The sequence below is a fragment of the Dankookia sp. GCM10030260 genome, from assembly GCF_042666655.1.
In the GTDB taxonomy this organism is placed as follows: domain Bacteria; phylum Pseudomonadota; class Alphaproteobacteria; order Acetobacterales; family Acetobacteraceae; genus Paracraurococcus.
This window is the reverse complement of the sequence record NZ_JBHTDE010000008.1, coordinates 1-54,858: the sequence shown is the minus strand read 5'-3', so window position 1 is coordinate 54,858 and position 54,858 is coordinate 1. Positions and strand designations below refer to the sequence as shown.

Sequence of the window (54,858 nt, the reverse complement as noted above, 5' to 3'; positions counted from 1 at the left end):
ACCCGGGCACCAGGCGGCCATAGGGCGGCCTTGGGCGCGGGTCGCGGCGTGCGCCGCGCCGAGGGGGCGAAGGGGAGGTCCGCAAGGGCTTCCGGGACCAGTCAGGGGTACAGGTTACATGGCAGACAAGGCAGCCGCCATCTCCAAGGTCATGGAAATGATCAAGGAGCACAGCGTCGAATACGTCGATTTCCGCTTCACCGATCCGCGCGGCAAGTGGCAGCACACCGCCCAGCACATCTCCACGGTCGATGAGGACACCTTCGTCGACGGCATCATGTTCGACGGGTCGTCCATCGCCGGCTGGAAGGCGATCAACGAGTCCGACATGATCCTGATGCCGGATCCGGTGAATGCCTGCATGGACCCGTTCAGCGCCAAGCCGCAGCTGATCCTGTTCTGCGACATCATCGAGCCCTCGACCGGCCAGTTCTACGCCCGCGACCCGCGCGCGACCGCCAAGCTGGCCGAGGCCTATGTCGCCTCCTCCGGCGTCGGCGACACGATCCTGGTCGGCGCCGAGGCCGAGTTCTTCGTGTTCGACAGCGTCCGCTTCGGCACCGGCGGCAACTTCGCCAGCCATTTCCTCGAAAGCGTCGAGGGTCCCGGCTCCAACATGAAGGAGTATCCGGAAGGCAACATGGGCCACCGCCCGGGCGTCAAGGGTGGCTACTTCCCCGTGGCCCCGGTGGACGGCGACGTCGACCTGCGCGCCGAGATGCTCTCGACCATGGGCGAGATGGGCCTGCCGATCGAGAAGCACCACCACGAGGTGGCGCAGTCGCAGCACGAGCTGGGCACCAAGTTCGGCACGCTGACGACGATGGCCGACCAGATGCAGATCTACAAGTACTGCGTCCACAACGTCGCCCACAGCTACGGCAAGACCGCGACCTTCATGCCGAAGCCGATCTACGGCGACAACGGCTCGGGCATGCACACCCACCTGTCCATCTGGAAGGAAGGCAAGCCGCTGTTCGCCGGCAACGGCTATGCCGACCTGTCGGAGATGTGCCTCTACGCCATCGGCGGCATCATCAAGCACGCCAAGGCGGTGAACGCCTTCACCAACCCCTCGACCAACAGCTACAAGCGGCTGATCCCGGGCTTCGAGGCCCCGGTGCTGCTGGCCTATTCGGCCCGCAACCGGTCGGCGTCCTGCCGCATCCCCTACACCACCAGCCCGAAGGCCAAGCGGGTCGAGGTGCGGTTCCCGGATGCCTCGGCGAACCCCTATCTCGCCTATGCGGCGCTGGCGATGGCGGCGATGGACGGCATCAAGAACCGAATCCATCCGGGCGACCCGATGGACAAGGACCTCTACGACCTGCCGCCCGAGGAGCTGAAGGGCATCCCGACGGTGTGCGGCTCGCTGCGCGAGGCGCTGGGTGCGCTCGAGGCCGACCACGACTTCCTGCTGGAAGGCGGCGTGTTCAGCGTCGACCAGATCCAGTCCTACATCGAGCTGAAGTGGTCGGAGGTCTACCGCTTCGAGCACACCCCGCACCCGGTCGAGTTCGAGATGTACTACTCGGTCTGATCCACCGGATCGGCCCGGGGCCGCGATCGCCGCGGGGGCTTTGCCCGCGGCGTGAACCGCCAGCCCCGGCAAGGGAGGGCCCCGCCGGCGACGGCGGGGCCTTTCTCGTTTCAGGCCGGCTCCAGCCCGCCGGCGCGCAGCAGGTCCGGCGTCAGCGCCGCGGCCAGCCATTCCAGCAACGCCGCCGCCCGTGGATCGGCGCCGGCGAACAACGCCCCCGCGAAGACCGCGCGGGTGTTGATCGCCTCCGGCACCGGGCCGACGATCTCGACGCCCTCGACCGCCATCAGCTCGCTGACCTGCTGGATCGCCAGCACCACCTCGCCGCGCGCCGACAATTCCGCGGTGAAGCCCTGCGGGATGACGGTCGCCTTGGCATTCACCTCTGCCGCGATGCCCAGGCGTTCGATCAGCCCGGCGAAGAAGATGCCGCTGGCCCCGGCGCGGGAATAGGCCAGCGTCGGCGCCGCCAGCAGCGCGGCGCGGAAGGCCTCCGGCGTCGAGATGTCCGGATGCCGCGAACCGGCCCGCACCGCGACACCGACCGAGGAGCGGCAGAGATCGACCCGGCTCGCGCCGTCCAGCACGCCGGCGGCCGCCTGCGCCGCGATCCCCTCGGCGGTCAGGATGGCGATGTCGGCCCGCTCCCCCGCCTCGATCGCCGCCACCAGCCGGGCGGTGGGGTCGAAGCGGATCTCCGGTCGGTAGCCCGCCGCCTCCGCCGCCGGCAGCAGGTCCCGCACCACGCCGAGCACGCCAAGGGTCGAGAGGACACGGATCGGTGGGGTGTTCATGCAGAGGCGTCCTCGTCCCGGCGTGGATAGGTTTCGGGCCGCACCGCGGCCAGCCAGTGATGCTCGATCCCCGCCGGCGAGACCAGGGCGGTCTCCGCCGCATCCACGCCGAGCCGGTGCAGCAGCGCGCCGGGCAGCCGCTCCCCCGGCAGGCCCGGCTGCGTCTCCGGCTCACACAGGAAGGAGACCGGCGGCGCCCAGGCATAGCGCACCGCGCCGCGGGCGAATTGGTGGTGCAGGTGCAGGTGGCCGGAACCGACCAGGCGCAGCCCGGGATGATGGAGCAACGGGCGCAGCGCGGCCCGCGCTTCCGGCGCCACCGACCAGTAGTCGAAAGCCGGATCGTCCGGCGCGGAGGTGAAGGCCGGGGTGTGCAGGAAGACGACGAGGCGGCGATCGCCGATGCCGGCGGCGACGTCCGCGATGAAGCCGGCCTGCGCCGCCTCTTCCGCCAGGTCGGTACCCATGATCTCGGTGTTCAGCCCGACGAGCCGCCAGCCCGGCAGGTCCTGCGCCCACATGTCCGCCCCGGCCAGCCGGCGGAAGCGGGCCAGCCGCGCCGCGTCGACCGGCTGGGTCGGCATGGTGCGCGGGTCGCTGCCGACATCGTGGTTGCCCGGCAGCACCAGCAGCGGCGCCGGCAGGGCGCGCAGCAGGCCGGCGGCGAATTCCAGGTCCGCGTCCCGGTCGGCGCCATCCAGCGACAGGTCGCCGGTCACCACGATCAGGTCGGGCCGCGCCGTCGCCGCCCAGGTGCCGAGCAGTGCCAGGTTCCGCCGGAACAGCGGCGTCCGCGGCGAGAGATGCGTGTCCGAGATCTGCAGGATGGTGGTCACAGGGCGCCCTCCCCGGCTTTGCCGGGAACGCTAGCACGGGAAGAATCGTGAAGCGCGGATCGCGGGACTTCGCCCGACCCACGCCCTATGCTGGAGTCGCCGGCAAGGACACCGCATTGAGCGCGACCACCACCGACGCGGCGCCCGAACGGGTGCTGCGCGGCATCCTCCTCATCGTCGCCTCCGTGGTGTTGTTCTCGGTCTCCGATGCCATGGCGAAGCTGCTCCGGCTGCAGGGCCTGCCGGCGGTGGAGATCGCCTGGCTGCGCTACATCGTCTTCGTCGTGCTGGCGGTGGGGCTGGCGGCGCATGGCCGGGTGCTGCGGCAACGGCCGAAGCGGCTGCGCCTGCAACTGCTGCGCGGCGTCACGCTGGTGGGTTCCGCCGTGCTCTTCGTGGCCGGGCTGGGGCATCTGCAGATCGCGGAAGCCACGGCGATCACCTATATCTCGCCCGGCTTCGTCACCGCGCTGTCGATCGTCTTCCTCGGCGAGAAGGTCGGCCTGCGGCGCTGGGCGGCCGTCGCGGCCGGCTTCCTCGGCGTGCTGATCGTCATCCGCCCGGGCAGCGGCGCGATCCAGTCGGCGGCGCTGTTCCCCCTGGCCTCGGCGTTGTGCTGGGCGGCGACCATCGTCATCACCCGCCGCATGGGCGCGGGCGACCGCACCGAGACGACGGTGCTGTGGTCGGCCGGCACCGGGCTGGTCATCCTCTCGACCCTGGTCCCCTTCGGCTTCGTGGTGCCGGACCTGGCGCAGCTCGGGCTCGGCCTGGCGCACGGCATCTGCTCCTCGCTCGGGCAATACGTCGTCATCCTGGCCTACCGGCAGGCGGCGGCCTCGGTGCTGGCGCCGTTCTCCTACGTGCAGCTGCTGTTCTCGACCACGCTCGGCTGGCTGATCTTCGCCGCGGTGCCGGATGGCGGGACGCTGCTGGGTGCGGCGGTGATCATCGGCAGCGGGCTCTACACCGTGCACCGCGAACGGGTGCGGGCGCGCGAGCGGCTGGCGACGCGCGCCTGAGGCTTGCCGCTCCCGCCGGATGGCCGCACCATCACGGCGGTGCAGCGCGGGAGCGAGGCGATGGCGCAGGGCGGAGTGGCCGGACGGTTCGCGGGACGCGTCGGCTTCGTCACCGGCGCCGCCTCGGGCCTTGGCCGCGCCACGGCGGCGGGGCTGGCACGCGACGGCGCGGCGCTGCTGCTGTTCGACCGCGACGCGGCGGGACTGGCCGGGACCGCCGCGCTCTGCCCCGGTGCCGCGACCTTCGCCGGCGACGTCACCTCGGCCACCGATCTCGAAGCCGCCGCGCAGGCCGCGGCGGCGCTCGGCCACGTTTCCCTGCTCGTCGCCGCCGCCGGCATGCTCGGCCCGGCCAAGCCGGTCGAGGCGGTGACGGAAGCCGAGTGGGACCGGCTCTTCGCCGTCAACGTCAAGGGATCCTGGCTGACGGTGCGGGCGCTGCTGCCGTCCATGCGCGCGGCGGGCGGCGGGGCGATGGTGCTCTTCGCCTCGACCGCCGGGATCGCCGGCTCGGCCACCCTGCCCGCCTATTCCGCCAGCAAGGGCGCGGTGGTGATGCTGACGAAAAGCCTGGCGCTGACCCATGCGGCCGAGGGCATCCGGGTCAATTGCGTCTGCCCCGGCTCGATCGAGACGCCGATGCTGGAGGCGACCTTCGCCTCGGCCGGCGACGCCAGCGCCCGCGCGGCGCGCGAGGCCGCCTTCCGCGCCCGCCATCCGATGGGCCGCTTCGGCACCGCGGAGGAAGTGGCGGAGACGGTGCTGTTCCTGCTGTCCGACGGCGCCGGCTTCATCACCGGCACTGCCATTCCGGTCGATGGAGGGCGCCTTGCCTGACCCCACCCGCTTCGCCGGCCGCGTCGCCATCGTCACCGGCGCGGCGCGCGGCATCGGCGCTGCGACCGCCGCGCGACTCGCCGCCGATGGCGCGCGCGTGCTGCTGGCGGACCGGCTGCCGGAGGTCGCGGCGACGGCGGCGGCGCTCGGCGGCGTGCCGCTGGAGATCGACCTGGTGGCGCGCGGCGCCGGCGAGCGTCTCGTCCAGGCCGCGGTGGATGCCTTCGGCCGCATCGACATCCTGGTGAACAATGCCGGCATCGGCGGCTCGAAGCCGCTGGCGGAGTCCGACGACGACCTGATCGACCGCTTCATCGACACCAACCTGAAATCCGTGCTGCGCGTCACCCGCGCCATGCTGCCGCACCTGCCGCGGCCGGGCGGGCGCATCGTCTCGGTGTCCTCCACCTTCGGCATCGCCGGCGTGCCCGGCACCACCGCCTATGCCGTCGCCAAGGCCGGCGTGGCGCAGCTGACGCGCCAGCTCGCGGCCGAGCTCGGCCCGGCCGGCATCATGGTCAATGCCGTCGCGCCCGGGGTGATCGAGACGGCGATGACAGAGGGCCATCTGGCGCGCGACTACTACCGCCGCGCGGTGCTGGCGCCGACGCCGCTGCGCCGCGCCGCCAGGCCCGAGGAGGTGGCGGCGGTGATCGCCTTCCTCGCCTCGGCAGATGCCTCCTACGTCACCGGCCAGGTGATCGCGGTGGATGGCGGCTGGCTGGCGGGGCGGCATGTGCCGCCGGATGATGAAGGAATGACGTCTTTTCCGAGGGGGTAAGGCAAGGCCAGGGAGGCGGTATCCTCCCTGGACCCCTCCTCTATTTCCGTGGGCTTGGCATCGGCCGCGCGGTCGGTGCCGACTCACAAACAACAAAGGTGGGATTGGGGAGGACATGCTTTCCTCCCCAACCTTGCCGTCCCTGAACGGAGCGAGCCATGCCTGCCTTCGACATGCGCGTGAACTGGCCGAACGGCGCCCGGGTCGCCGTGATGCTGACCTTCGACTTCGACGCCGAGACGCTGTGGATGGCGCGCGACCCGGAGAACCACCGCCGCCCCGGCATCCTCAGCCAGGGGAAGTACGGCGCCAAGGTCGGCGTGCCGAAGATCCTCGAGACGCTGGAGGATGCCGGCGTCCCCGCCACCTTCTTCATCCCCGGCTGGACGGTCGAGAACCACACCGGCCGCTGCGAGATGATCCTCGAGGCCGGGCACGAGATCGGCCACCACAGCTACAGCCATGAATGGATCGCGCTCGACGACACCGCCAAGGAGGTCGAGGAGATGGAGCGCGGGCTGCATGCGCTGAAGTCGAAGCTCGGCGTGGTGCCGAAGGGCTACCGCTCGCCCGCCGGCGAGACTAGCGAGAACCTCATCCGCCTGCTCGACAAGCACGGCTTCGTCTACAACTCCTCGCTGCTCGACGACATCAACCCCTATCGCCACAGCATGCCGGACGGCCGCCCCGGGCCGATCGAGCTGCCCTGGCACTGGAGCCTGGACGACGCGCCCTATGCGCTGTTCTCGATCAAGGGGCCGCGGCCGATCTTCCCGAACAGCCATTTGAAGGAGATCTTCCAGGCCGAATTCCAGGAGATCCACCGCTGGGGCGGCACCTACAACCTGGTCATGCACCCGCAGGTCAGCGGCCGGCCCAGCCGCATCGCGCTGCTGCGCGAGATGATCGCCTGGATGCGCGAATTCCCCGGCGTCTGGTTCGCCAACTGCTCGCAGGTCGCCGAGGCCTGGGCCACCCATCACGAAGGCCGCTGAGATGATGAGGCACCGCATCTGGCGCGGCCTGCTGGCTGCCACCGCGCTCACACTGGCGGCCGGCGCCGCATCGGCCCAGCCGCGCGAGCGGCCGCTGCGCCTGGTGGTGAATGTCGGGCTGCAGAACCTCGACCCGATCGCCAGCCCGTCCTTCGTCACGCGCAACTTCGCCTACATGGTCTACGACACCCTGGTCGCCATGGACGGCAAGGGCGAATACCGGCCGCAGATGCTGGAATCCTGGACGCCCAGCGCGGACCGGATGGCCTGGACCTTCAAGCTGCGCCCCGGCCTCGAATTCCATGACGGCACGCCGGTCACGGCCGGGGACGCCGTCGCGTCCATCAAGCGCTGGGGCCAGCGCGACTCGATCGGGCGTCGGCTGATGGCGGCGACGAAGGAGATCCGCATCCTCGATGCCTCCAGCTTCGTCCTCGAGCTCGCCCAGCCCTTCGGCCATGTGATCGAGGCGCTGGGCAAGCCGAGCGTCCACGTCCCCTTCGTCATGCCGGCCCGCATCGCCGATGCGACGCCGCCGACCCAGGCGGTGAAGGAGGTTGTCGGCAGCGGCCCCTTCCTGTTCCTGAAGGACGAATGGGTCCCCGGCGAGAAGACCTTCTTCCGCCGCAACCCGGCCTATCGCCCGCGCGAGGAAGCGGCGGACGGCCTCGCCGGCGGCAAGCGCCCACTGGTCGAGCGCGTGGAATTCGTCACCCTGCCCGATGTCTCGCTGCGCGCCGCGGCGCTGACCCAGGGCGAGGTGGACTACCTGGAATACGCGCCCTTCGACTACCTGCCGCGCTTCAAGCGCGACCGCAACCTGGTGATCTCCCAGGCCGGCGGCATCAGCCAGATCATGGGCGGCGTCTCGATCAACCACCACCTGGCGCCCTTCAACAACGTCACCATGCGGCGCGCGCTGCAGGCGGCGCTCGACCGCACCGAGATCGTCGCGGCGCATGGCTTGCCGGCCGAGATGACCTCGCCCGACTGCCTCTCGGTCTACATGTGCGGCACGATCTATTCGAACGAGGCCGGCGGCGACATCATCCGCGCGCCGAGCCTCGACCGCGCGAAGGCGCTGCTGAAGGAGGCCGGCTACGCCAACGAACGCATCGTCCTGCTGCAGCCGGCCGACAGCGCGCTGATCAACCCGATGGCCATGGTGGTGATCGACAGGCTCAAGCGCGCCGGTTTCAACCTGGATGTGCAGGCCGGCGACTGGTCCTCCATCGCCGGCCGCTGGGTGGCGCGGGAGCCGATCGAGCGCGGCGGCTGGAACCTGGTGCCGGTGATCTATACCGGATTCGACCTGTCCGACCCGCTGTCGAACGTCGCCATCGGCTACAACTGCACCAACAACCAGCCCTGGGGCTATTGCGTCGAGGCGATGAAGCCGGTGCTGGACCGCTATGTGGCGTCCAGCGACCCGGCGCAGCGCAAGGCACTGGCGGCCGAGCTGCAGACGCTGGCGATCGAGAACGTCACCTTCCCGATGGACGGGCAGTTCCGCAGCCCGGCGGTCTGGCGCGCAGAGCTGAAGGGCGTGATCGACTTCGGCTTCCCGGTGATGTGGAACATCGAGCGGACGAAGTAGGCGTCAGGCCGGCAGCGGCGGCCCGAGATAGGTCACGCCGTAGCGCGCCGCGATCGCCTCGGCCGCCGCCGCGTCGGCGGCGCCGGCAGCCGCCGCCTCCTCGAAGAACCCCTCGAAGCCGCCGGGGGTGAGGCCGACCAGCAGCCGTCCCGTCGTGGCGCCGATGTTGCGGAAGCCGTGCGGGATGCCGCGCGGCAGGAAGGCCGCCGTTCCGGCCCCGCCCTGAAGCACCGCATCGCCGCAGCGAAAGCGGAACGTCCCGGCCAGCACCTGGAAGAATTCGTCCTCCCGCTGGTGCACGTGCAGCGGCGGTCCCCAGCCCGGCGGCACCGGCTCCTCGATCAGCGCGAAGCGGCCGGCGGTCTCGCTGGAGCGGATGCGGATCAGCCGCTCGCCGAAGGCGTGGTTGGGCGTGCCTTCCCCGGGCAGGCGAATGATGGGGGCAAGGTCAGGCATGGCTGGCTCCTTCCTGGACGGCAGCAGCCTAGCCCGGACGCCGCCCGCGCTTCACCCCGCCAGATGCGGCCGCCGCAGCAGCCGGCCAAGCAGCCCGTCCACCGGGCCGCACGCCGTGGAGACCAGCCAGCACAGTCCCGCCGCCAGCACCACGGCAGGCCCGCTCGGCACGTCGGCATGGAAGGACAGCAGCAGCCCGGCATAGGCGCTGCAGGCCGCGATTCCCACCGCCGCATAGGCCATGCCGCCGACGCTGCGCGCCCAGTGCCGCGCGGCGATCGCCGGCAGCATCATCAGCCCCACCGCCATCAGCGTGCCCAGCGCCTGGAAGGCGGCGATCAGGTTCAGCACCACCAGGGCCAGGAAGCCCATGTGCCACCAGGCGCCCCGCGCGCCGACCGCCTGGGCGAAGCCGGGATCGAAGCATTCCAGCACCAGCGGCCGCCAGGCCAGCGCCAGCGCGCCCAGCGTGACGGTGGCGCTGCCCGCCATCAGCAGCAGCGCCGCGTCGTCCACCCCCAGCACGCTGCCGAACAGCAGGTTGGTGAGCTCGACCGCCCCGCCGCGCCAGGACACCATCGCCACGCCCGCCGCCAACGCCACCAGGTAGAGCGCCGCCAGCGAGGCATCCTCCCGCCCGCCGGTCGCCCGCGACAGGGCCCCTGCCCCAACCGCGACCGCGAGGCCCGCGACCAGCCCGCCGGCCGCCATGGCCGGCAGCGACAGCCCGGCCAGCAGGAAGCCGGCCGCGACGCCGGGCAGGATGCCATGCCCCAGCACGTCGGCGGTCAGGCTCATCCGGCGCAGCATCAGGAACAGGCCGAGCACCGGCGCCGCCACCGACAGCGCCAGGCACCCGACCAGCGCCCGCCGCAGGAAGCCGTAGTCGAGGAAGGGCGTGAACAGCAGGTCGAGGATCAGGCGGCGTCCCGCCGCTCGCAGGCCTCGGGCTCGGCCGACCAGGCCTCGGCCATCATCCGCGCACGCAACCGGTTGGCCGCGGTCAGAACCTCGCCGGTCGCCCCCCAGCCGAGGCAATCGCGCGCCAGCAGCAGGGTGTCGGGGAATTCGCGGCGGACCAGGTCGAGGTCGTGCAGCACCGCGACCACGGTGCGCCCCTCGCCATGCCAGCGATGCACCATGGCCAGCAGGTCGGCCGCGGTGCGGGCATCGAGCGCGTTGAAGGGCTCGTCCAGCAGGATCACCGGCGCATCCTGCAGCAGCAGCCGGGCGAACAGCACCCGCTGGAACTGCCCGGCCGAAAGGCTGCCGACCGGCCGCGCGGCGAAGCCATCGAGCCCCACCGCGGCCAGCGCCGCCGCGGCGCGGTCGCGACCGGCCCGGCCGATGGCGCGGAAGGCGCCCGTCTCGCCCCACAGGCCGAACAGCACGACGTCGAGGCAGCCGATGGGGAATCCGCGGTCGAGCGCCGCGGCCTGCGGCAGCAGCGCGACCTGCCCGGCGGCACCCTCGATCCGGCCCGCCTCCGGCCGGTGCAGCCCGGCCAGCGCGCGCAGCAGGGTGGACTTGCCGGCGCCGTTCGGCCCGACCACCGCGGTCAGGCTACCCGGCATGAAGCGGCCCGAGACATGATGCACCGCCGGCCGCCTGGCATGGGAGACGGTGAGGTCGGTCAGGCGGATCTCGGCCGGGTTCATGCCGCCATGGCCCAGGCGACCGCCAGCCAGAGCACCGCCGCCACGCCAGCCCCCAGCCCCAGCCGCGCGGCGGCACTGGACGACAGGGCGAGCGGATCGACGAGGAACCAGGGTCGGGAGGACGACATGATGTTATTACATAACACCCGCCCCGCCACAGGCAAGCCGTCGCATGCACCGGGGGATTGTATACGCGAGGTGACAGCCCGCCTTGCATGCGGTAGCGGTGTCTCTCGGCGCCGTGAGAAGATTTTATCCTGGAAACGGTTACGATATCAGTGATTTTCAACCAGGACTTCATGTCCCATCATGCGCCATGCCTTGAGCACCAATGATGCGCGTGGCACAGCGCCGCCCGCTCCACGGCCGGGCCTGTCCGTCAACTGGTGGCTGCGCCCCGGCGGCATGCGGCTCTCGACCCGCCTCATCCTCATCATCGCCACCTCCCTGCTCCCGATCCTGGCCATGCAGGTGGCCATCGCCTGGAGCCAGTGGTCGGAACGCAAGGCGCAGCTCGCCGACCTGACCATCCAGCAGGCCCAGCTGCTCGCCGGCAACCTGGACGGCATCGCCCAGGGCGCCCGCATCCTGCTCGGCGCCGCGACCGAGAGCCAGGAGCTGCAGCGACTCGAGCCGGGCTGCGACGGCCAGCTTGCCCGGCTGCGGCGGCATGCCCCGGGCTATGCCTTCATCGCCCTGGTGGATCCCGCCGGGCGGATCGCCTGCGCCTCCGACCCCGACCTCGCCACGCTGGATGCCGCATCCGGCTGGGTCGCCGCCGCCCGCGCCGCCACCGGGTTCGGCGCCGGCCGCTATGCCAGGACCAGCGCCAGCGCGGATGGCGTGCTGCCCTTCTTCCTGCCGGTCATCACCGATACCCCGGCCGGCGGCGGCACGCTGGTCGCGGCGCTCGAGCTTGGCTGGCTGGAACAGGCGCTGCAGCGGATGAAGCGGGAAGGCTCGCCCTTCGTCGCCTCCTCCGTGCTGACCCTGGCGGATGCCGACGGGATCATCCTGGCGCGCGACCAGCGGCATACCGAGTTCGTCGGCCGTGCCTTTCCCCCTGCGGCGATGCCGTTGCTGCAAAGCCTGGTGCCGGGCAACCTGCGGCTGCGCAGCATCGACGGCGCCGACCGACTGATCGGCTATTCGCCGCCGACCCCGGAGAACCACGGCGTCGCCGCAGTGATCGGCTTCGAGGAGCAGGAGCTGCTGCGCGACATCAAGCGCGCGCTGGTGCGTGGGGTGGTGATCGCCGGCGTCGGCACCCTGCTGGCGCTGAGCCTCACCTTGCTGGTCGCCCGGCGCTTCATCGCAGCGCCCACCGACGCGCTGCTGCAGGCCGCCCGCCGCTGGCGCGCCGGCGACCTGGCGGCGCGCGCCTCGGGTGCTGCGCGGCATTCCGAATTCGGCCAGCTCGCCGGCGCCTTCAACCGCATGGCGGTGGCGCTGCAGCAGCGCGAGGAGGAGCTGCGCCACCACGCCCAGCTGCTGGAGGACCGCGTCGCCGACCGCACCCAGGCGCTGCGCCAGGCCAATGCGCGGCTGGAGGCCGAGGTCCAGGAACGCCGCAACACCGAAGCGGCGCTGCTGCAGGCGCAGAAGCTGCAGGCGGTCGGCCAGCTCGCCGGCGGCATCGCGCATGACTTCAACAACGTGCTCCAGGCGGTGCTGGGCGGCGTCGCGCTGATCGCCAAGCGGGCCGGCGACCCGGCCGCGGTGGCGCGGCTGACCGGGATGGTGGAAGAAGCCGCGCAGCGCGGCCAGTCGATCACCCGCCGGCTGCTCGCCTTCTCGCGGCGGGAGGAGTTGCGCGCCGACCGGCTCGATGTCGGCGCCCTGCTGGTCGGTCTGCGGGAGGTCCTGGCGGCGACCCTCGGCGCCGGCATCCGGGTGGAGGTGGAGGCGTCGGCGGGCCTCGCCTCGGTGCTGGCCGATCGCGGCCAGTTCGAAACCGTGCTGCTCAACCTGGCGACCAATGCGCGCGACGCCATGGAAGGCGGCGGAAGGTTGACCCTGGTGGCCGAGCCGGTGACGCTGGCGCCGGGCGATGCGAGCGGTCTGGCATCCGGCGACTACATCCGGGTGACGGTGGCCGACACCGGCGCGGGGATGACCGCCGCGACCCTGGCCCGGGCAGGCGAGCCTTTCTTCACCACCAAGCCGGTCGGCCGCGGTACCGGCCTTGGCCTGGCGATGGCGCGGAGCTTCGCCGAGGGCTCGGGCGGGCGGATGACGATCGAGAGCAAGCCGGGCTGCGGCACGCGCATCGCGCTTTGGCTGCCGGCCATGTCGCTGGCCGAGGCAGTGCCCAGCCTGCCGCTGGCGACCGAGGACATCACCATCCCAACCCGCTGCGCCCGGGTGCTGCTGGTGGACGACGAGCCGGTGGTGCGGGAGGTGCTGGCGACCCAGCTTGCCGATGCCGGCTACAAGGTGACCGAAGCGGTGGATGGTGCCGCGGCACTGGCCCTGCTGGCGGGCGGGATGGGCTGTGACGTGCTCGTCTCCGACCTGGCGATGGAGGGGATCGACGGCGTCACCCTGATCCGCGAGGCACGCCGCGTCCGGCCCGGCCTGCCGGCCATCCTGGTCACCGGCTATGCCGGCGACGCGGCAGCGCTGGCGGTGGGGCAGCGGATCGATGGCGGCTTCACCCTGCTGCGCAAGCCGGTGACGGGGGCGCGGCTGGCCGACCAGGTGGCGGCGTTGCTCGGGCGGCGGCAGCGGGGGTGAAGAAAGTTTGGAGAGGGACAGGTATGTCCCCTCCCCAAGCCCCACCCCTCCTTTCCGTGGGTTGGCGCCCCCCCCCCGCGCGGCGGGTGCCAGACTCGGAAAGACAGATGAGGGGTCCGGGGAGACTACCTCCTCCCCGGCCTTTTCTGATCTAGCGCCGCAGCCCGAGCGTGACCTCCCGGTGCCAGATATACAGCCCGCTGGCGACCAGCACGGCGATCCCGGCCACGTCCCATCCATCCGGCAGCTCCGCCCAGACCAGCACGCCCAGAGTCGTGGTCCAGAGGATCGCGGAATACTCGAAGGGTGCCAGCAGCGTCGCCTCGCCGCGCCGGTAGCCCTCGGTCATCATCACCTGCGCCGCGGCCGAGATCACCCCGATGGCGACAAGCAGCGCCCATTGGCCGGGGCTCGGCCAGGTCCAGCCGGGCAGGCTGGCGAGGCCCGACAGGATCGCCGCCCCCAGCGCGAACCAGACCACGATGGCGACGTTGCCCTCCCCCGCATCGCCCATGCGGCGGATGGTGATCATCGCCAGGGCCCAGGCCAGGGCGCCGGCCAGCACCGCGCCGAGGCCGCCGAGATGTGCGCCCGCGGCGCCCCCCGGCAGGGTCATCAGCAGCACCCCGCCGAAGCCGGCCAGCACCGCGGCGCCGCGGCGCGGGCCGACCCGTTCGCCCAGCAAGGGAATCGACAGCAGGGTCAGGAACAGCGGCATGGTGAAGCCGAGCGCCGTGACGGTGGCCAGCGGCAGCACCGTCAGCCCGTAGAAGGTGCCGACCATGCCGCCCAGCCCGGCCACCAGCCGCATCGCGTGCAGCCCGGGATGCCGGGTGCGCAGCGCCGCCGGGCCGCCGGCCCGCCAGAGCAGCGGCAGCAGCACCAGGACGGCGAAGGCGTTGCGGCAGAGCACCACCTGGGCCAGCGGCACCTGCCCGCCCAACGCCTTCACGCAGGCCCCGGCGAGGGAGAACAGGCAGGCCGCGCCGAGGATCATCAGCACCGCCCGGCGACGGGACGCGGCGGTCTTCGCCGCCCCGGTGAGGGTGGCGGCGGGGGCTTCGGGCATTCTCGGTCCATGGACGGCGTTGGGGGCGGAGGTTAGGGTCCCCGCCGCATGAAAGCCAGACCAGCGAAGGCGCCGCCGATCCCGGCGCATCCCGGCGTGACGGTGCTGGAGGACGAGGTCGTCTGGGACGGCCGCTTCCCGCTGCAGCGCGTCCGCTTCACCTATACCCGCTTCGACGGCAGCCGATCCGGCGAGCTGGTCTGGGAGCTGTGGCGCCGGCATGCCGGCGTCGCCGTGCTGCCCTACGACCCGGTCGCCGACTCCGTCGCGCTGATCGAGCAATTCCGCCTGCCGGCGCTCGCCGCCGGGCTCGACCCGATCATGGTCGAATGCCCGGCCGGGCTGCGCGAGATCGGCGAGGCGCCGGAGGCGGTGGCGGTGCGCGAGACGCTGGAGGAGACCGGGCTCAGCCCCGACCGCTTCGAGCTGATCTGCCGGACCATGCTGATGCAGGGCGGCTGCGACGAGACGATGCACTACTACGCCGCCCGGGTCCGCCTGCCCGAGGCCGGAACGGGCGGCGAGCACGGGCTGCTGGACGAGCACGAGAACACCAGGGTGTTGATCGTGCCGGCCGAGGAGGCCTTCGCCATGCTCGACGCGAACCGGATCATGAACACGACCGCGATGGTGTGCCTCTGGTGGCTGCGGCATCACCGGGCGCGGCTGCGACAGGAATGGGCGTGATGCCGACGGAACTGCTCTACCGGGACGATGCCTACACGCGCGAGGCGACGGCGACCGTGCTGGCCGCCGGCCCCGACGGCGTGCTGCTGGACCGCACGCCCTTCTACGCCCAGGCCGGCGGCCAGCCGGGCGATACCGGCTGGCTGCGCTGGGAAGGCGGCGAGATGGCTGTCGCCCGCGCGGTGAAGGGCGAGGCGGACACGGTCCTGCACCTGGCCGCCGAGGGCGCCGCCCTGCCGCCGGTCGGCGCGACGGTGACCGCCGCGCTGGACTGGACGCCGCGCCACCGGCACATGCGGATGCACACCGCGCTGCACCTGCTCTGCAGCCTGATCCCCGGCGCGGGCGTCACCGGCGGGCAGATCGGCGCCGAGCGGTCGCGGCTGGATTTCGACCTCGCCGCGCCGCCGACCAAGGAGTCGCTGACCGAAGGGCTGAACGCCCTCATCGCCGCGGACCATGCGGTGGGCGAGCGCTGGATCAGCGAGGCCGAGCTGGAGGCGAATCCTTCGCTGGTCCGCACCCTCTCGGTGCAGCCGCCGCGCGGCGCCGGGTGGATTCGCCTGGTGCGCATCGGCGCGGCGGAGGCGCCGGTCGACCTGCAGCCCTGCGGCGGCACGCATGTGCGCCGCACGGCGGAGATCGGCCGGGTCGAGGTGACCAAGCTCGAGAACAAGGGCAAGCAGAACCGGCGCGTGTACCTTGTGATCGCGGACGGTCCGCCAGGGCCGGGAGCGTGAATCGCATGGTCAACAACACGGCTGGCGGGGGAGTGAGCGGCATGCAGGATCTGGTCAGCACGGAATGGCTCGCGGGTGAGTTGGGCAAGCCCGACCTGATGGTCTTCGACGCGACGAAGTTCCTCCCCAACGAGAACCAGGACGGCAAGGCCAACTTCGCCGCGGCGCATGTCCCGGGCGCCGGCTATTTCGACATCGACGTGGTGGCCGACCCCGACAGTGCCCTGCCGCACATGATCCCGACCGCGGCGCGGTTCGAGACGCTGATGGGCGCGATGGGCGTATCGAACGCGACGCGCGTGGTCTTCTACGACCAGAAGGGCCTGGCCTCCGCGGCGCGCGGCTGGTGGCTGATGCGGCTGTTCGGGCACCATCATGCGGCCGTGCTCGACGGCGGCTTCCCGAAATGGGTCAAGGAGGGCCGCGCGACGGAAGCCGGGCCGCCCGCGACGCCGGCGCCCGCCCGCTTCGTCGCCGACTTCGAGGCGGAGCGGGTCCGCGGCATCGGCGACGTGAAGCGGATCGTCCGGCAGGGCGGCGGCGGCGCGCTGATCCTCGACGCAAGGGCCCGCGGCCGCTTCGACGGCACCGCGCCGGAACCCCGCCCCGGCCTGCCCTCCGGCCACATGCCGGGCGCGGCCAGCGTGCCGTTCAACGTGTTGCTGAACGCCGACCAGACCATGAAGGACAAGGCGGCGCTGCATGCCATCTTCGCCGCGGCCGGGGTGGATGCGGAACGCCCCGTCGTCACCTCCTGCGGCACCGGGGTCACCGCCTGCATCCTGGCGCTCGGCCTGCTGCAGGCGGGCTTCCCGGAGCCGGCCGTGTATGATGGGTCCTGGACCGAATGGGCCTCGCGGCCCGAGACCCCGAAGGTGAACAGCTGATGCCGGAAGATCACTCCCGCGCGCCGTCGCGCGACGCTGCCCCGAAGACCCGCAGCTACGGCTTCTCCACCCGGATGAGCCATGCCGGCCGCGCCGGCACGCATGTGCATGGCTTCGTCAATCCCGGCGTGCACCGCGGCTCCACCGTGCTCTTCCCGAATTCCGCGGCGCGGCGCGACGGCGCGAAGCACCGGTTCGAGCAGTTCATGACCTACGGCACGCAGGGTGGCCCGACCCACTACGCGCTGGAGGACGTGATCGCCGAGATCGAGGGCGGCAGCCGCGCGATGATCCTCGGCACCGGCCTCGCCGCCGTCGCCGTGCCGCTGCTGGCCTGGCTGAAATCCGGCGACCATTGCCTGATGCCCGACAGCGTCTACGGCCCGGCGCGCAACCTGTGCGAGGGCCTGCTGAAGGGCTGGGGCGTCGAGACCACCTACTACGACCCGACCGTGGACGAGGCCGGCATGGCCGCGCTGATCCGCCCCAACACCCGCGTCGTCTACACCGAGAGCCCCGGCAGCCACACCTTCGAGGTGCAGGACATCCCCGCCATCGCCCGCGCCGCGCATGCCCGCGGGGCGAAGGTCATGATGGACAATACCTGGGGCATCCATCACTTCATGCCCTTCACGCATGGCGTCGACGTCTCGATCCAGGCGCTGACCAAGTATGTCGGCGGGCATTCCGACGTGCTGCTCGGCAGCGTCACGGTGAATTCCGAGGAGGACTGGAAGGTGCTGCGCGGCGCCGGCTCGCAGCTCGGCCAGTATGCCTCGCCGGATGATTGCTGGCTGGCGCTGCGTGGGGTGCGGACCATGAATGTCCGGCTCAAGCGGCAGGAGGCCAGCGGGATCGAGGTGGCGCGCTGGCTCAGCGGCCGGCCCGAGGTATTGCGGGTGATGCACCCGGCGCTGGAGGAGCATCCGCAGCACGCCCTGTGGAAGCGCGACTTCACCGGCGCCTGCAGCCTGTTCGGCCTGGTCTTCCAGCCGCGATACGCGATGGAGGACGTATATCGCTTCATCGACGGCCTGGCGCTGTTCGGCATCGGCGCCAGCTGGGGCGGCTTCGAGAGCCTGGCGATCGCCACCACCGGCAACATCACCCGCAGCGCCGGCACCGGCGATTTCGGCGGCCCCATGGCGCGCATCCATGTCGGGCTGGAGGACCCCGCCGACCTGATCGCCGACCTCGAACAGGGCCTCGCCCGCCTCACAGGCTGAGCCCGAGCCGGCGTTCCGTCACCGGCCTGCCCCATTGCCGGCCGGTGATCTCCTCCTCCAGCACGAAGCCGGCCGCGGCGTACAGCCGGTCCGCCGCCGGCAGGCCCGCCAGGGTCCAGAGATAGACCCGGATGAAGCCGGCGCCGCGGGCATGGTCGAGTGTCTCCGCCAGCAGTCTTCGGCCGAGGCCGCCGCCACGCAGCGCCGCATCCAGGATGAACCAGCGCAGATGCGCGGTGCCGGCTGGCAGCCCCGGCGCCCCGCCATCCAGCGCGATCGAGCCCAGCACCGCACCGTCCGCCGCGAGCACGGCGCGGAACAGGTCGCGGCCGGAGTCGATCCGGGCGAGGAATTCGCCCAATTCGCGCGCCACCCTGGCCTCGAAGACCGCGCCGAAGCCATGGCTGGCGGCATAGTGCCGGGCATGCAGCGCGGCGATGTCGCCGATCGCGCCCGGCACCCATCCCGATGCCAGGCGCCAGGCGCTCATCGCTTCGAGGATCGCCCCTGCTGGTAGCCCTGCTCGTAGGCGCGCTGCTGCGACTGCTTGCTCTGGTCGAAGAGGTAGCCGCCGCCGGCCCCCGCCGCGCCGCCGATCAGCGCGCCGAGCCCGGCATTGCCGGCGATCGCGCCGATGATGGCGCCGCCCGCGGCGCCCGCCGCGCCACCGGTCAGGGTGCGCTGCTGGGTGGAATTCAGGTCGCCGCAGCCGGCCAGGCCGAGCAGCAGCACGACCGGCAGGAGAATGGTCTTGCGCATCATGGGAGCTGCCTCCTTCACCGCTTTGCCGGACGGCCGATCCGCGCCGGCGGGCAGGGCCAGGTCTCCGCCGCGAAGCGCGACAGCCCGTCCACCGCACGCTCCGCGGCATGATGCGGATGCGACTTCGCCCAGGCGACGAAGGCGAGCCGGGCCTGCTCCAGGGTCGGCTCCGGGTTCGGCAGGCAGAACAGCGCCTTCGGTCCGGCCCCGGCATCCGTCATCGAATGGTGGTACTGCCCGGCGCCGACGATGAAGCCGTGGCACCAGTTCAGCGCCGCGGTGTGCATCGGATCGGCGGCCGTGGCGCCGCAGAGCGCGGCCAGGTCGCCGGTACTGCCGCCGCGGAAGGCTTGGTCCGTCACCTGCGCCGAAGCCGGCGCGGCCAGCAGCCCGGCGCCGAGCGCCGTGGCGAGGAGCCTGCGAAACCTCATGCCGTGTCCTCCCTCGGCGCCGCGCGGCGCCGTGCCGGCATGAGACACCGGATGCCGGGCGGGCCGCAACCGATCGCCGATGACGCGATACCGGAACGACCAGGACTATCGAAGCATGACGGCGACGTGGTGCGGCAGGACGATGTCGGCAGCAACGCCCGGTCCGGGAAGATCTGGCCCTGGGACCGCGCATCGGATGGGCTGACCGAGCCGGCGGCGCATGACCCGGCGCGGCGACGCGTCCCGGCCGGCGACGCCGCCCTTCACCCGGGATGCGGAACGCTCCGGCGTGATCGACGTGACCGCGCTGCTGCCGCATGAGGCGGGCGAGCGGGTCTTCCTGTTGGACACCCAGGCGCATCATCGCTGCGGACGCGTCCAACGGCCGGGGCTCGTCGAGGGCGGCCAGATGCCGCCGATGCATGCCGCGGCGAATGGTGACGGGCATTCCTGGGCAGCGGGGGAATTTTACGTTTCCTGAAGCCATGGAGTCGCGTTTTCGGACAAAGGCCGGGGGGACGCCGTCCCCCTGGACCCCCTGCCAAAGGCCGAAAGGCCTCTGGACACCTTGGGTCATGGCGGCGCCCAGCGGCGGTGCCAGGGCTTGCCCTCGAGGAAGCGGATCACGCGCAGCCAGCTGCGCATCTCCTTCTCGGGGAAATCCTCCGGCGGGCGGCGGCGGAAGGGCGCCAGCCAGGCGCTCACCATGGCGGTGACCTGGGCCAGGGCGGCCGGGCGGCGCAGGTAGATCGGCCAGACCGGCAGGGCGGTGAGCATGCCGATGCCGTTCACCGCCATCGCGCCCTCCTGGCCGAGGATGCGCATGGCGCGGCGGGCGGCGCGGCAGATGAAGTACTCGATCCGCCGCAGGGCGGGCGAGGCCTCCCGGTCGGCGCAGGCGCCGACCAGGCGGAGCCAGAGGCCCATATGCGCGAGCCGCCGGAAGTGGCGGCTGACGGTGTCGGGCTTGCCGTATTCCTCCGGCAGGGTGCGCCAGGGCAGGCCGGAGACGGCGACCCGGAACATGCCGTCGATCCGGTGGCGGGCGTCGCGCAGCGGCCGGCCCTCGCCCATGACGACGGTGCGGAGATGGGGCAGGATCCCGGCCCATTCGGCATCGGTCATCGGCGCCCAGGCGCGGCGGGAGGTATAGCGGCGGCCGGGGACGGGAGGCGTGAGGGACATCGGCAAGGCTCCGTGGCCAGCGAAACGACGGAGCAGGATATAGGATAATAATCCCTACAGCAAGAAAATCCCTCGGGCCTCCGTCGGCCGGATCATGCTGTCCTCCCGGTTGAGCGCATGCGTTCAACCGCCCATTGGCGGGGGTCCAGGGGGGCAGCGCCCCCTCGCCTTCCCTACCCGGCCGACGCACACCGCGCGCAGACCCCTTCCACCTCCACCGTCGCCTTGCGCGGCGCGAACCCCGCCGCCCGCGCCGCCCGGGTCAGGGCCAGGGCCACGCCCGGGTCGCTGATCTCGGCGGTGGCGCCGCAGCGGTCGCAGATCAGGAACTGGTGCGGGTGGTCATGCGAGGCGCCGCAATCACAATCCTCCGGGTGGTCCAGCGCGTCGGCGCAGCCGATGAAGGCGTTGAGCCGCTCCACCTTGTGGATCAGCCCCTGTTCCACCAGGAAGTCCAGCGCCCGGTATACGGTCGGCGGCGCCGCCCCGGCCCGGCTGGCCTTCAGCCGGTCGAGCAGCGCATAGGCGCCAACCGGTGCTTCCGCGTCCAGCACCAGCCGCAGCACCTCCCGCCGCAGGGCGGTGAGCTGGGCGCCGCGCCGGGCGCAAAGCGCCGCAGCGCGGTCGAGGCTGGAGGCCGGCGTCGCGGCGGCGGGGGGCATGCATTTCTCCTTCCGGGCCTTCCCCCCATATAAGGGCGCATGAGCGCTGCCACCACGAACCCCGTGATGTCCGACCCCGCCCTCCGCGCCCGGCTGCTGGATGCCATCCGCTTCGACGCGCGCGGCCTGGTGCCCTGCATCGCCCAGCAGCACGACACCGGAGAGGTGCTGATGCTGGCCTGGATGAACCGCGAGGCGGCGGAGGAGACGCTGGCGACCGGCCGGGTCTGCTACTTCTCCCGCAGCCGCGGCGGGCTGTGGCGGAAGGGCGAGACCTCCGGCCAGCAGCAGCGGCTGGTGGACCTCCGGCTGGACTGCGACGGCGACACGCTGCTGGCGCTGGTCGACCAGACCGGCGTCGCCTGCCACACCGGCCGGCGCAACTGCTTCTTTCTGGCGCTGCGCGACGGCGCGCTGGTCGAGATCGCGGAGCCCGAGGTTTCGCCCGAGGAGTTGTACGGCCGATGAGCCACACCGCCCCGCGCGCCGTCGGCGCGACACGCCCCGAGCCGGTCCCGGTCACCGTCCTCACCGGCTTCCTCGGCTCCGGCAAGACCACGCTGCTGAACCGGCTGCTGCGGCACCCGGCGCTGGCCGACACCGCGGTGCTGATCAACGAGTTCGGCGAGATCGGCCTCGACCACCTGCTGGTGGAACGGCTCGACGGCGACACCGTGCTGCTGAACGCGGGATGCCTCTGCTGCACCGTGCGCGGCGACCTCGTGCGCGCGCTGCGTGACCTCGCGGTGCGGATCGAGCAGGGCCACGCGATCCGGCGCGTGGTGGTGGAGACCACCGGGCTGGCCGACCCGGCGCCGATCCTGCAAACGCTGATGAGCGACCCGCTGGTGCTCTACCGCTACCGGCTGGACGGCGTCGTCACGCTGGTCGATGCGGCGACCGGCATGGCCACCCTGGACAGCCAGGTCGAGGCGGTGAAGCAGGCCGCCGTCGCCGACCGGCTGGTGCTGACCAAGACCGACCTGGCGACGCCGGAGCAGGTCTCCGCCTTGTGGTCCCGGCTGCGCGCGCTGAACCCCGGCGCGCCGCTGCTGAATGCGCTGCATGGCGACATCGAGCCCGAGGCCCTGCTGGATTGCGGGCTGTATGACGCGACCCGCAAGCATCCCGATGTGCGCCGCTGGCTGGACGCGGAAGCCTGGGCGCAGGGCCATGACCACCATCACCATCACCATCACCATGACGCCAGCCGGCACGATGCCCGCATCCACAGCTTCTGCCTGACCTTCGACGACCCGCTGCCCTGGGACGGCCTGGCCACCTGGCTCGAGGTCCTGACCATGACCCGCGGCGAGTCGGTGCTGCGGATCAAGGGCATCCTGAACCTGGAGGGCGAGGACCGGCCCGTCGCCATCCATGGCGTGCAGCACCTGTTCCACCCGCCGGTGAAGCTGGCAGCCTGGCCGGAGGGCGACGACCGGCGCTCCCGCCTGGTCTTCATCCTGCGCGACCTCGACCGGGCGACGGTGGAGAAGGGCCTGCGCGCCTTCGCCGAGAGCGCCCGGCAGCAGGCGGCGATCGGCGCCGGCGGATAGGGCGCGGCGCCCTTTGCACCCGGCGCCGCGCCCGCCTATGTGCAGCGCGATGACGACCCCTCCCCTCCGGCTGGACACGCTCTCGGGCGATGCGCTGCGGGCCGCGCTGCCCGGCCTGTCCCGGCTGCGGCTGACGGTCTTCGCCGAATGGCCCTACCTGTACGACGGCGACGCGGCGCATGAGGCGCGCTACCTCGCCGCCTATGCCGCGGACCCGGGGGCGGCGGCGGTGGTGGCCTTCGACGGCGCGACGCCGGTCGGCATGGCGACCTGCCAGCCGATGGCCGGCGCCGGCGGGCCGGTCGCCGCGGCCTTCCGTGCCCGCGGGCTCGATCCCGCGCGGTTCTGCTATTTCGGCGAGAGCGTGCTGCTGCCGGAATACCGCGGCCGCGGCGCGGGGGTCGGGTTCTTCGCGGCGCGGGAGGCGCAGGCCCGCCGGCTCGGCCTCGCCGCCGCCGCCTTCTGCGCCGTGGTGCGAAACCCGAACGACCCGCGCCGGCCGGCCGGCCATGTCCCGCTCGACGGGTTCTGGCGCAATCGCGGCTTCGCCCCCCGGCCCGACCTCTCCTGCGTGTTTTCCTGGAAGGAGATCGGCGACGACCGGGAGACGCCGCATGTGCTGTCCTTCTGGCTGAAGGATCTGGCGTGACCGCGCTTCGCCTCGGCGCCCTCGCCTGGCCGGTGGAGCCGACCGCGAGCCTGGATGGCTTCGCCGCCAGGCTCGACCATTGGCTCGGCCAGGCCGCGGGCCGGGCCGACCTCGTGCTGCTGCCCGAATATGCCTGCGTCGAACTGGGCCCCGCTTTGTCCGGCGGCCACGCCCCGGACGAGGCGGCCGAGCTGCGCGCCATGGTGGAGGCGGCGCCGGCGGTGCTTTCGGCGATGCGCGCGGCGGCCCGGCGGCACGGGCTCTGGCTGCAGCCGGGCAGCCTGCCGATGCGGCTGGGCGAGCAGGTGGTGAACCGGGCGCCGCTGATCGCCCCGGATGGCCGGCTCGCCTTCCAGGACAAGGGGATGATGACCCGCTTCGAGGCGGAGCGCTGGGGCGTCTCGGCCGGGGCCGGGCCGCAGGTCTTCGGCACGCCCTGGGGGCTGCTCGGCATCTCGGTCTGCTACGATTCGGAATTCCCCAAGCATGTCCGCGCCCAGGTCGAGGCCGGCGCCTGGCTGGTGCTGGTGCCGACCTGCACCGACACGCTGCACGGCTTCAACCGGGTGCGCTTCGCCTGCCAGGCGAGGGCGCTGGAGAACCAGTGCTTCGTCGCGGTGGCGCCGACCGTCGGCACCGCCCCCTGGTCGGCCGCGCTGGACACCAATCGCGGCCAGGCCGTGGTCTTCGGCCCGGTGGACCGCGGCTTCCCGGAGGACGGCGTGCTGGCCGCCGGGGCGATGGATGCGCCGGGCTGGACCTTCTGCACGCTCGACCCGGCGCGGATCGAGGCGGTGCGGCGCGACGGCGCGGTGCTCAACCACCGCGACTGGCCGCGGGCGCCGCTGCCGCGGCCCGGTCCGGCGGTTTTCACGTGAGGCGGCGTGGCCCGCAAGGGGGACGCCGTTCCCCACGCGCGCCGGGCCTCGTGCCCTGGGCGATGGGCCGGGGACGCCTGGAACCCGAGGGGTGGGCGTGAAGCTCTATCTCCTCGCCGGCGAGGCCTCGGGCGACGTGCTCGGCGCCCGGCTGATCGCCGCGCTGCGGCGCCGCGCGCCGGGGCTGGAATTCGCCGGGGTGGGCGGCGAGCGCATGGCGAAGCAAGGCGTCGACAGCCTGTTCCCGATGCGGGAACTCTCCCTGATGGGGCTGCTGGAGGTGCTGCCGAACCTGCGCCGCCTCGCCCGGCGGCTGGACCAGGCGGAGGCCGACATCCTGGCCCGCCGCCCCGACCTGCTGGTCACCATCGATGCGCCGAGCTTCACCCTGCGGCTGGCCGAACGGGTCCGCCCCAAGGGCATCCGCGTGGTGCACTACGTCGCCCCGCAGGTCTGGGCCTGGCGGCCCGGCCGGGTACGCGAGATCGCCCGCCGGGTCGACCGCATCCTGGCGCTGCTGCCCTTCGAGGCGCCGTTCTTCGAGGCGGCCGGCATCCCGGTCACCTTCGTCGGCCATCCGGTGCTGGAAAGCGGCGCCGATGCGGGCGACGCGGCGCGCTTCCGCGCGGCGCACGGCTTGGGCCCGGCCGACCGCCCGGTGATCGTCATGCCCGGCAGCCGGCGCGGCGAGATCCGCCGGCTGCTCGGCCCCTTCGGGGAGGCGCTGCGGCTGGCCGCGGGGGCGGTGCCCGGCCTGCGCCCGGTGCTGCCGATCGCCGGGCAGGTCGAGGCCGCGGTGCGCGCGGGCACGGCGGATTGGCCGGTGCGGCCGATCCTGGTCACCGACCTGGCCGACAAGCACGACGCCTATGCCGCGGTGGCGCGATCGGGCGGCGCCGGGCTGATCAAGTCCGGCACCTCCAGCCTGGAGATGGCCGTCGCCGGCATCCCGCATGTCGTCGGCTACAGGGCCAACCCGATCACCGCCGAGATCGTCCGCCGGCTGATCAAGGTGCGCTACGTCTCGCTGGTGAACCTGCTGGCGGAGCGCGAATTGGCGCCTGAGCGACTGCAGCAGGACTGCACCCCGGCGGCGCTGTCGGCGGTGCTGGCGCGGCTGCTGACCGATCCGGCGGCCGGCGCGGCGCAGCGCGAGGGCTTCGCCGCGGTGCGCGCCCTGTTGCGGGCGCCGGAGGGATTGCCGAGCGAGGCGGCGGCGACGGCGGTGCTGGCGGAACTCCGGCCCGCGCCCGGCCTCGCGGCGCCGGCCCTGACCTGAGCGCGGCCCCATGGCACCCCGCGGGTGCGGGCGGCGCCCTCGGCCGGCTCAGGCACCCATCAGGTCACGGCCGCGGGGCCCGGGTGACGGTGGGCGGCGCGAGGTGCGGCGGTGCCAGGCCACCCTGTACCGTCGGCCGGCCCCGGTCACCGGCACCGAAGCCGCCCGGCGTGGCGACGCCCTGGTCGGTGCCCGAACGTCCGGTATCCGGGGCGCGGACGCCTTCGGCCTGCGGGGTGGCGCGCGGCATGTCCGGCGGTGGCGACGCCGCACACCCGGCAAGGCAGAGGGCCGGACCGGCCAGCGTGAGAAGCAGCATCCGACGCATGGGCATCTCCTTCGCGGCAGCGGCGGCCGTCCTCCGACCATAGGCGGCCCACGCATGGCGACGTGCATCCATCGGTATCCAGAATCCGTGATGCCGGCGGATATCGGCCCGGGTGACGGGGCCCGGTGGCGGCCGCGACCGGATGCCGCGGCGGCCGGGAGGTGCCGGCCCCGGTCCCCGCCGGCCGGTCAGCCGGCCGCGATCGCCTTCTCCACCCGCAGCGCCGCGTCCAGCGCCGCCAGCCCGACCGCGCCGCTGGCCTCCACGGTGGCGCCGCCCTCGATGCTGGCGATGAAGGCCGCCTGCTCGGCCTCCAGGCTGTCGTGGTCCTCCCAGGTGGCGCGGTCGATGCCCCAGCCGGGCATGGTCTGCACCGGCTCGGCGCCACCCGGCCGCACGCTTTCGATGCTGCGGGCGAGGAAATCCACCCGCGTCTCGCCGCGCGGGCCGAGCACCCGCAGCCGCCGCTCCAGCGCCACGCTGATCCGGCTCGCGGTCACCGTCGCCGCCACGCCGTTGCCGAAGCGCAGCTGCGCCACGGCGAAATCGGGGTGGTCGGACATCACGCGGCGTCCCACTGCGCGCACCTCGGCCAGCGGCGCGCCGGCCAGCGTCAGCACGAGGTCGAGGTCGTGGATCATCAGGTCCAGCACCACCGAGACATCCAGGCTGCGCGGCCGGAAGGGGGCGACCCTGGTCGCCTCGAAGGCCATCGCCCCCGCCTCGGCCCCGCTGGCCCGCAACGTCCTGATGGCGGCCGAGTAGCGCTCGATGTGGCCGACCTGCAGCACCAGGCCGCGGTCGCCGGCACCGCGGATGATCGCCTCCGCCTGGGCGGTGGTGGCGGCGATCGGCTTCTCGACGAACAGGTGCCGCCCGGCGGCGATCGCCTGCATCGCGTAGGCATGGTGGAAGGCGGTGGGGACGGTGATGATCACCGCGTCGCTGGCCTGGATCAGCCCGCTGGCGCCATGGGCGCGGCTGCGGCATTCAGCGGCCACCGCCGCGGCGCGGGCCGGGTCGCTGTCGTGCACCCCGGACAGCACCCCCTGCGCCGCCAGCTTCAGCGCATGGAAGCGGCCGAAATGCCCGGTGCCGAGAACGCCGATCCTGAGAGCCATGCCGCCGGTCCAATCATCGCGCTGAGGTCGCGCGGTCTAGCGGATCGCCACCGCCGGCTCAAATCCTCCGGCCCGCAGGGATGTCGGCCCGGGCCTCGGTCATGGATCGGGAAGAGTTCGCGATTATGAGAGCAAAGCTTCCAGCCCACACCGAGCCAGGATCCCGACCTTGCACACGCCGATCGCCGAGGACTTCGCCGCCATCCGCGCTCGCCTGCTGGCGATCCGCAATGCCGAGCGCGCCTGGCTGACGCCGCAGCCGTTGCCTGAACCCGCGCCGGCCGCGCCGGGCGATTTCTATGCCTGGTTGATGGGTGGCGGGCTCTGGGCCACCGGCTGAGGCAAGGCCAGGGAGGGAATACCCTCCCATGAGACGCATGTGCCCGGCCCTCCTCCGCTTCTGTCGGTCGGCAGCGGCCGCGCGGCCCGTGCCGGTCCGGGAAGAAGGAAGGAAAAGGTATTGGGGAGGTAGATGCCTTTCCCTCCCCACCCTTATCCGGCCAAGACCCGCTTCCCACGTGCCTCGGCCAGCAACCGCCTGGCCTCCGTCATGGTCTGCATCGATTCGACCCGCGATGCGGGAACTGCGACGCCAGCAGCCTGGCCCAGAAGCGACAGCCTGCATTCGGGCTCGCCACCAGGTTGAGGCAGCCGGGTGGCGGGGCGGGGGAGCAGGCGCGCCTCCAGGCGGCATGGCCGGCCACGTCGTCATGGCTCATCCCGCCGCCATGGACGCGCGGGTCGTAAAGGCAGCGATAGCCGACAGGCGCCGACCCGGCTGCGAGCACCGCCTGCAGCGGGGCGACTTAGTCCGGCCCGTGGGCCTTGCCGGTGGCCCGGACACGCACACATCCCGCGTCCTGTCCAACCGTGCAGACGATTGATTACCCGCTCCCTGCCCCGCCGCACGGGATATGTCCGGCGGGGCAGGATCGCTGGCAAATCATGGTCGCGGCGGGAACGAACCCGCGCGCGACCCGGTTGGCCTCAGACGTTGCCGGTACTCGACCGCCGGGTGACCATGCTCCAGATCGCCAGGACGACGACCGCGCCGACCACGGCGCCGATGAAGCCGGCGCCTTCCCCGGCGCGGTACCAACCCACCGCCTGGCCGAGATAGGTCGCCACGAAGGCACCGACGATGCCGAGCAGGGTGGTGATGATGAAGCCGGAAGGGTCGCGGCCGGGATGGAGGAACTTGGCGACGAGCCCGGCCAGGAAGCCGATGACGATGGTACCGATGATGCCCATGGGGATGCTCCGCTTGCGCGGGCATAAATCCCCGCGCCGCTGCTGGTTGCATGCCGCAACGTCACGGCCGGCCCGCCCGGGTCGCCGAGGCTTGCATCCCCGGCCCCCGGTCGTCACATTCCGGGCCGAATTTCGCAGGGGGAACCGCCCCCGAAGGGTGCCCCGTTCCATGAGCCATACTAAGCCATGATGTTCTTCACGCGCTGGAAGACCCTCGCCATCCTGGCGGTCTGCCTGCTGGGGGCGCTGGTCTGCGTTCCGAACTTCTTCCCGAAATCCTCGCTCCCCGGCTGGGCGCGGCAATTCTCCCTCGGCCTCGACCTGCGCGGCGGCTCCTATTTGCTGCTGGAAGTCGACATGAACGCGGTGGTGCGGGAACGGCTGGAAGGCCTGGCCGACAGCGCCCGCACCCGGCTGCGGCAGCAGAATATCGGCTACGTCAACCTGGCGGCCGAGCCGGCGCAGCGGCGCATCTCGCTGCGGGTGCGCGACCTGGCCCAGGCCCCGGCCGCGGTGGCGCAGCTGCGCGAGCTGGCCAACCAGATCCCCACCGGCATCGGCACCAGCACCCCGGACATCGAGGTGGCGAGCGCCGCCGACGGCACGGTCAGCGCCACCCTCACCGAGGCCGGCCTGCGCGGCAAGGCCGCCAGCGCGGTCGAGCAGTCGATCGAGATCGTCCGCCGCCGGATCGACGAGACCGGCGTGGCCGAGGCGCTGATCGCCCGGCAGGGGCAGAACCGCATCCTGGTGCAGTTGCCCGGCGTCGAGGACCCGGACCGGATCAAGCAGCTGCTGGGCAAGACCGCCCGCATGACCTTCCACCTGCTGGACGAGACCGCGAACCCTGCCGCCGCCACCCCGCCCCCCGGCGTGATGTTCCTGACCGGCGAGGGCCGGGCCGGCCAGCCGCCGGAGCGTTTCGCGGTGCGCCGCCGGGTCGAGGTCGACGGCGCCAACCTGACCGATGCCCGCGCCGGCCAGGACAACCGCAACAACGAATGGGTGGTGAACTTCACCTTCGATTCGATCGGCACCCGCCGCTTCGCCGATGTCACCCGCGCCAATGTCGGCCGGCCCTTCGCCATCGTGCTGGACGACAAGGTGATCACCGCCCCCAACATCCGCGAGCCGATCACCGGCGGCCGCGGCCAGATCAGCGGCAGCTTCAACGCCAAATCGGCCAACGAGCTGTCGGTCCTGCTGCGCGCCGGTGCCCTGCCGGCGCCGCTGACGGTGGTCGAGGAACGTTCGGTCGGGCCGGAGCTGGGGGCGGATGCGATCCGCGCCGGCGTGCTGGCGCTGGCGGCCGGCGCCCTCTTCGTCTTCCTCTACATGGGCCTGGCCTACGGCCTGTTCGGCTGGTTCGCCAACATCGCCCTGCTGGTCAACATCATGCTGATGCTGGCGGCGCTGTCCCTGCTGGAGGCGACGCTGACCCTGCCGGGCATCGCCGGCATCGTGCTGACGCTGGGCACCGCGCTCGACGCCAATATCCTGATCAACGAGCGCATCCGCGAGGAATACAAGAACGGCCGGCCGGCGCTGTCGGCGCTGGAGGCGGGCTTCACCAAGGCCTCCGGCACCATCATGGACAGCAACCTGACCAACCTGATCGCCATGGCCTGCCTCTATGGCTTCGGCAGCGGCACGGTGAAGGGCTTCGCGGTCACGGTCGCCATCGGCACCGTGGTGCAGATGTGGACGGCGACGACCCTGGTCCGGCTCATGGTCTCCTGGTGGTACAAGGCCAAGCGGCCGAAGGAGCTGCCGGTGCTGGAGGACGGGCAAGGCCTGGCCGGCCGGCTCGCCCGGCCGCTGTTCCGGCTGGTGCCGGACGTGACGCATATCCCCTTCATGAAGGGCGCGCGGGTCGGCCTGCTGGTCTCGGCGGTGCTGTCCACCGCCTCGCTGATCGGCGCCTTCTATCCGGGTCTCGAGAAGGGCATCGACTTCAAGGGCGGCATCACCATGGAGGTGCGGACGCCCGAGGCCGCCAACCTCTCGGCGCTGCGCGGCAAGGTCGCCGGGCTCGGCCTCGGCGATGTCGGGCTGCAGGAGTTCGGCGCGCCGGACACGGTCCTGGTCCGCCTGCCGGTGCAGGGCGACGAGGCCGGCACCCAGAAGGCGGTCAACGCGGTGCGCGCCGCGGTCGAGCAGGTGGCGCCCGGCACCCGGGTGCTGCGGGTCGAGGCGGTCGGCAACCGCGTCTCCGACGAGCTCTTCATCGGCGGATTGCTGGCGCTCGGGCTCAGCATGGTGGCGATGCTGCTCTACATCTGGTTCCGTTTCGAATGGCAGTTCGCCATCGCGGCGATCATCACCTTGATCCTCGACACCACCAAGACCGTGGGGTTCATGGTTCTGTTCGGCGTCGAGTTCAACCTGACCACGGTGGCCGCCATCCTCACCGTCATCGGCTTCTCGGCCAACGACAAGGTGGTCGTCTTCGACCGGATGCGGGAGAACCTGCGCAAGTACAAGCAGATGCCGCTGCGCCAGCTGGTCGACCAGTCGATCAACGAGACGCTGAACCGCTCGCTCGGCACCTCGATGACCCTGCTGCTGTCCGCCCTTCCGCTGGCGCTGTTCGGCGGCGACACGCTGTCGGGCTTCGCCTGGGTGATGCTGTTCGGCATCGTGGTCAGCGCCTCCTCCTCGGTCTTCATCGCCGCGCCGATCGTGCTCTACAGCGGGGAGAACCGGCTGCGCCGGGGCGAGCCGACGCCGCCCGCCCCGGCCAAGGCGGGCGCCCCGGTTGGCATCTGAGCCGGCCTTCCGGCCGGGCCGGCGCCGCCTCGGCGCCCTGGCGGGGCTTGCTTTGGCGGCGCCGGCCCTGTCGCGGCCGGCCCGGGCGGCTTCCGCGCCGGTGACCCTGCTGGTCGGCGCCGCCCCCGGCAGCACCGCCGATGCCTGGGCGCGCGGCTTCGCCCCTTTCCTCGAACGGCACCTGCCGCGCACGGCCATCGCGGTGCTCAACCGTCCCGGCGAGCGCGGCCTGGCCGCTGCCCGGGCCGTCGCCGGCGCCCCGCCGGATGGCCGGCTGCTCGCCGCCGTCGCCGTGCCGCAGCTGCTGGCGCGGTCGATCGAGCTTCGCGCCGAGCCCCTGCTCACCCGGCTCGACTTCATGGCCGCCGTGACGGAGGAACCGCTGGTCCTGGTTGGCCTGGCCGGGACGACCGACGACCTGGACGCGCTGCGCGGCCTCGGCCCGCAGGCGGTGCTGGGGACGCCGCCGCATGGCAGCGCGGCACAGCTTGCGGCGGTCGCGCTCGGCCAGGGCCTGCCGCTCGACCTCCTGGCCTTCGCCAGCGCCCCGGCCGCACGCCAGGCGGTGCTGGCGGGCAACGCTGCCTGCGCCCTGCTGCCGCTGCCCGAGGCGATCGCCGCGTTGCGAGACGGGCGGCTGTCCGGCCTGGCGCTGGCGCGGACGCGCCGCAGCGACCTGCTGCCGGAGGTGCCGACCTTCGCCGAACAGGGGATCCCCCTGCAATCTGCCGCCTATCGCGGCTTCGCCGTGCCGGCGGGTACCGGCCAGGCGGCACTCGCCCCCCTGCTGGCGGCGCTGGAGGCGGTGGTGGTGGATCCGGAATTCGTCGACCAGTCCCAGGCCCGGGGCAGCGTGCCGCGCTTCATCGGGCAAAGGGCCTGGGAGCCGATGCTGCGGCGGACACTAGCGGAGCTGGGCGAGCGCTGGGTCCGGGATCCCTGGACCTCCCGGCATGATTGACGCCGCATCCCGGCGGACTGGTCGGCACCGTTCGGGGACCCCTCTCAAAAAAACATCGATTTTGCTATTTCTGGCCTGGAGCGGCTGGCAAAACAGGGTATATCTCAGGGCAACGTTACTGGAATGCAGGCCGTGCACTCCCCGGGCGTATCTCCGGTTGCCGCGCGTGAGGCACAGGGCCCCGCCCTTCCCCACGACGCGATCCAGATCGCCGCGGCGCGGACCGCCCCGGTGCGAAGCGGGTCATTGCTCCGGTCGGTCGGCCGCGAGGCCCTGGGACGGCTGGCGGGCGCCGGCAGGCCGGCAACGGCGGCGAAGTCCGCGAGGCGCAATCTCCTGACCGCACCCGCCTCTTCTCCTGCCGTGCCCGGCCCGGTCGCGGGACACGCCCCCCCTGCGGCCGCGGCGCTGCGCTCGGCCGGCGGACCACCGCAGGGCGATGGCCCCGCCGCCGCGCTGCGCGAAGGCCTGGCCCGCGGCGAGATCGGCGTGCACTACCAGCCGGTGGTGCGGCTATCCGACCGCCGCCCGGTGATGGTGGAGGCGCTGGCCCGCTGGCACCGGCCGAACGCCCCGGTCTCCCCGGAGACATTCGTGCCGCTGGCCGAGAGCGCCGGGCTCGGCCGTCCGCTGTCGGTCAGCGTCGCCGGCACCGCGGCGACTGATATCGGGCGGCTCTGGCCGCGGCTGCGGCTCGGCGTCTCGATCAACCTGCCGCTGGAGCAATTGCTCAAGCCGGATCTGCAATCCTGGCTGCGCCAGGTTCTCGGCCACCGCGGGTTGGGGCCGCGCCAGGTGGCGCTGGAATTGACCGAGACGACGCCGGTGCTGGATGTGACCCAGTTGCACCGTACCCTGTTGCGGCTGCAGCAGGCCGGCTACCGGGTGCTGCTGGATGACGTGGCACTCGGCGACGGCCGGACCCGGCTGCACCGGCTGCCCTTCTCCGGCCTGAAGCTCGACCGCTCGCTGGTGGAGCGGGTGCCCTTCGAGGCGCATATCCGGCAGGAGGTCCGCCGCCTGGCGAAGGCGGCCGAAGCGCGGGGCCAGGCGGTGATCGCCGAGGGCGTGTCGGACCGGCGGATCTGGGGGGCGATCCGCGACCTCGGGGTGCATTATGCCCAGGGCTATGCGGTGGGCCGGCCGCTGCCGGCGGGCGCCCTGCCTGGCTGGTGGGCCGGCTGGCGCGGCGGGCGGATCGAATGGCCGGCAAGCGGCGAGGGGCACCCCGCCGACCCGAAGGCGAGGCCAGGGACGATACGTTCCTCCCCGGCCTTGTCCGCTCAGCCATAGACCGTGCGGTAGAGCGCGATGATCTGCGTCTCATCCGGCACCCGCGGGTTGTTGCCAGGGCTGCCAGAACCCAGCGCCTGCCTCGCCATCAGCGGCAGCAGCCCTTCCCAGGTTTCCAGACTGATCCCGTGGCCACGCGGCGTCGGCACGCCGAGTTCCTGGTTCAGCGCCCGCAATTCCTCCAGCAGCTTCGACCCGGCCACCTGGTCGGCATCCTCGATCGTCGCCACGCCGATGGCGCGGGCCGCTTCGGCATAGCGCGGCAGCGCGTCGTTCAGGCCGAATTCGGTCACCGCCGGCAGCAGCATGGCGTTGGACAGGCCGTGCGGGACATGGAAATGCGCGCCGATCGGCCGCGACATGCCATGTACCAGCGCGACCGAGGAATTGGAGAAGGCCAGCCCCGCCTGCATGGCGCCCAGCATCATCGCCTCCCGCGCCGCGGCGTTCTTCGGCTGGTGGTAGGCGATGCGCAGATGCCGGCCGATCAGCCGCATGGCGGACAGCGCCAGGCTGTCGGCATGCGGGTTGGCGCGCTTCGAGACAAAGGCCTCCAGCGCATGGGTCAGGCTGTCGATGCCGGTATCGGCGGTGGTGCGCTGCGGCACGCTGTAGGTGAGCTCGTAATCGACGATGGCGGCCAGCGGCAGCGCGCCGAGCCCGGCGACCAGCATCTTCTCGTCGGTCTCGGTGTCGGTGATGACGGTGAAGCGCGTCGCCTCGGACCCGGTGCCGGCGGTGGTCGGGATGCAGAGGACCGGCACCGCCCCCTTGTCGGCCTGGGCCGGCACCTTGAAGTCCCGCATCTTCTGGCCGGGCGCGGCAGCGGCGAGGATGGCGATGGCCTTGGCCGTGTCCATCGGGCTGCCGCCGCCGAAGCCGACCAGGCAGTCGTAGTCGCCGGCGCGGAAGGCGGCGACGCCGGCCTCGATCACCGTGTCGGTCGGGTCGGGCACCGTCTCGGCGAAGACGGCCGCATCGATCCCGGCAGCGCGCAGCGGGTCGAGGCACCGGTTCACCGTGCCGGAGGACAGCATCCAGGGGTCGGTGACGACCAGGGGCCGGGACAGGCCGAACAGGCCGAGCACCTCGGCGATCTGGCCGACGCTGCCGCCGCCAATGCGCATCAGGCGCGGCGAGACGATGGTTGCGGTCATGGACGCCCTCCCCGGGTTCAGTCAGGCCAGCATAGGGCCGCGACGGGAAGGCGAAAAGCGAAGCCCAGCCGTGGCGTCGGGGCCGCAGGCGCAGGGAATGTGCGTTTTGAGGCAGCCATCCACCGGTCCAGGTGTTGTATCCTGCATGCCACGCCAGGGAGCACCATTCATGACCGACCTGCCGGCCCGCCGGCGTCGCCTCGCCGTGTCGGACGCCGCCATGCCGGAGCGTGACGCCTTCGATCTGTGGTTGGGCGCCAGCCTGCGTGAGGCTTTCGACCAGGTCACCGCCGAGCCGATCCCGGAGGACCTGCTGCGGATGATCGAGGAAGACCGCGCCGAGCGGGAGCGGCTGCGGCAGAAGCGGCGCGGCGGCTGACGCCGCCGGCCGGATGGAGATGGTGCGGCGGTGAAGTCCGCCGCTCGGGCGTCAGGTCCAGCGGAAGGTCGAGGGCGCGATCTGCTCGGGCGATCGATGTGCCCAGTCGAGTTCCGGGACGCGTGCCTCCATCCGCTTCTGCGCCTCGTTCAGGTGCGCGGCGGCGGCACGGTAGTCCATGGTCAGCACCTCGCCGTTCTCGACCACCTTGCGGCCGTCGACATAGACGGCGCGGACCGCGCGGTCGCCGGCGGCGTAGATCAGCGACCGCAGCGGGTCGCGCGCGGGCCGCATCATGGGGTGGGTGATGTCGACCAGCACGATGTCGGCGCGGCAGCCGGCGGCGAGCCGGCCGATGTCGTCGCGGCCGAGCGCCTTGGCGCCACCCGTCGTCGCCGCCTCGAACAGCTCGGTCGTGGTCAGGCTGCGCGGGTCGGTCGCCTGGGTGCGCGCCAGGTAGGCGGCCAGCCGCATCTCATCCAGCATGTTGTGCGGGTAGGTGTCGGTCCCGAGCCCCATGTTCACCCCGCGCCGCTTGTAGCGGCCGAGATGCTTGAGGGTGATCCCGCGCCGGGCGAAGACGGTCGGGCAATGCGCGACGGTGGTGCCGGTCTCGGCCAGGATGTCGAGGTCGCGCTGGGTGTGCCAGGGCGTCGAGGGATGGTCGTCGAGGAAGATGCCATGGCCGATGATGCTGCGCTCCGACAGCAGGCCCTGCTCGTGCAGCCAGCCGATCGGGGTGAAGCCGTGCCGGCGGGTGATCTCGTGGAACTCGACCACCGCCTGGGCCGCGTGGATCTGCCAGGAGACGCCGCGGCGGCGGGCCTCGTCGCGGCTGTCCTGCAGCAGCTCGGGCGTGCAGGTGTCGATCTGCGCCGGGACGACCATGCCGAAGAGGCGGCCGGATTCGTGCTGCTCGGCGCGCTCGATCAGGGTCATGGCCTCGGCGAAGGCCTTCTCCCCGGCCTTCTCGTCCCAGGCGTATTCCACCACATGGCCGTTCTTCGTGTACCAGCGGGCGGAGCGGAACATCGGTGCGATGCAGACCCGCATGCCGCTCTCGCCCAGCAGGTCGAGCCAGCCGGGATGCGCCATGGACAGGTCGGCCAGGGTGGTCACACCCGAAAGCAGCAGCTCCGACAGCGCGACGCGGACGCAGGACGGCACGGCTTCCGCGTCGGCGCGGAAGATCGGCAGGTATTCGTAGAGCGAGGAGTTGTAGAGCCCGGGCGTGCCGACCTCGTCGGTGAAGCCCTTGTTCATCGGCTCCGACGACGGGTGGGAATGGATGTTGACCAGGCCGGGCATGACCATCAGGCCGGTGCCGGAGATGGTCTCCTCCACCGGCCCGGCATAGTCGCGGCCGGCGAAGACCAGGCGGCCGTCCTCGAAGGCGATGTCGGCATTGGCGACATAGGCATGCTGCTTCGCCTCGGCATCCCAGAGGATGGCGACGTCGGCGTTCTTGATCAGGGTGGTCGGCATCCCGGGCAGGGTCCTTCTGAGGTGTCGGGTCAGCTGCGGTAGTCGGTGCCGCCTTCGATCAGCCGCAGCGCCGCGCGCCAGGCGATGCCGCGGATATGGTCGCCGCCGGGGCGGCGGAATTGCGCCGCGGCGCGCTCGCAGACCTCCTTCGGCGGGAAGACCAGCTCGGCGCCGCCGGCCAGGGCGGCGACCTGGGCCGAGCAGGCGCGCTCCAGGTAATACAGTTCGTCATAGGCATGCGCGGCGGTGCGGCCACAGACCAGGATGCCGTGGTTGCGCAGGATCATCGCATCGTGGCTGCCGAGATCGGCGACCAGGCGGACCCGCTCGTCCTCGTCCAGCGCGATGCCCTCGTAGCCGTGATAGGCGAGGTGCCCGTAGTACTTCATCGCGTGCTGGCTGATCGGCAGCAGCCCCTGCTTCTGGGCGGAAACCGCGATGCCGTCGCGGGTATGGGTGTGGATGACGAACTGCGCGTCGTCGCGTGCCGCATGCACCGCCGAATGGATGACGAAGCCCGCCTTGTTGACCAGCTCGCTGCTGCCGTCCCAGCTCTGCTCGTCCACCGGGTTGCCGTCGATGTCGATCTTGACCAGGTCGCTGGCACGCATCTCGTGGTGCATGACGCCATAGCGGTTGAGCAGGAAATGGTGCTCCGGCCCCGGCACCCGGGCGCTGATATGGGTGAAGATCCAGTCGGTCCATTTGTGGTGGCCGCAGAGCCGATACAGCGCGGCGAGGTCGCAACGGACCTGCCACTCCTCGGCGGAGCAGTTGCGGAGCGCGGCGGGCAAGGCGGCGACGTTCATGGCAGGGATCCCTTTCGGTCGGCGGATGCTCCGCCGGGCCGGGGCACCGCGTCAATCCGCGTTGCGAAGGAAGCCCGGCCGGGCGACGATGCCAGGCATTCCCGCGCCGCAGGAGACCGCCTTGTCCCGCCTTTCCCGCCTGCTTGCCACGGCCGCGCTTGGCGCGTCGCTCGCGGCCACCGCTGCCGCCGAGACCACGCTGAAGGTGGTGCTGATCAACGATCTCGGCAGCCTCGACCCGGTGCAGTCCACTGCCGCCTTCGTCCGCAATCACGGCTTCATGGTCTACGACCAGCTCTTCGCGCTCGACAGCAAGGGCGAGGCGCAGCCGCAGATGGTGGAGCGCTTCGAGCGTTCGGCGGATGGCATGGCCTGGCGCTTCACCCTGCGCGAAGGCCTGGCCTTCCATGATGGCACGCCGGTGCGGGCGACGGATGCCGTCGCCTCCATCCGGCGCTGGGCGCGGCGCGACGTGGTGGGCCGCGCGCTGGCCGCCGCCACCGCAAGCCTGGAGGTGGTGGACGACCGCAGCTTCTCCCTGACCCTGTCCCGCCCCTTCGCCCTGGTGACCGAGGCGCTGGCACGGCCGACCGCGAGCGCGCTGTTCGTGATGCCGGAACGCCTGGCGGCGACGCCGGCGACGACGGCCATCACCGACGCCACGGGATCCGGCCCCTTCGTCTTCCAGCGCGCCGAATGGCGGTCGGGCGACCGCGCCGTCTACCGCAGGAACGCCGCCTACCGGCCGCGCCCGGAGCCGGCGGATGGGCTGGCGGGCGGCAAGGTCGTGAAGATCGACCGGCTGGAATGGATCGCCATGCCGGATGCCTCGACCGCCGCGGCGGCGCTGCAGGCGGGCGAGATCGACTTCATCGAGCAGCCCTCCCCCGACGTGATCCCGCTGCTGGAGCGGAACCGCAATGTGCGGATGTTCGCGCTGAACCCGGCCGGCTTCATGGTCTGGCTGCGGCCGAACCACGCGGTGGCGCCCTTCGACAACCCGAAGGCACGCCGGGCGCTGCTGCACATGGTGAACCAGCAGGAGAACCTGCAGGCCGCCGGCGTGCGGCCCTCCGAGCAGGTGCCGTACTGCCCGGCCTATTTCCTCTGCGGCACCCCGCTGGAGAGCCATGCCGGCGCCGAGGGGCTGCGCGAGGCCGATCCGGCGCGATCGCGCGCGCTGCTGCAGGAAGCCGGATACGACGGCCGCAAGGTGGTCTTCCTGAACGCCACCGACAGCGCGATCAACAATGCCGTCACGCTGACCATGGCGGCGGCGATGCAGCGCGGCGGGCTGACGATGGACGTCCCCGCGATGGACTGGGCGACGGTGACGCAGCGCCGGAACCGGAAGGAACCGCAGGACCAGGGCGGCTGGAACCTCTTCGTCACGGTGGCCAACGTGCTGGACGCGCAGAACCCGCTGACCAACCTCTACCTCGCCAGCCCCTGCGAGGGCGGCCTGGCCGGCTGGCCCTGCGATGCCGAGCTGGAGACGCTGCGGCGGTCGTGGTGGGAGGAGCCGGACACGGCGAAGCGCAAGGCGATCCTGGAAGCGGTGCATGCGCGCGCGTATCAGGTGCTGCCCTACATCAATGCCGGGCAGTTCCGCACGCTCGCGGCGCATCGGGTGAACATCGAGGGGCTGCGGCCGACGACGATCCCGGTCTTCTGGGGGGTGGAGAAGAAGTAGAATAAGGCTGGGGAGAAGGTATTCTCCCCAGACCCCTCATCCATTTCTGTGAATCCGGCACGCGGCGGGCGCGAACTCACAAAAATAGAGGAGGGTCCAGGGAGGATACGTCCTCCCTGGCCTTGCCTACCGCCGCCGCGCCCGCAGCGCCCCGTCCAGCGCCAGCAGCACCACGGTGAAGACGATCAGCAGCACCGCCACCGCCGCCATGCTCGGGTCGAGGTTCTCGTTGATTCCATCCCAGATCTTGCGCGGCAGGGTGAAGACGTTGCGGGACGCGATGAACAGCACCAGCACCAGCTCGTCCCAGCTATGGATGAAGGCGAAGATGGCGCCCGAGGCGATGCCCGGCGCGATGCGCGGCAGGATCACCCAGCGCAGCGTCTGCGACAGGGACGCCCCCATGCCGCGTGCCGCCTGTTCCAGCCGCGGGTCGAAGGCGGCCAGCGCGGTGGAGACGGTGATCACCACATAGGGGATGCCAGTGACGCCATGCGCGAGCGTCACGCCGAGGAAGCGGTCCAGCAGGTCCAGCGTGCCGAACCAGCGGTACAACCCGATGGCATAGACGATGGCCGGGATGATCAGCGGCAGCAGCATCAGCGCGCGGACGAGTTCCGTGCTGCGCCGGCCGATCCGCCAGCAGCCGATGGCGCAGAGCGTGCCGGCGGTGACGGCGATGGCCGTGGAGGCCAGCGCGATCCAGAAGCTCTGGTGGATCGAGGAGAGCCAGGATTCGGACCCCAGCAGATTGGCAAAGTGGCGGAAGCTGATGCCGTCCTGCGGCAGCGAGAGATAGCGCTGATCGGTGACCGAGACCGGGAGGACGATGGTGATCGGCAGCAGGAGATACAGTACGGTCGCCCAGGCGATCGTCCGGGCCAAGGGACCGGCGGGATAGCCGCCCATCATGGCGCCGACCGATCCGACTCTTTGCGCCTCGCGGCGCCCCGACCAGCGGATCGCATCAGTGCCCTCCCCCGAACAACCGCCGCAGGTTCACCACGCGGGAGAACACCGCGAGGGTCGTCAGGATCGCCACCACCACCACCGTCGCCAGCATCGCCCCCATGCCCCAGCGCACCAGGTCGAGGATCTGCAGCTTGATCCATTCGGCGGCCATCAGCGTCTTGCCGCCGCCGAGGATCGCCGGGGTGATGTAGAAGCCGAGCGAGAAGATGAAGACCAGCACGCCGGCGGCGATCAGCCCCGGCGCCGAGAGCGGCAGGAAGACGCGGTGGAAGGCGGTGAGGCGGGACGCACCCAACCCGCGCGCCGCGGCCAGCAGGCGCGGGTCGATCTCCCGCATCGCCGCCAGCATCGGCAGCACGGCATAGGGCACCATGTAGTGCACCATGCCGACGACGATGCCGAATTCGTTCCAGACGAGCGCGAGGGGTTCGTCGATGACGCCGAGCCCCTGCAGCCCCTGGTTCACCAGCCCCTGCCGGCGCAGCAGCGTCACCCAGGCGAAGGCCCGCACCAGCACCGAAATCCACAGCGGCAGCAGCACGCCCATCAGCCACCAGCGCTGCGCCTGGGGTGAGGCCAGCGCGATGACATAGGCCAGGGCATAGCCCAGCAGCAGGGCGATGACGGTGGTGACGGCGCAGATCCGCAGCGTGGTGCCGATTACCCGCTGTACGCCGATGCTGGTGAAAAGCCGCTCGTAATTGCCGAAGCCCGGCGTGGGCTCGGTGACCGAGATCGCCAGCACCTGCAGGATCGGCGCGATGTAGATCACCGACATCAGCAGGAAGGCCGGCAGCAGCAGCGCCCACCAGCCGGCATCGCGCGGCATGGCCCAGTTGGTGCGCGGCACGGCCGCGGCGGGCAATGCCGCCGCGTCAGGCGGCATCGGCATCCTCCAGCACCGGCACGGCGGCATCCGCCGCCCAGCCGAGCCGCACGGCCAGACCCTCGCGCGGCGCGATCGGCGCCCGCCACGCCGGCAGGGCGACGCGGATCTCGCCGAGATCGGCGGTGCGCACCGCAAGGCTGTAGCCGGCGCCAAGATAGGCCCAGGCGGCGATGGTGCCGGCGACCTCGTTCTCGGCGGTCTCCGCCTCGGCCAGCAGGCCGATCTTCTCCGGCCGCAGGGACAGCAGCGCCGGCGTGCCCGTCGCCGGGTGCGCCGCGCCCGCCTGCACCAGCCGCGTCGCGCCGGCCTGCAGCGCCATGCCCTCGGCCCGCACCTCGCGCACCGTGCCGCGCAGGAAATTCGACTTGCCGAGGAAGTCGGCGACGAAGCGGGTGCGCGGGCGCTCGTAGAGCGATTCTGGCGCGCCCATCTGCACCAGGCGGCCGTGGTTCAGGATGGCGACCTGGTCGGAGAGCGACAGCGCCTCCTCCTGGTCATGCGTGACGTTGACGAAGGTGCGGCCGATGCGGCGGTGCAGCGCCTTCAGCTCGTCCTGCAATTCGGCCCGCAGCTTCTTGTCGAGCGCCGAGAGCGGCTCGTCCAGCAGCAGCAGGGCCGGGTCGAAGACCAGCGCGCGGGCCAGCGCCACGCGCTGCTGCTGCCCGCCCGAAAGCTGCGCAGGCCGGCGCTCGGCGAAGGTGGCGAGCTGCACCAGGTCGAGCGTGGCGCGCACCTTCGCGTCGCGGTCGGCGCGGGACAGGCCGCGGACCCGCAGCGGGAAGGCGACGTTCTCCGCCACCGTCATGTGCGGGAACAGCGCATAGCCCTGGAAGACCATGCCGAAGTCGCGCCGTTCCGGCGGCAGCCCGGTGATGTCGGCGCCGTCCAACAGCACCGCGCCGGCGCTGGGCGCGACGAAGCCGGCGATCGCCATCAGGATGGTGGTCTTGCCGCTGCCGGAGGGACCCAGCAGCGTCAGGAACTGCCCGCGATCGACCCGCAGAGAGACGGCATCGACCGCGGTGAAGCTGCCGTAGCGCTTCGACAGGCCGCGCAACTCCAGCGCATGGGCCGCGGCCGGATCCTGGCGCGGCCGATCCACGCTCCGGGGCGGCGCCCCTCCGCGATCGGGCGCGCTCAATCCCGGTAGCCCGGCTGCTCGCGGTCCAGCTTCCGCCGCAGGGCCTGCCAGGGCAGCCAGCCCTTGGTCGGGCCGAGGCTGAACTGGGCGCGCGTCCGTTCGACGGTGCCGCGCGACGGGATGGCCAGCGGCACGCCGCCGGACTGCGCCGCTAGCTGGATGCGGCAGGACTGCTCCAGGTACCACATCCAGTAGAAGGCCTCCGCCACCGTCCGGCCGACCGTCAGCAGCCCGTGGTGGCGCAGGATCATGCAGGGCTTGTCGCCCAGGTCGGCGACGAAGCGCTCGCGCTCCGACATGTTGTCGTCCGCCGCGACGCCCTCGTAGTCGTGGGTGGCGACGCGGCCGTCGAATTCCATCGAGATCTGGTTCAGCGGCAGCAGCCCGCCGAGCTGCGCCGCCACCGCCATGCCGGCGATGGTGTGGGTGTGCATGACGCAGGCCGCATCGGCGCGGCCGCGATGCACCGCCGAATGGATGACGAAGCCGGCCGGGTTGACCGGCCAGGCGGTGGGCTGGGCCGGCGCGCCCTCGGCATCCACCTCGACCAGGCTGCTGGCGGTGATCTCCTCGAACAGCATGCCGTAAGGATTGACCAGGAAGCGGTGCCCCTCTCCCGGCAGCCGGACGGAGAGATGGGTGAAGACCAGGTCGGTCATGCCGTAAAGGGCGACGAGGCGATAGGCGGCGGCGAGGTCCTCGCGCAGCTCCCGCTCCGTCGGCACATGGTCGGGATCGGGGCGGACGGGGGGCGGCGGCAGCGTCATGTCAGTAGCCTCGCGCGGGGTCGAAGAGGTTGGGCAGCGGCTCGCCGCGCTCGAAGCCGGCGATGCTGCGGGCGACGAAGCCGGCGCGCTCCATGCGGGTCGGCAGGCTGGCGACATGCGGCGTGACGATCGCCTTCGGATGCGACCAGAGCGGGTGGCCGGCCGGCAGCGGTTCCGGCTCGAAGACATCCAGCACCGCGCCGCCCAGCCGCCCGCTGTCGAGCGCCGCCAGGATGTCGTCCAGCCGGTGCTGCATCCCCCGCCCGATGCCGACATAGCCGGCGCCCGGCGGCAGCATCGCCAGGGTCTCGGCGCGGACGATGTCGCGCGTCTCCGGCGTCGCCGGCAGCAGGGAGACGAGGATGTCGGTCCGCGCCAGGAAACCGGGCAGCGCAGCGGCGCCGGCGTAGCTTGCCACGCCCGGCACGTCCTTCGGGGTGCGCGACCAGCCGATCACCGGGAAGCCGAGCCCCTGCAGCATCGCGGCACAGCGCGCACCCATGGCGCCGAGCCCCATGATGCCGACGGTGCGCATGTCGGCGCGGTACGGCGCCTCGAAATAATCCCACTCGCCCGCCGCCTGGGCGATCGCCATCCGCCGCGCATCCTTCAGCAGGGACAGCGCCGCCCAGCAGCAGAACTCGCCCATCCGCTGCGTCGCCTCGGGGATCGCCATGCGCACGATCGGCACGCCGGGCGGCAGTTGCGTGTCCAGCAATATGCCGTCCACCCCGGCGCCCGAGCCGAAGATCGCCCGCAGCCGCGGCATGGCGGCGAGCCCGCCCGGCTCCGGGTCCCAGACCAGGGCGTAGTCGACCGCGTCGCGCCGGCGCAGCGCGGTGTCCCAGTCCACCAATTCCAGGCCGGGATCGAGGGTGGCGAAGCACTCCCGCCACTCGACCAAGGCCTGCGCCCCGCCCGACTTCACGACCATCACGCGGCGATTGCTCATCGGCACCTCATGCCGCCCACCAAGCAGGAAGTGGGCCAATGGAGAGGCAGCAAGGCCAGGGCGGAGGTATCCTCCCTGGACCCTCCTCTATGTCTTCGAGTCTGGCACCGGCCGCGCGGCCAGCTCCGACACACAGAAAGGAATGGAACGGTTGGACACATGCGTCCAACGGGAGGCAGCACTCTTTCCGCCGCGATCCTGCTCTTGCACGTCGTTCAACCGGTGACCGCGTCCAGGAATTCCTGGTTCACCGCTTGGTAGTTCTCGCCCCACCAGGCGCCGTCGATCACCACCTGGCGCTTCTCGTTCTCGGGGTCGGTCGGATTGAAGCGCTTCAGCTCGGCCGGCACGATGGCCGCCGCGCGGGGGTTGGTCGGGCCGTTGCCGAGCAGGCCCAGCAGCCCGACCCGCGGCTCCGGCTTGGCCAGCATACTGGCCAGCAGGCGCTGCGCCAGCTCGCCCCCCGGATTGCCCTTCGGCATGACGAAGATGCCCGGCTGCAGCACGCCCTGGTTCCAGATGAACTTCAGGCGGCCGTTGCTCTCCTTCTCCAGCACCGAGGCGCGGGTGTGCCAGATCTGGCCCATCACCGCCTCCCCCGTGCGCATCAGCTGCTCGCTCTCCGAGCCATTGGTCCAGAAGACCAGGTTCCGGCGCAGGTCCAGCACCCGCCTGATGCCGGCCCGCATGTCGATGGGATAGAGCGCGCCCGGCGCCGTGCCCATCGACATCATCGCCGCTTCCAGCACGCAGGTGGCGTCGCGCCGCAGCAGCCGCGTGCCGGGGAACCGCCTGGTGTCCCAGAAATCCGCCCAGGAGGTCGGCGGCGTCGGGAATTTCGCGCTGTCGTAGACCAGCACCGAGCTGAAGGAATAGGGCGCCGCGCCGTAATCGAGCGCGAAGCCCGGCCCGATCACGTTGCTCCGGTCGACGATCGAGTAGTCCACCTTGGTCGCCAGGCCGAGCTTGCCGAGCAGGTTGGCGCCGCTGGCGGAACTGTCGCAGAGGTCCCAGGTGACCCGGCCGCTTTCCACCATGCTGCGGATCCGGCCGGTCGACGGCCCGGTGCTGTCCTGCAGCACCTTCACCCCCGGCGTCTCGGCGGCGAAGGGCGCGCCGTAGAAATTGCCGAAGCCCTGGTTGGCGAGCCCGCCCCAATTGACCATGACCAATTGCTTCTCGGCCTGGGCCAGCGCGTCCGCGGCGCCGCCCATCGCCCCGAGCGCGGCGAAGGCCTGCAGCAGCCCGCGGCGGGAGATCCGGCCACGGGCATGCTGTTGCAGCGCGAGCGCGACGCAATCCTGGTGGAATGTCTGCATGGGTCCCCTCTTGCGGTTGTCGGCCGCCGGCGTGAACCTCTCCCTGCCCGCATCAAAGCGCATCCCCGGCCCGATGGGAAATCCCCCCGCATGACGCATCCGCTGCTCGCCCCCGGGTTCAAGGACCGTCCCTGGTGGTGGGAGGCCGCCGAGCCGCCGCAGCGCGACGCCACTTTGCCCGACCGCGCCCCGGTGGTGGTGGTGGGCGGCGGCTATGCCGGGCTGTCGTCCGCGCTGACCCTGCAGCGGCTGGGCCAGCAGGCGGTGGTGCTGGATGCGGAACGCATCGGCTGGGGCGCCTCCTCGCGCAATGGCGGGATGGTCTCGGGCGGGCTGAAGGTGGCGGGTGCCGGGCTGGAAAAGGCCTTCGGCGCGGAACAGGCCAGGGCCATCACCGCCACCGCCGCGGCCAGCCTGCCCTTCATCGAGGAGACGATCGCGCGGGAGGGCATCGAGGCCGACTATGTCCGCTGCGGGCGCTTCTCCGCCGCCTGGTCGCGCGGCCATTACGAGGCGATGGCGCGGCGCGCCGACAGCTTGGCCGAGATCACCGGCCTGCCCACCAGCATGCTGCCGCGCGAACGCCAGCACGAGGCGCTGGGCAGCGACCACTACCATGGCGGCATGCTGGTGGCAGCGACCGGCAGCCTGCATCCCGGCAAGTATGCCCGCGGCCTGGCCGCGGCGGCGGAACGTGCCGGCGCCCGGCTGGTGGACGGCGTGCGGGTGCAGGGCATCCAGGAAGGGCCCGGCGGCTTCCGCATCCGGACCGACCGCGGCGAGATCCTGGCCGATGCGGTGCTGGTCACCACCAACGGCTATTCGCTGGACAAGCGGGGCACCGCCCTGCCCTGGCTGGCCCGCCGGCTGGTGCCCTTGAACAGCTACATCATCGCCACCGAGGAACTGGGCGAGACGGTAATCGACCGGCTCTTCCCCGGCCGCCGCATGGTCTCCGACAGCAAGCGGGTGCTGAACTATTTCCGTCCCAGCCCGGACGGCAAGCGGGTGCTCTGGGGCGGCCGCGCCAGCTTCCGCGCGGCGACGGCCGAGCAGACCGCGCCGGCGCTGCATGCCTACATGACCGCCTGCTTCCCCGAGCTGAAGGCGACCAAGCTCACCCATGCCTGGACCGGGCACGTCGCCTTCACCTTCGACCACCTGCCGCATATCGGGGTGGAGCGCGGCATCCACTATGCCGCCGGCTGCCAGGGCAGCGGCGTGGCGATGGCGACCTGGCTGGGGCACAACGTCGCGCTGAAGCTGGCCGGCGCGGCCAACCAGCGCTTCGCGCTGGATGGCCTGCCCTTCCCCACCCGCCCTTTCTATTTCGGCAACCCCAATTGGGTGCTGCCCTTCATCGGCGAGTGGTACAAGCTGCGCGACCGCATCGACCGCATGGCGGCCTAGCGGCCACCCGACGGATCGCTCGGGCGGCGCCGCTATCCGCCGGCCATGCCGCAACACCGCCGCGGTCGAACCTTCGGCGGCCTGGTCACCGCCCGGATGACGTGGCGTGCGCCGCGCCTCATGGCATGCCTCCCCTGCCCCGGTAAGGCCGGCGCCGCGATCCCGCAGGCATGGCTTCCAGATTTACATTCCATTCACCGCTGCACTGCAATGTGGCTTCACCGGACAGCGAGCTTCGCCAACCGGACCCATTGATCGCCTGACCGATTGCGGAATCCACAGGACCGTCAGGGGATTGCCCTGCCGCACTGCCACGGCCGCAGGATCGCGGCCGCCGCCGTGCGGAATGCCGAAGACGACGGAGTCCCCATCCACGTGGCGTTGCTTCGCACCATCGACGACCCGATCGAACCCTGCGCGACCGAAAGGGCCGCCCGGTGAGCGCCGCGGAGTCGGCGGCCCACGTCGCCCCGCCGCGACCCACCGCCGGCCATCGTGGCCGGATCGAGGTGGTGGAATTCGGTGCCCGCTTCCTGCTGGTCAGCGGCTGGGTGACCGGGCCGGAAGGCCTGGCACCGAGCGCCGCCATCTCCCTTGCGCTGCCCGATGGCGTCGCGCATCCGGTCGGCCACTTCCTCCGCCGGCGTGACCTGGCGGAACGCGGCATCGCCACCGAGGCCTGCGGCTTCCTGGTCGACATCCCGCGTCCCGCCGGGCCGGTCGAGGAGTTGACGATCAGCCTGCGCGCCGGGGTGCGGGACCTGCTGGTGCAACCGCTGTCCGGCCTCGCGCCGCGGTCCTTCCGGCCGCGCGGCCACCTCGACCATGTGGCGCCGGACCGCCTGGCCGGCTGGGCTTTCGATCCGGCGCAGTGGCATGGCCCGGACGATGCGGCGACGCTGGAACTGGCGGTGGATGGCGAGACCCGCATCCCGCTGCGGCTCAATGCCGGGCGGCACGACCTGCCCTTCGGCGCCTCGCGCCCGGACCGGCCGCTCGGCTTCGACTACGGCTTGCAGGAGATCGCCCGGCTCATGGCCGCGGCCGGGCTGGACCGCGACCTGCTGCAGGGCGACCACGCCTATGTCCTGCTGGCCGGCGGCGAACGGATCGGCGCGCTGCAGGGCAGCAGCGCCCGGCGCACCCGGCTGCTGCAGCGTGGCAACCGCGCCGCGCCGCCCGTGGCGGCCGCGGCGCCCGTTGCCGAGCAGGCCGGGTATATCGACTGGCATGGCTACAGCAAGGCGCAAGGCGGCTGGTTCTTCGGCGGCTGGCTGCGCGGCGAGGCGCTGCAGGGCGTCGAGACCTGCCAGGCCACGGCCCGCTTCGAGGACGGCACGGTCGAGACGGAGGCGGCGATCAGCGCCTATCCGCGGCAGGACGTCAGCGGCCTCGGCCTCGGCTACATCGCCTTCCTGCCGAGCGAGCAGACCGATCCGGGCCTGCTGCAGGGGCTGCGGGTGACGCTGGACGGGGAGCGCGAGCTCAGCCCCTCGATGGGCGTTGCCCGGCTGCCCGAGGCCGAGCTGGTCGCCCTGGTGCGGATGCTGCTCGGTGCCGCCACCCGCAAGCCGAAGACCGCGCTGCTGAAGGTCCTCGCCCGGCCGGCCTACGAGGGCGAGGACACGCTGGCCAGGCTGCCGGTGCCGCTGCACCTGGAGGTTGACAACGTGCTGGTGGCACCTGGGGCCGGCGCGGTGCTGATGGGCTGGTGGCTCGACCCCAACCGTGCGGTGGCCGCCATCCGGCTGCGCTCGAAGGGAAGGCTATCCGCCCCCCTTGGCGAACGCTGGATCGCCACCGAACGCGCCGATATCCGCGACGCCTTCGCCGACCGCTACAGCCTGGACCATGCGCGGCACGGCTTTCTCGCCTATGTCGAGGCGCCCGAGCTCGATCCCGCCGACATGCATCTGGAGATCGAACTGGCGGAGGGCGGCATAGGCTTCAAGCCGCTCCCCGCGCCCGGCGGCGCCGGGGTCGCGGCGATCCGCCGCCTGCTCGGGGCGGTGCAGCTGGCGCCGGACGAGGTGGTGGACCGCTGCGACCGCGTGCTCGGCCCGCCGGTCGTCGCGCTGAACCGCCAGCGCCTGGCCGCCGCCGGCGCGCCGACCATTGTCGAGGTCGGCACGCTACCGGAGGCGCCGCGCTGCTCGATCATCGTCCCGCTCTATGGCCGCATCGACTACCTGATGTACCAGTGCGCGCTGTTCTCCGAGCACGGCCTGCCGGCGGACGAGCTGGTCTACGTGCTGGACGACCCGCCGCGGCGGCAGGCGCTGATGGATCTCGCCCAGTCGGCGTACCGCCGCTTCGGCATCCCCATGCGGCTGGTGCTGCTGCCGCAGAACCTCGGCTACGCCCCGGCCAACAACGCCGGCCTGGCGCACAGCCGTGGCGAGTATGTCTGCTACCTGAACTCCGATGTCATGCCGCATGAGCCACGCTGGCTCGACCTGCTGACCGGCGCGCTGGACGCCGACCCGGGTCTCGGCATCGCCGGCGCGCTGCTGACCTTCGAGGACGGCACGATCCAGCATGCCGGCATGACCTTCAAGCGGCTGCCGCAGCTGGGCGGCTTCCCCTATGCGATGCATCCCGGCAAGGGCCGCATCCGTTCGCCCTCACGCGGGCTGCAGCCGGCGGAGGCGGTGACCGGCGCCTGCATGGTGCTGCGGCGCGACCTGGCGAACGAGCTCGGCGGCTTCGATGAGGACTATGTCGTCGGCGACTTCGAGGATGCCGATCTCTGCTTCCGCATCCGCGCCCGCGGCCTCGGCTGCGCGGTGCACGAGGATGCGGTGCTCTGGCACCTGGAACGCCAGTCGCAGGGCAGCTCGGGCAATTCCTGGCGGCACAACCTGACCCTGGTGAACGGCTGGAGCTTCGCCCGGCGCTGGGGACACCTGTTCCCCGACGCCGCGCCCGGCGCCGATGCGGTGCTGCGCCTGTCATGACCCGAACGCATTTCGAAGGAGGCGCCGCGATGATCCGCGCAGCCCTGCAAGGCCGTGGCAAGCGCCGCGCCGCGAAAGCACCGCCGCCGCCACCGCCGGCGGAGATCCGCATGTTGCCGGCGCCGGACCGCGCGCCGCTGCGCGTGCTGGTGATGTCGCACATGGACCCGCGCGTCTCCCGCGGCGGGGCGGAGATCGCCGCCTTCCAGCTGTACGAATACCTGAAGGCGCAGCCGGGGGTGACGACCTGGTTCCTCGCCGCGGCGCCGGGCAAGATCGCCGAGCGGCTCGGCGTGCGGCTGATCCAGCCCTTCGGGCCGGACGACTATGCCTATGTCGGGCACGGCTTCGACCACTTCATCCATTCGAACGGCGACCCGGAATTCCCGCCCGAATTCATGACGCTGCTGGCCGACCTCAGGCCCGACGTCGTGCACCTGCACCACTATACGAATTTCGGGATCGAGGTGCTGCTGCAGATCCGTCGCGCCTTGCCGGAGGCGCGGATCATCCTGACGCTGCATGAGTACCTGGCGATCTGCAACCACTTCGGCCAGATGGTGAAGCGGCCGAATTTCGCGCTGTGCGACGGCGCCAGCCCGCGCGCCTGCCATAAGTGCTTCCCCGAGAAGCCCGAGCCCGACTTCTTCCTGCGCGAGCTGTTCATGAAGCGGTTCTTCCGCTTGGTGGACCACTTCGTCTCGCCCAGCCAGTTCCTGATCGACCGCTACGTCGCCTGGGGCCTGCCCGCCGAGCGGCTGACGATGATCGAGAACGGCATGCCGATCCGCACCGGCCCGGCGGCGCCGAACCCCTATCCCAGCATGGCCAACGGCCTGTCGGTCGGCTTCTTCGGGCAGATCTCCGGCCTCAAGGGCATCAACGTCGTGCTCGACGCGGCCGAGCTGCTCCACGAGCAGGGCATCACCGATATCCGCATCGACGTGCACGGCGACCATTCCGGCCAGCCCGAGCCCTTCCGCAAGGAATTCGAGGCGCGGCTGGCCAAGGCGCCGCCGAATTTCTGCTTCCGTGGACCCTACGAGAACCGCCGGGTCGATGCGCTGATGCGCTCGGTCCATGCCGTCCTCGTCCCCTCCATCTGGTGGGAGAACTCGCCCCTGGTGATCCAGGAGGCGCTGCTCAACCGCCGCCCCGTCATCTGCTCCGACATCGGCGGGATGGCCGAGAAGGTGCGGGATGGCCAGGACGGCTTCCACTTCCAGGCTGGCAGCGCCTTCGCGCTCGCCAGCCTGCTCCGCGGCCTCGCCACCGAGCCGCAGCGCCTGCTGGCGCTGCAGCAGACCATGGCGGTGCCGCCAACCATCGCCGAAACCGGCGCTGCCGTCCGAGATCTCTACGATCAGACGTTGCGCGTATCGCGCGCCCTCACGAAGGATATTGCAGCATGACGATTCGTGGCTCGATCGACGAAGTCACCCCGCTCGGCACCTCCGGCTGGGTGCATGACGACCGGGCGGGGGAACCGCTCCTGGTCCAGGCCATGATCAACGGCGCGGTGATCGGCGAGACCATCGCCGATGTCGAGCGGCCGGACTTGGCCGCGGCCGGTCTCGGCGACGGGCGCTGCGGCTTCCACATCGCCTTCGGGGCGGCGATCGACCCGTCGCAGCTCGCCTTCGTCTCGGTGAAGCCGTCGCGCGGCGATGCCGAGTTGCCCCGCACCAACCTGACCGGCTTCGTCGACGCCTTCCGGGCCATGCGCTCGCGCCATCCCGGCGTCGGCTGGACCCGCAGCATCTTCGGCGGGCTCTGGACCGACCGGGTCGATGCAAGGCGGCGGCTGGCAGGCCGGGTGGCGATCGGCGCCGTGGCGCAGGAGGCCGCCGGGCCGCTCGGCCGCTTCATCGAGGCCGGGCATGTGCTGCTGCGCGGCGCCCTCGGCCCGCTGGGGTTGGAGGCCCGGGCCACCGAGGCAGCAGCACGGCTGCCCGCCGGCCCGCTGGCGCCGCGCGGCGACCTCGATTCCGCCGACCTGCTGGCGGCATTGCCGGACCTGCTGTTCGGCGACGCGGCGCTCGCCCTGCTGCGCGGCGCCTTCGACGACAACCCCCTGGTCTGCCGGGTGGAGCTCGCCCGCGGCATCACCGGCTTCGCCCAGCCGAGCACGGCGGAGCCGCTGCCCTCCCCGACCGAATGCGCCGCCGTCATCGTCGGGATCGGCGAGGGCCGGCTGCTGCTCGACATCGTCCGCGACAGCCATGCGCTGCCGGAATTCACCTCGGGCGGTGAATCCCGCTGGCTGACCGGCAGCGCCGCGACGCTGTCGCTGGCGACCACGGCCGCCGCCTCGATCGAGACGGTGACGCTGGGCGCGGCCGACCTGGCGGTGGTGGCGCCGGGCACCGTCTACCGGCTGCGGGTGCCGGAGGGCATGACCGCCCTGGTCGCGCTGGCCTCGCCCAACCGGCAGACGCCGCTGCGCTTCCTGCGCGGCGAGGGCGGCGAGGTGACGCTGCGGCACGCCTCCGGCGCGACGCTCGCGGTCTAGGAGCGGATCGCGGGAGGGCAGGTACGCCCGGACAAGGGACCTGCCCTGGAAACAAAGCGTTGCGGCGGTGCGGTCGTCGATCTCGCACGCAAGCCGCCCTAGCCGACCGGGCGGCGACCGGGCTTTCGCCGGCGCCCCCCGCGCGCCACGTTCCGTCAGCGCCCCGGGCTGCTACACTGGGCCGGCAAGGCCCCGATGCAGCCCCTCATTTGGAAGGCGGAGGTGCGGTCCCGCTGGACCGGACCCCGTTACGCGATGTCGAACAGCACCCCCGCTTTGGCCCCCTCCCCGGTCGTCGTCGCCGGCAATGTCCGCTTCGCCAACGACGCGCCGATCAGCCTGGTCGCCGGCCCCTGCCAGATGGAAAGCCGGGCGCATGCGCTCGAGATGGCGGAGGCCCTGCAGGGCATCGCCGGGCGGCTCGGCATCGGCTTGGTCTTCAAAGCCTCCTACGACAAGGCCAACCGCACCAGCCTGGGCGGCGCGCGGGGCATCGGCATGGCGGGCGCCATGGCAGTGTTCGCCGAGATCAAGCAGCGCTTCGGCCTGCCCGTGCTGACCGACGTGCACGAGCCCGGCCATTGCGCCCCGGCGGCCGAGGTGGTGGATATCCTGCAGATCCCCGCCTTCCTCTGCCGGCAGACCGACCTGCTGGTCGCCGCCGCCGAGACCGGCCGGGTGGTGAACGTCAAGAAGGGCCAGTTCCTGGCGCCCTGGGACATGAAGAACGTGATCGCCAAGGTCACCGGCTCGGGCAACCCGAACGTCCTGGTGACCGAGCGCGGCACGAGCTTCGGCTACAACACCCTGGTCACCGACATGCGCGGCCTGCCGCAGATGGCGGCGATGGGCGCGCCGGTGGTGTTCGACGCGACCCATTCGGTGCAGCAGCCTGGCGGCCTGGGCGGCGCCTCCGGCGGGCAGCGCGAGTTCGTCCCCGTGCTGGCCCGCGCCGCGGTCGCGGTCGGCGTGGCGGGGCTGTTCATCGAGACGCATGAGGCGCCCGAGCGCGCCCCGTCGGACGGCCCCAACATGATTGCCCTGCGCGACTTCCCGGCGCTGATCGAGGACCTGATGGCCTTCGACGTTGTGGCGAAGGCGCGGCGGGTCGTGCTGCCGGCATGAACCCGCTGGTCCTGATCCCGGCCCGGATGGCCTCCACCCGGCTGCCCGGCAAGCCGTTGCTCGACATCCACGGCCTGCCGATGATCGTCCATGTCTGGCAGCGGGCGCGGGAGGCCGATGTCGGCGCCGTCGCCGTCGCCACCGACACCCAGGCCATAGCGGAGGCCATCCGTGACCATGGCGGCACCGCGGTGATGACGGCGGAGCACCACCCCTCCGGGTCCGACCGCATCCACGAGGCGCTCGGGCGACTCGACCCCGAGGGGCGGCACGACATCCTGGTCAATGTCCAGGGCGACCTGCCGACGATCACCCCCGCCGCCATCCGCGCTTCGCTCGGCCCGATGGCGGAGCCCGAGGTGGCGCTGGCGACGCTGATCGCCGAGATCCACGACGATGCCGACCGCACCGCCCCGCAGATCGTCAAATTCGTCGGCACGGCGCTCGGCGGCGGGCGACACCGGGCGCTGTACTTCACCCGTGCCACGGCGCCCTGGGGCGAGGGGCCGCTGTGGCACCATATCGGGCTCTATGCCTGGCGGCGGACCGCGCTGGCGCGCTTCGTGGCACTGCCGCCCTCGCCGCTCGAGCTGCGGGAGAAGCTGGAGCAGCTGCGCGCGCTGGAGGCCGGGATGCGGATCGACGCCATGGAGGTCGAGGAGGTGCCGCTCGGGGTCGATACCCCGGCGGATCTGGAGAAGGCACGCCGGATGCTGGCACCAGGCCGGGAGGTTTCCGCATGAATGCCCCGATCGCCACCGCGGCGCTGCGTCGCGGCCCGGCCGATGCCGCCGCCATCCGCGCCGCTGGCCGGCGGACGCTGGAGGTCGAGCGCGCCGGGCTGGGCGAGTTGCTGGCCGCCATGGACGGGCCGCTGGGCACGAATTTCGTCCGCGCGGTCGAGACCATCCATGCCGCCCGCGGCCGGCTGGTCGTCACCGGCATGGGGAAAAGCGGCCATGTCGGCGCCAAGGTCACCGCGACGCTCGCCTCGACCGGCACGCCCTGCTTCTTCCTGCATCCGGCCGAGGCCAGCCATGGCGACCTCGGCATGGTCAGCTCGGGCGACGTGATCCTGGCGCTGTCCTGGTCGGGCGAGACCGCCGAGCTGCGCGACATCATCCATTATTCGCGCCGGCATCGCGTGCCGCTGGTGGCCATCACCTCGGGCGCCGACAGCGCGCTGGGCCGGGCGGCCGACGTGCCGCTGATCCTGCCGAAGGTGGAGGAGGCCTGCCCGCACGGCCTGGCGCCGACGACCTCGACCACCATCCAGCTTGCGCTGGGCGATGCGATCGCCATGGCGCTGCTGGAGAAGCGCGGCTTCACCCCGGCGCATTTCCACCAGTTCCATCCGGGCGGCAAGCTCGGCGCGCAACTGCTGACGGTGGGCGACCTGATGAAGCGGGCGCCCGACCTGCCGCTGGTGCGGGAGGAGATGGACATGGGCGCGGTCATCGTGGCGATGACCGGGCATAGTCTGGGTTGCGCCATCGTGGTGGACGCGGCGGGCGCGCTGGCCGGGATCATCACCGACGGCGACCTGAGGCGGCACATGGCACCGGACATCATGGCGCGGAAAGCGGCCGAGCTGATGACGCGGAACCCGCACACCACGGTGCCGGAGATGCTGGCGAGCGCGGCGCTGCAGGAGATGAACGAGCGGAAGATCTCGGTGCTGGTGGCGCTGGAGGGGGAGCGGCCGGTGGGGGCGCTGCATGTGCATGCGTTGCTGCAGGCAGGGGTGGCTTGAGGAGGGTCGCGCGGTCAATGGATTGGCGCGTCAGCGCGGGAGCCCAAGCGTCACCTGTCGCGCCACCAGCCGCCGCTCCCGGGGCGGCCGACCGGCCCCGACTTCGACGGTGAAGAGCAAGGGGTGCGGGCCAAGCACCTGAAAATTCCGGTCGGGTGCCGCGGGGTCCAGCAGCGAAGGATAGAGTTGCCTGAGATCGCTGCTGCCGGTCTCGAGGTCCGCCATCAGCAGGACCGGCTGCGACCATGCGAGCAGATCCTTCGAAGTGGCGAGATAGGTGCCCGGGCGCTCCCCGCGGCGCGGCCGGTCCCAGGGCTGGAAGCGCATCGCTAGCACGAAGACCCCTAGCTGAGGCTGCCAGCCTAGGCTGCCCAGGCTGGCGAAGAGCGAGCCCTCACCGATCGGCCGGCAGCGCTCGGCCGCGGCCCCCCTGTGTCAGGACAGTTGCCGCGCGTTTAGGACCGCGGAACGAGGGGGCGCGGGTAGTCGAGAATGGCTCGATACGGACAAGCATACAGGGATCGCATCGTCGCGCGGCTGCTGCCGCCGGAG

At 71.9% G+C, this 54,858-nt stretch carries 55 protein-coding genes; 30 read left to right on the top strand and 25 right to left on the bottom strand.

Annotation, left to right across the window (positions count from 1 at the left end; genetic code table 11):
• Positions 1–118 precede the first annotated feature (118 nt).
• Entirely contained in the window at positions 119–1,540 is a 1,422-nt protein-coding gene (glnA, locus tag ACFQS7_RS21760; RefSeq protein ID WP_380069239.1) for a type I glutamate--ammonia ligase, read from the top strand.
• A 110-nt stretch (positions 1,541–1,650) separates the two neighbouring features.
• Here the strand turns inward: glnA and ACFQS7_RS21755 are convergent, their stop codons facing one another.
• Both ACFQS7_RS21755 and ACFQS7_RS21750 read right to left on the bottom strand, forming a co-directional pair.
• Complete coding sequence (locus tag ACFQS7_RS21755) at positions 1,651–2,334, bottom strand: molybdate ABC transporter substrate-binding protein (protein WP_380069238.1); 684 nt, start codon at positions 2,332–2,334, stop codon at positions 1,651–1,653.
• Positions 2,331–3,170 carry a metallophosphoesterase family protein gene (locus tag ACFQS7_RS21750; RefSeq protein WP_380069237.1) on the bottom strand — a complete coding sequence of 280 codons (840 nt, stop codon included), beginning with the start codon at positions 3,168–3,170 and terminating at the stop codon, positions 2,331–2,333. Before ACFQS7_RS21750 ends, ACFQS7_RS21755 begins: the two co-directional genes overlap by 4 nt.
• Positions 3,171–3,286: 116 nt before the next feature.
• Here ACFQS7_RS21750 and ACFQS7_RS21745 point away from each other — a divergent pair, with 116 nt between their 5' ends.
• The 5 genes from ACFQS7_RS21745 to ACFQS7_RS21725 all read left to right on the top strand — a co-directional run bounded on the left by ACFQS7_RS21745 (position 3,287) and on the right by ACFQS7_RS21725 (position 8,402).
• Entirely contained in the window at positions 3,287–4,192 is a 906-nt protein-coding gene (locus ACFQS7_RS21745; protein WP_380069236.1) for a DMT family transporter, read from the top strand.
• A 3-nt stretch (positions 4,193–4,195) separates the two neighbouring features.
• Entirely contained in the window at positions 4,196–5,029 is an 834-nt protein-coding gene (locus ACFQS7_RS21740; RefSeq protein WP_380069235.1) for an SDR family NAD(P)-dependent oxidoreductase, read from the top strand.
• Positions 5,022–5,810 (top strand): SDR family NAD(P)-dependent oxidoreductase, encoded by a 789-nt coding sequence (locus ACFQS7_RS21735; protein ID WP_380069234.1) that lies wholly within the window; start codon positions 5,022–5,024, stop codon positions 5,808–5,810. Before ACFQS7_RS21740 ends, ACFQS7_RS21735 begins: the two co-directional genes overlap by 8 nt.
• Before the next feature lie 158 nt (positions 5,811–5,968).
• A complete protein-coding gene (locus ACFQS7_RS21730; RefSeq protein WP_380069233.1) occupies positions 5,969–6,805 on the top strand; it encodes a polysaccharide deacetylase in 837 nt (278 codons plus the stop codon).
• A gap of 1 nt (position 6,806) precedes the next feature.
• Entirely contained in the window at positions 6,807–8,402 is a 1,596-nt protein-coding gene (locus ACFQS7_RS21725) for an ABC transporter substrate-binding protein (RefSeq protein WP_380069232.1), read from the top strand.
• A 3-nt stretch (positions 8,403–8,405) separates the two neighbouring features.
• Here ACFQS7_RS21725 and ACFQS7_RS21720 read toward each other — a convergent pair whose 3' ends face one another.
• The 4 genes from ACFQS7_RS21720 to ACFQS7_RS21705 are packed head-to-tail and all read right to left on the bottom strand — an operon-like array spanning position 8,406 to position 10,644.
• On the bottom strand, positions 8,406–8,858 hold the full coding sequence (locus tag ACFQS7_RS21720; RefSeq protein ID WP_380069231.1) for a cupin domain-containing protein: 453 nt from the start codon (positions 8,856–8,858) through the stop codon (positions 8,406–8,408).
• Between the two features lie 51 nt (positions 8,859–8,909).
• Complete coding sequence (locus tag ACFQS7_RS21715; protein WP_380069387.1) at positions 8,910–9,779, bottom strand: metal ABC transporter permease; 870 nt, start codon at positions 9,777–9,779, stop codon at positions 8,910–8,912.
• The gene (locus ACFQS7_RS21710) at positions 9,776–10,516 is read right to left on the bottom strand and encodes a metal ABC transporter ATP-binding protein (protein WP_380069230.1); all 741 of its coding nucleotides are present in this window, start codon (positions 10,514–10,516) and stop codon (positions 9,776–9,778) included. Before ACFQS7_RS21710 ends, ACFQS7_RS21715 begins: the two co-directional genes overlap by 4 nt.
• Positions 10,513–10,644, bottom strand: coding sequence for a hypothetical protein (locus ACFQS7_RS21705; RefSeq protein ID WP_380069229.1), 132 nt, complete (start codon positions 10,642–10,644; stop codon positions 10,513–10,515). The genes ACFQS7_RS21710 and ACFQS7_RS21705 overlap by 4 nt, the downstream gene beginning before the upstream one ends.
• Before the next feature lie 193 nt (positions 10,645–10,837).
• Between ACFQS7_RS21705 and ACFQS7_RS21700 the strand changes: the two genes are divergently transcribed.
• Positions 10,838–13,252, top strand: coding sequence for an ATP-binding protein (locus tag ACFQS7_RS21700; RefSeq protein WP_380069228.1), 2,415 nt, complete (start codon positions 10,838–10,840; stop codon positions 13,250–13,252).
• A gap of 151 nt (positions 13,253–13,403) precedes the next feature.
• On the opposite strand, the gene ACFQS7_RS21695 is transcribed toward ACFQS7_RS21700, so the two are convergent.
• Complete coding sequence (locus tag ACFQS7_RS21695; RefSeq protein ID WP_380069227.1) at positions 13,404–14,321, bottom strand: DMT family transporter; 918 nt, start codon at positions 14,319–14,321, stop codon at positions 13,404–13,406.
• Between the two features lie 48 nt (positions 14,322–14,369).
• Here ACFQS7_RS21695 and ACFQS7_RS21690 point away from each other — a divergent pair, with 48 nt between their 5' ends.
• The 4 genes from ACFQS7_RS21690 to metC are packed head-to-tail and all read left to right on the top strand — an operon-like array spanning position 14,370 to position 17,861.
• Positions 14,370–15,008 carry an NUDIX domain-containing protein gene (locus ACFQS7_RS21690; protein WP_380069226.1) on the top strand — a complete coding sequence of 213 codons (639 nt, stop codon included), beginning with the start codon at positions 14,370–14,372 and terminating at the stop codon, positions 15,006–15,008.
• The gene (locus ACFQS7_RS21685) at positions 15,008–15,748 is read left to right on the top strand and encodes an alanyl-tRNA editing protein (RefSeq protein ID WP_380069225.1); all 741 of its coding nucleotides are present in this window, start codon (positions 15,008–15,010) and stop codon (positions 15,746–15,748) included. The genes ACFQS7_RS21690 and ACFQS7_RS21685 overlap by 1 nt, the downstream gene beginning before the upstream one ends.
• 41 nt (positions 15,749–15,789) lie before the next feature.
• Complete coding sequence (locus tag ACFQS7_RS21680; RefSeq protein ID WP_380069224.1) at positions 15,790–16,635, top strand: sulfurtransferase; 846 nt, start codon at positions 15,790–15,792, stop codon at positions 16,633–16,635.
• Complete coding sequence (gene metC, locus ACFQS7_RS21675) at positions 16,635–17,861, top strand: cystathionine beta-lyase (RefSeq protein WP_380069223.1); 1,227 nt, start codon at positions 16,635–16,637, stop codon at positions 17,859–17,861. The genes ACFQS7_RS21680 and metC overlap by 1 nt, the downstream gene beginning before the upstream one ends.
• Here metC and ACFQS7_RS21670 read toward each other — a convergent pair.
• The 3 genes from ACFQS7_RS21670 to ACFQS7_RS21660 are packed head-to-tail and all read right to left on the bottom strand — an operon-like array spanning position 17,851 to position 19,054.
• Positions 17,851–18,351, bottom strand: a complete 501-nt coding sequence (locus ACFQS7_RS21670) for a GNAT family N-acetyltransferase (RefSeq protein WP_380069222.1) — start codon at positions 18,349–18,351, stop codon at positions 17,851–17,853. The genes metC and ACFQS7_RS21670 overlap by 11 nt on opposite strands.
• Positions 18,348–18,623, bottom strand: a complete 276-nt coding sequence (locus ACFQS7_RS21665; RefSeq protein WP_380069221.1) for a YMGG-like glycine zipper-containing protein — start codon at positions 18,621–18,623, stop codon at positions 18,348–18,350. Before ACFQS7_RS21665 ends, ACFQS7_RS21670 begins: the two co-directional genes overlap by 4 nt.
• A gap of 14 nt (positions 18,624–18,637) precedes the next feature.
• The gene (locus ACFQS7_RS21660; RefSeq protein WP_380069220.1) at positions 18,638–19,054 is read right to left on the bottom strand and encodes a Rap1a/Tai family immunity protein; all 417 of its coding nucleotides are present in this window, start codon (positions 19,052–19,054) and stop codon (positions 18,638–18,640) included.
• Positions 19,055–19,274: 220 nt separating this feature from the next.
• Between ACFQS7_RS21660 and ACFQS7_RS21655 the strand changes: the two genes are divergently transcribed.
• Entirely contained in the window at positions 19,275–19,535 is a 261-nt protein-coding gene (locus ACFQS7_RS21655) for a hypothetical protein (RefSeq protein ID WP_380069219.1), read from the top strand.
• Positions 19,536–19,627: 92 nt separating this feature from the next.
• Here ACFQS7_RS21655 and ACFQS7_RS21650 read toward each other — a convergent pair whose 3' ends face one another.
• Together ACFQS7_RS21650 and ACFQS7_RS21645 are read right to left on the bottom strand one after the other, a co-directional pair.
• Positions 19,628–20,239: a transposase gene (locus ACFQS7_RS21650; protein WP_380069218.1), complete on the bottom strand. Its 612-nt coding sequence runs from the start codon at positions 20,237–20,239 to the stop codon at positions 19,628–19,630.
• A 173-nt stretch (positions 20,240–20,412) separates the two neighbouring features.
• Positions 20,413–20,901: a Fur family transcriptional regulator gene (locus ACFQS7_RS21645; protein ID WP_380069217.1), complete on the bottom strand. Its 489-nt coding sequence runs from the start codon at positions 20,899–20,901 to the stop codon at positions 20,413–20,415.
• 39 nt (positions 20,902–20,940) lie between these two features.
• Between ACFQS7_RS21645 and hisI the strand changes: the two genes are divergently transcribed.
• From hisI to lpxB, 5 genes are all read left to right on the top strand, one after another.
• Positions 20,941–21,369, top strand: coding sequence for a phosphoribosyl-AMP cyclohydrolase (gene hisI, locus ACFQS7_RS21640; protein ID WP_380069216.1), 429 nt, complete (start codon positions 20,941–20,943; stop codon positions 21,367–21,369).
• Positions 21,366–22,457 (top strand): CobW family GTP-binding protein, encoded by a 1,092-nt coding sequence (locus ACFQS7_RS21635; protein ID WP_380069215.1) that lies wholly within the window; start codon positions 21,366–21,368, stop codon positions 22,455–22,457. Before hisI ends, ACFQS7_RS21635 begins: the two co-directional genes overlap by 4 nt.
• A gap of 49 nt (positions 22,458–22,506) precedes the next feature.
• The gene (locus ACFQS7_RS21630) at positions 22,507–23,106 is read left to right on the top strand and encodes a GNAT family N-acetyltransferase (RefSeq protein WP_380069214.1); all 600 of its coding nucleotides are present in this window, start codon (positions 22,507–22,509) and stop codon (positions 23,104–23,106) included.
• Entirely contained in the window at positions 23,103–23,984 is an 882-nt protein-coding gene (locus tag ACFQS7_RS21625; protein WP_380069213.1) for a carbon-nitrogen hydrolase family protein, read from the top strand. The genes ACFQS7_RS21630 and ACFQS7_RS21625 overlap by 4 nt, the downstream gene beginning before the upstream one ends.
• A 97-nt stretch (positions 23,985–24,081) precedes the next feature.
• A complete protein-coding gene (lpxB, locus tag ACFQS7_RS21620; protein WP_380069212.1) occupies positions 24,082–25,263 on the top strand; it encodes a lipid-A-disaccharide synthase in 1,182 nt (393 codons plus the stop codon).
• 64 nt (positions 25,264–25,327) lie between these two features.
• Here the strand turns inward: lpxB and ACFQS7_RS21615 are convergent, their stop codons facing one another.
• Together ACFQS7_RS21615 and ACFQS7_RS21610 are read right to left on the bottom strand one after the other, a co-directional pair.
• Positions 25,328–25,591 (bottom strand): hypothetical protein, encoded by a 264-nt coding sequence (locus ACFQS7_RS21615; RefSeq protein WP_380069211.1) that lies wholly within the window; start codon positions 25,589–25,591, stop codon positions 25,328–25,330.
• Between the two features lie 188 nt (positions 25,592–25,779).
• Positions 25,780–26,712 (bottom strand): Gfo/Idh/MocA family protein, encoded by a 933-nt coding sequence (locus ACFQS7_RS21610; protein ID WP_380069210.1) that lies wholly within the window; start codon positions 26,710–26,712, stop codon positions 25,780–25,782.
• 169 nt (positions 26,713–26,881) lie between these two features.
• On the opposite strand from ACFQS7_RS21610, the gene ACFQS7_RS21605 reads away from it, so the two are divergent.
• The gene (locus ACFQS7_RS21605) at positions 26,882–27,052 is read left to right on the top strand and encodes a hypothetical protein (RefSeq protein ID WP_380069209.1); all 171 of its coding nucleotides are present in this window, start codon (positions 26,882–26,884) and stop codon (positions 27,050–27,052) included.
• A 647-nt stretch (positions 27,053–27,699) separates the two neighbouring features.
• On the opposite strand, the gene ACFQS7_RS21600 is transcribed toward ACFQS7_RS21605, so the two are convergent.
• Complete coding sequence (locus ACFQS7_RS21600; protein WP_380069208.1) at positions 27,700–27,963, bottom strand: GlsB/YeaQ/YmgE family stress response membrane protein; 264 nt, start codon at positions 27,961–27,963, stop codon at positions 27,700–27,702.
• 186 nt (positions 27,964–28,149) lie between these two features.
• Here ACFQS7_RS21600 and secD point away from each other — a divergent pair, with 186 nt between their 5' ends.
• From secD to ACFQS7_RS21585, 3 genes are all read left to right on the top strand, one after another.
• Positions 28,150–30,732, top strand: a complete 2,583-nt coding sequence (gene secD / locus ACFQS7_RS21595; RefSeq protein WP_380069207.1) for a protein translocase subunit SecD — start codon at positions 28,150–28,152, stop codon at positions 30,730–30,732.
• Positions 30,722–31,693, top strand: a complete 972-nt coding sequence (locus tag ACFQS7_RS21590) for a tripartite tricarboxylate transporter substrate-binding protein (RefSeq protein ID WP_380069206.1) — start codon at positions 30,722–30,724, stop codon at positions 31,691–31,693. Before secD ends, ACFQS7_RS21590 begins: the two co-directional genes overlap by 11 nt.
• A 363-nt stretch (positions 31,694–32,056) precedes the next feature.
• Positions 32,057–32,986, top strand: a complete 930-nt coding sequence (locus ACFQS7_RS21585; RefSeq protein ID WP_380069205.1) for an EAL domain-containing protein — start codon at positions 32,057–32,059, stop codon at positions 32,984–32,986.
• Here the strand turns inward: ACFQS7_RS21585 and ACFQS7_RS21580 are convergent.
• The gene (locus tag ACFQS7_RS21580) at positions 32,977–34,143 is read right to left on the bottom strand and encodes an iron-containing alcohol dehydrogenase (RefSeq protein ID WP_380069204.1); all 1,167 of its coding nucleotides are present in this window, start codon (positions 34,141–34,143) and stop codon (positions 32,977–32,979) included. The genes ACFQS7_RS21585 and ACFQS7_RS21580 overlap by 10 nt on opposite strands.
• 169 nt (positions 34,144–34,312) lie before the next feature.
• On the opposite strand from ACFQS7_RS21580, the gene ACFQS7_RS21575 reads away from it, so the two are divergent.
• Positions 34,313–34,522 carry a hypothetical protein gene (locus tag ACFQS7_RS21575; RefSeq protein WP_380069203.1) on the top strand — a complete coding sequence of 70 codons (210 nt, stop codon included), beginning with the start codon at positions 34,313–34,315 and terminating at the stop codon, positions 34,520–34,522.
• Between the two features lie 51 nt (positions 34,523–34,573).
• Here ACFQS7_RS21575 and ACFQS7_RS21570 read toward each other — a convergent pair whose 3' ends face one another.
• Entirely contained in the window at positions 34,574–36,007 is a 1,434-nt protein-coding gene (locus ACFQS7_RS21570) for an amidohydrolase family protein (protein ID WP_380069202.1), read from the bottom strand.
• Between the two features lie 29 nt (positions 36,008–36,036).
• Complete coding sequence (locus ACFQS7_RS21565; RefSeq protein WP_380069201.1) at positions 36,037–36,816, bottom strand: class II aldolase/adducin family protein; 780 nt, start codon at positions 36,814–36,816, stop codon at positions 36,037–36,039.
• 121 nt (positions 36,817–36,937) lie between these two features.
• Here ACFQS7_RS21565 and ACFQS7_RS21560 point away from each other — a divergent pair, with 121 nt between their 5' ends.
• A complete protein-coding gene (locus tag ACFQS7_RS21560) occupies positions 36,938–38,509 on the top strand; it encodes an ABC transporter substrate-binding protein (RefSeq protein ID WP_380069200.1) in 1,572 nt (523 codons plus the stop codon).
• Positions 38,510–38,635: 126 nt separating this feature from the next.
• Here ACFQS7_RS21560 and ACFQS7_RS21555 read toward each other — a convergent pair whose 3' ends face one another.
• From ACFQS7_RS21555 to ACFQS7_RS21530, 6 genes are all read right to left on the bottom strand, one after another.
• Positions 38,636–39,394: an ABC transporter permease gene (locus tag ACFQS7_RS21555; RefSeq protein WP_380069199.1), complete on the bottom strand. Its 759-nt coding sequence runs from the start codon at positions 39,392–39,394 to the stop codon at positions 38,636–38,638.
• A gap of 82 nt (positions 39,395–39,476) precedes the next feature.
• A complete protein-coding gene (locus ACFQS7_RS21550; protein WP_380069198.1) occupies positions 39,477–40,367 on the bottom strand; it encodes an ABC transporter permease in 891 nt (296 codons plus the stop codon).
• Entirely contained in the window at positions 40,357–41,472 is a 1,116-nt protein-coding gene (locus ACFQS7_RS21545; protein ID WP_380069197.1) for an ABC transporter ATP-binding protein, read from the bottom strand. Before ACFQS7_RS21545 ends, ACFQS7_RS21550 begins: the two co-directional genes overlap by 11 nt.
• Positions 41,473–41,507: 35 nt before the next feature.
• Positions 41,508–42,278 (bottom strand): class II aldolase/adducin family protein, encoded by a 771-nt coding sequence (locus ACFQS7_RS21540; RefSeq protein ID WP_380069196.1) that lies wholly within the window; start codon positions 42,276–42,278, stop codon positions 41,508–41,510.
• 1 nt (position 42,279) lies between these two features.
• On the bottom strand, positions 42,280–43,230 hold the full coding sequence (locus tag ACFQS7_RS21535; protein ID WP_380069195.1) for a 2-hydroxyacid dehydrogenase: 951 nt from the start codon (positions 43,228–43,230) through the stop codon (positions 42,280–42,282).
• 215 nt (positions 43,231–43,445) lie between these two features.
• Positions 43,446–44,549 carry an extracellular solute-binding protein gene (locus tag ACFQS7_RS21530; protein ID WP_380069194.1) on the bottom strand — a complete coding sequence of 368 codons (1,104 nt, stop codon included), beginning with the start codon at positions 44,547–44,549 and terminating at the stop codon, positions 43,446–43,448.
• Positions 44,550–44,639: 90 nt separating this feature from the next.
• Here ACFQS7_RS21530 and ACFQS7_RS21525 point away from each other — a divergent pair, with 90 nt between their 5' ends.
• The 7 genes from ACFQS7_RS21525 to ACFQS7_RS21495 all read left to right on the top strand — a co-directional run bounded on the left by ACFQS7_RS21525 (position 44,640) and on the right by ACFQS7_RS21495 (position 54,306).
• Complete coding sequence (locus ACFQS7_RS21525; RefSeq protein WP_380069193.1) at positions 44,640–45,959, top strand: NAD(P)/FAD-dependent oxidoreductase; 1,320 nt, start codon at positions 44,640–44,642, stop codon at positions 45,957–45,959.
• Between the two features lie 437 nt (positions 45,960–46,396).
• Positions 46,397–48,916 (top strand): glycosyltransferase family 2 protein, encoded by a 2,520-nt coding sequence (locus ACFQS7_RS21520; RefSeq protein WP_380069192.1) that lies wholly within the window; start codon positions 46,397–46,399, stop codon positions 48,914–48,916.
• Between the two features lie 29 nt (positions 48,917–48,945).
• Positions 48,946–50,328, top strand: coding sequence for a glycosyltransferase (locus tag ACFQS7_RS21515; RefSeq protein ID WP_380069191.1), 1,383 nt, complete (start codon positions 48,946–48,948; stop codon positions 50,326–50,328).
• Positions 50,325–51,428: a hypothetical protein gene (locus ACFQS7_RS21510; RefSeq protein ID WP_380069190.1), complete on the top strand. Its 1,104-nt coding sequence runs from the start codon at positions 50,325–50,327 to the stop codon at positions 51,426–51,428. Before ACFQS7_RS21515 ends, ACFQS7_RS21510 begins: the two co-directional genes overlap by 4 nt.
• A 255-nt stretch (positions 51,429–51,683) precedes the next feature.
• Positions 51,684–52,553: a 3-deoxy-8-phosphooctulonate synthase gene (gene kdsA, locus ACFQS7_RS21505; RefSeq protein ID WP_380069386.1), complete on the top strand. Its 870-nt coding sequence runs from the start codon at positions 51,684–51,686 to the stop codon at positions 52,551–52,553.
• Positions 52,550–53,296 carry a 3-deoxy-manno-octulosonate cytidylyltransferase gene (locus ACFQS7_RS21500; RefSeq protein WP_380069189.1) on the top strand — a complete coding sequence of 249 codons (747 nt, stop codon included), beginning with the start codon at positions 52,550–52,552 and terminating at the stop codon, positions 53,294–53,296. Before kdsA ends, ACFQS7_RS21500 begins: the two co-directional genes overlap by 4 nt.
• A complete protein-coding gene (locus ACFQS7_RS21495; protein ID WP_380069188.1) occupies positions 53,293–54,306 on the top strand; it encodes an SIS domain-containing protein in 1,014 nt (337 codons plus the stop codon). The genes ACFQS7_RS21500 and ACFQS7_RS21495 overlap by 4 nt, the downstream gene beginning before the upstream one ends.
• Positions 54,307–54,336: 30 nt before the next feature.
• Here the strand turns inward: ACFQS7_RS21495 and ACFQS7_RS21490 are convergent, their stop codons facing one another.
• Positions 54,337–54,633, bottom strand: a complete 297-nt coding sequence (locus tag ACFQS7_RS21490) for a hypothetical protein (protein ID WP_380069187.1) — start codon at positions 54,631–54,633, stop codon at positions 54,337–54,339.
• Positions 54,634–54,858: the final 225 nt, after the last annotated feature.

Bases quoted from the DNA above. Each gene is read 5' to 3' on its own strand.
- ACFQS7_RS21650 (WP_380069218.1), bottom strand. From the start codon at position 20,239: ATGTCCCTCACGCCTCCCGTCCCCGGCCGCCGCTATACCTCCCGCCGC.
- metC (WP_380069223.1), top strand. From the start codon at position 16,635: ATGCCGGAAGATCACTCCCGCGCGCCGTCGCGCGACGCTGCCCCGAAG.
- glnA (WP_380069239.1), top strand. From the start codon at position 119: ATGGCAGACAAGGCAGCCGCCATCTCCAAGGTCATGGAAATGATCAAG.
- ACFQS7_RS21695 (WP_380069227.1), bottom strand. From the start codon at position 14,321: ATGCCCGAAGCCCCCGCCGCCACCCTCACCGGGGCGGCGAAGACCGCC.
- ACFQS7_RS21490 (WP_380069187.1), bottom strand. From the start codon at position 54,633: ATGCGCTTCCAGCCCTGGGACCGGCCGCGCCGCGGGGAGCGCCCGGGC.
- ACFQS7_RS21685 (WP_380069225.1), top strand. From the start codon at position 15,008: ATGCCGACGGAACTGCTCTACCGGGACGATGCCTACACGCGCGAGGCG.
- ACFQS7_RS21635 (WP_380069215.1), top strand. From the start codon at position 21,366: ATGAGCCACACCGCCCCGCGCGCCGTCGGCGCGACACGCCCCGAGCCG.
- ACFQS7_RS21565 (WP_380069201.1), bottom strand. From the start codon at position 36,816: ATGAACGTCGCCGCCTTGCCCGCCGCGCTCCGCAACTGCTCCGCCGAG.
- ACFQS7_RS21690 (WP_380069226.1), top strand. From the start codon at position 14,370: ATGAAAGCCAGACCAGCGAAGGCGCCGCCGATCCCGGCGCATCCCGGC.
- ACFQS7_RS21755 (WP_380069238.1), bottom strand. From the start codon at position 2,334: ATGAACACCCCACCGATCCGTGTCCTCTCGACCCTTGGCGTGCTCGGC.
- ACFQS7_RS21730 (WP_380069233.1), top strand. From the start codon at position 5,969: ATGCCTGCCTTCGACATGCGCGTGAACTGGCCGAACGGCGCCCGGGTC.
- ACFQS7_RS21615 (WP_380069211.1), bottom strand. From the start codon at position 25,591: ATGCGTCGGATGCTGCTTCTCACGCTGGCCGGTCCGGCCCTCTGCCTT.
- ACFQS7_RS21530 (WP_380069194.1), bottom strand. From the start codon at position 44,549: ATGCAGACATTCCACCAGGATTGCGTCGCGCTCGCGCTGCAACAGCAT.
- ACFQS7_RS21645 (WP_380069217.1), bottom strand. From the start codon at position 20,901: ATGCCCCCCGCCGCCGCGACGCCGGCCTCCAGCCTCGACCGCGCTGCG.
- hisI (WP_380069216.1), top strand. From the start codon at position 20,941: ATGAGCGCTGCCACCACGAACCCCGTGATGTCCGACCCCGCCCTCCGC.
- ACFQS7_RS21610 (WP_380069210.1), bottom strand. From the start codon at position 26,712: ATGGCTCTCAGGATCGGCGTTCTCGGCACCGGGCATTTCGGCCGCTTC.
- ACFQS7_RS21535 (WP_380069195.1), bottom strand. From the start codon at position 43,230: ATGAGCAATCGCCGCGTGATGGTCGTGAAGTCGGGCGGGGCGCAGGCC.
- ACFQS7_RS21575 (WP_380069203.1), top strand. From the start codon at position 34,313: ATGACCGACCTGCCGGCCCGCCGGCGTCGCCTCGCCGTGTCGGACGCC.
- ACFQS7_RS21670 (WP_380069222.1), bottom strand. From the start codon at position 18,351: ATGAGCGCCTGGCGCCTGGCATCGGGATGGGTGCCGGGCGCGATCGGC.
- ACFQS7_RS21525 (WP_380069193.1), top strand. From the start codon at position 44,640: ATGACGCATCCGCTGCTCGCCCCCGGGTTCAAGGACCGTCCCTGGTGG.
- ACFQS7_RS21680 (WP_380069224.1), top strand. From the start codon at position 15,790: ATGCAGGATCTGGTCAGCACGGAATGGCTCGCGGGTGAGTTGGGCAAG.
- ACFQS7_RS21600 (WP_380069208.1), bottom strand. From the start codon at position 27,963: ATGGGCATCATCGGTACCATCGTCATCGGCTTCCTGGCCGGGCTCGTC.
- ACFQS7_RS21725 (WP_380069232.1), top strand. From the start codon at position 6,807: ATGATGAGGCACCGCATCTGGCGCGGCCTGCTGGCTGCCACCGCGCTC.
- ACFQS7_RS21705 (WP_380069229.1), bottom strand. From the start codon at position 10,644: ATGTCGTCCTCCCGACCCTGGTTCCTCGTCGATCCGCTCGCCCTGTCG.
- ACFQS7_RS21660 (WP_380069220.1), bottom strand. From the start codon at position 19,054: ATGAGGTTTCGCAGGCTCCTCGCCACGGCGCTCGGCGCCGGGCTGCTG.
- ACFQS7_RS21580 (WP_380069204.1), bottom strand. From the start codon at position 34,143: ATGACCGCAACCATCGTCTCGCCGCGCCTGATGCGCATTGGCGGCGGC.
- ACFQS7_RS21570 (WP_380069202.1), bottom strand. From the start codon at position 36,007: ATGCCGACCACCCTGATCAAGAACGCCGACGTCGCCATCCTCTGGGAT.
- ACFQS7_RS21510 (WP_380069190.1), top strand. From the start codon at position 50,325: ATGACGATTCGTGGCTCGATCGACGAAGTCACCCCGCTCGGCACCTCC.
- ACFQS7_RS21710 (WP_380069230.1), bottom strand. From the start codon at position 10,516: ATGAACCCGGCCGAGATCCGCCTGACCGACCTCACCGTCTCCCATGCC.
- kdsA (WP_380069386.1), top strand. From the start codon at position 51,684: ATGTCGAACAGCACCCCCGCTTTGGCCCCCTCCCCGGTCGTCGTCGCC.
- ACFQS7_RS21655 (WP_380069219.1), top strand. From the start codon at position 19,275: ATGACCCGGCGCGGCGACGCGTCCCGGCCGGCGACGCCGCCCTTCACC.
- ACFQS7_RS21550 (WP_380069198.1), bottom strand. From the start codon at position 40,367: ATGCCGCCTGACGCGGCGGCATTGCCCGCCGCGGCCGTGCCGCGCACC.
- ACFQS7_RS21500 (WP_380069189.1), top strand. From the start codon at position 52,550: ATGAACCCGCTGGTCCTGATCCCGGCCCGGATGGCCTCCACCCGGCTG.
- secD (WP_380069207.1), top strand. From the start codon at position 28,150: ATGATGTTCTTCACGCGCTGGAAGACCCTCGCCATCCTGGCGGTCTGC.
- ACFQS7_RS21540 (WP_380069196.1), bottom strand. From the start codon at position 42,278: ATGACGCTGCCGCCGCCCCCCGTCCGCCCCGATCCCGACCATGTGCCG.
- ACFQS7_RS21630 (WP_380069214.1), top strand. From the start codon at position 22,507: ATGACGACCCCTCCCCTCCGGCTGGACACGCTCTCGGGCGATGCGCTG.
- ACFQS7_RS21495 (WP_380069188.1), top strand. From the start codon at position 53,293: ATGAATGCCCCGATCGCCACCGCGGCGCTGCGTCGCGGCCCGGCCGAT.
- ACFQS7_RS21720 (WP_380069231.1), bottom strand. From the start codon at position 8,858: ATGCCTGACCTTGCCCCCATCATTCGCCTGCCCGGGGAAGGCACGCCC.
- ACFQS7_RS21665 (WP_380069221.1), bottom strand. From the start codon at position 18,623: ATGATGCGCAAGACCATTCTCCTGCCGGTCGTGCTGCTGCTCGGCCTG.
- ACFQS7_RS21515 (WP_380069191.1), top strand. From the start codon at position 48,946: ATGATCCGCGCAGCCCTGCAAGGCCGTGGCAAGCGCCGCGCCGCGAAA.